Raw genomic sequence first — 56,690 nt, 5'->3', positions numbered from 1 at the left:
GTCGGTGTCATAGCGGCTGATCGTGACGAGCTTGGTGCCAAGCTCGCGATCCAGTGCCTGGCCGAAAATGACGGTCTTGCGCCGATAGGCATCGGCACCGGGCGTCGTCCCGGTCGATTCGGCATTGGCGATATTTTCCGAGACGACCCGCAAGCGGGCCGACTGCGTCCTCATGCCGGCACTGGCGATACGCATCGCCGCGTTCAGATCCATTGAAGCGCTCCCTATGCTCCTTGCCTCAGCTGCCGTTCGAGCTCATCGCCAGGCGCAACATCGCCATCTGTTTGCCATAGAGGCTGGTCGTCAGCTCGTGATCGAGCTGCGTCTTGGCGAGCTTTTGCACCTCTTCCTCGACCACGACCGCGTTGCCGCTGGGGGATGTCTCCACCCCCTCGTCGCGCAGCGTCCTCACATCCCGGCCCTCCATGGCAAGGCTGCCCTGGACGGCGATGTGCATCGGATTGGTCGTAGCGGTAGCCAGTGCCGGCAGGTGCCCGCCCATGGCGGAGAGCGCCCGCTCGAAGCTCACCGTGTCTTGCGCCTGGTATTGCGGCGTATCGGCATTGGCGAGATTCTGGGTCAGGACAGTCTGGCGGTCGGCTAGGTAGCTGGCCTTTGCCGAGAGCAACTGGAAGAGAGCTGGCTGCATCGTTTCCTGGATCGGGCTAGAAATGCCGAAGCTTCGGCCGACGCTCTTTCTCTACCGAAGGGCGGTTGACAATTAGTTAACGCCGGCGTGCCTTTCCGTCGCACCGTCTCTCATCAGGGTATGTCCTGGATGTCCGCATGCTTTATCTGAGCCGCCGCGAGGGTCAGGCCGTCATCATCGACAACGCGATCGAGGTCAGGGTCGTCGAGGTGCGCGGCCGCATCGTCAAGCTGGGGTTCGTTTTCCCCCCGCATGTCTCGGTGTTGCGCGAGGAGGTGTTCCTCGAGATCAAGGCCGAAAACGAGGAAGCGGCCCGCGCTCTCCTTGACGATCCCTTGCCCGAGGGGCTGACCATCGGCCAGCCGGTCCTGCCCGCGGTCGGCAAGGACGCGCACATGCGGGAGAACGAAAACCGGGACGAGCCCAGCGAGGAGAAGCCGTGACGAGCGAAGCTGCCGACCGCGATCGGCCGGGGGCCGGCGCCTCCTTGAGCGGTGCCGCTCTAAGCAGCGCCAATGTCGCGAACGTCGCGATCGTCATGGGCAGCCAGTCCGACTGGGCTACCATGCAAGCGGCGGCAAGCATCCTTGCCGAGCTCGATATCCCATTCGAGGCCAAGATCGTCTCGGCTCATCGCACGCCGGCCCGGCTCGTGGCCTTCGCCGAAGGCGCGGCGGCGGCTGGCCTCAAGGTCATCATCGCCGGTGCCGGCGGTGCCGCCCACCTGCCGGGCATGGTTGCCGCCTCGACGCATCTGCCGGTCCTGGGCGTGCCGGTTAAAAGTCATGCCCTGAACGGGCTTGATAGCCTGCTCTCGATCGTGCAGATGCCAGGCGGCGTGCCGGTCGGCACGCTGGCGATCGGCGAGGCCGGCGCCAAGAACGCGGCCCTGCTGGCAGCCGCCATCCTGGCGCTGGCCGATCCGGCCCTCGACCGGCGACTGCAAGACTGGCGCCGCAAGCAGACCCTGGCCGTGGCCGAACGGCCGTCTTCGCCTATTTGAGGATCATCATACCGTGCCCGACAGGCTTTCGCCCAACGCGACCATAGGCATCCTGGGTGGCGGTCAACTCGGCCGCATGACGGCGCTCGCAGCGGCCCGGCTCGGCTATCGTTGCCACATCCTGGCACCCGAGGCGGAGAGCCCCGCCGGGGACGTCGCCGCCGCCCTGACGCGCGCCGACTACCGTGACGAGGAGGCCTTGCTGGCATTCGCAAAGTCTGTCGACGTCGTCACGCTCGAATTCGAGAACGTCGCCGTGGAGGCGCTGGAATTCCTCGCCGCACACGTACCCGTTCGTCCCGGCGCCAACGTGCTCCGGATTACCCAGGACCGGATGCTCGAGAAAGGCTTCGTTGCGGAGCAGGGTGTTCCGGTGACTCCCTTCTTCGCCATCGAGAACGAGGCCGAGCTGGCTCGTGCCCTCAAGGAAACCGGCGGCCGTGGCATCCTCAAGACCCGGCGCATGGGCTATGACGGACGCGGCCAGCGCCTGATCGCCGCACCAAGCGACGCCGCATCGGCGTTCGCCGCCCTGGGCAAAGCGCCGGGCGGCCTCATCCTCGAACAGATCGTGCCATTCGTCTGCGAGCTTTCAGTCGTCACGGCGCGCGGCCTGGACGGTCAGATGCAAAGCTACGTGCCTGTCCAGAACGAGCATGCGCACCATATCCTGAAAAGGACCCTGGCCCCGGCACCGCAGGCGCCAGAGGTCCTCGATGAAGCCCGGTCCTTGGCAGAGCGCGTCGTCGAGGCGCTGGATGTCGTGGGGCTGCTGGCCGTCGAAATGTTCTTGGATGCCGAGGGGCGTCTTCTGGTGAACGAGCTGGCGCCGCGTCCACATAATTCCGGGCATTGGACCATGGATGCCTGCACCGTCTCGCAGTTCGAGCAACTGGTCCGCGCCATTACCGGCCTGCCGCTGGGCGATCCCGTCCGCCACGCCGATGCTAGCATGGAGAATCTCCTGGGCGACGAAGCCGATATCGACCGGCTCCTGCCGCTCCTCGGCCTCCCCGGCACGTTTGTCCACCTTTATGGGAAGTCGGAGCCCAAGCCGGGGCGCAAGATGGGCCATGTCAACCGCCTCTTGCGCCCCTATCCGCCGGGTTTCGCACCGTCTTCCTGACGCTGCCGCATCAAGCGATGATGTCGGGGATCCGATAACGCTCGAGATGGGCGATGCGGTCTTTTAACACCAGTTTCTGCTTCTTGAGACGCTGCAACTCGAGCAGGCTGATCGTCGGCTCCAGGACCAGTTGATTGATCCGCTCGTCGAGCGCCCGGTGCGCCGCCTTTAGCGTCATGAGGCGGGTATCGTAATCCTCAGGCTTGACCCTGCGATCATCGTCCATGCGGGAATTGGCCACCATCGTTCTTGGACGCTCTTGCTAGCACAAGCCGCACCTCGGAGCACCCTTGGATTGCTTCGCAAACGGGACTGGCTGGCCGCTGCGCGGTCGCAAGAATTTGATGTGTTTGCCAATCAAAAAATGACACGGCGATGACGATTTAGGCTTGGAAGTGTCCTTCAGGTCAATCAATCTGCTGTTAGCGACCACTCTTTGAGGAGCCTCCTGATGGCCATGCAAGAGCATGTCGACAGCCTGCGCAGCAAGCATGCGCGACTCGAGCAGCAGATCCACGACGAGATGAACCGTCCCCTGCCGGATCCGGCCATGCTCTCCAGGCTGAAGAAGGAAAAGCTGCGCATCAAAGAAGAGATCGAACGTTCCGACGTGCATCTGATCGCCTTGACCGTCACCAGGAACGCCCGCCGGCTGCACTGACGCCAAGGCGGGCCCATGGATGCGACAGCAAGGACCACCGCCGGTGCGTGGTGCCCCGCACCGGACGGACTGACGCATCCTTGTATCGCGCCAATTCTTGCCGCAGCACCGCATTGGCTATAGATTACCTTTCATGCAATCCCGACGCTCTCATGATTTTCGAGGGCGGCTCGTCGTGTTTCGGCCGGCGACCGGGGGGTCCCTGAGGGCCGCAAAATGATCTCCGGCGTCGGCTATCGGCGCCGGACCATATTGTCGTGATGAAAGGTTGCTTCGCTTCATGAGCCAAGCCGGTTCCATAGCCGCGTCCGTACCGGGTGATCGTCCCTTGATCGTTCCTGTCATCCTGGCTGGTGGGTCGGGCACACGCCTCTGGCCTCTCAGCCGGTCGGCTTTCCCCAAGCATCTGGTCGAACTCGTCGGTGATTCCTCGCTTCTCCAGGCGACGGCTAAGCGCATGCTCGACGTCGCCCCGGCCGAGCGCGTCGTGACCATCGCCGCCGCTGGCCAGGCGATCCTGGTCCGCCGCCAGTTGGCAGAGCTAGGGTCCGGGTTCCTTAGCAATCTTCTTCTCGAGCCGGAGCCGCGCAACACTGCTGCCGCCGTCGCGCTGGCCGCCCATCAAGTCAAGGCCCGCTGGGGTGGTGAAGCCATCATGTGGGTCTGTCCTTCCGACCATCTGGTCCTCGATGTTCCAGCCCTGGCCGAGGCGGCACGCTTTGGCGCCACTGTCGCCGCCACCGGCCGTCTCGTTACCTTCGGCATCAAGCCGTCGCGTCCAGAGACCGGCTTTGGCTGGATCGCCGCCGGCCCGGCCCTCGACATTCAAGCTGCTGACGGCGTGCATCGTGCCTACGAGGTCGAGCGCTTCGTCGAGAAGCCGCCTTTGGCCGAGGCGGAGCGCATGCTGGCGTCGGGCGCCTATCTATGGAACAGCGGCATGTTCCTCTTCAGCGCCGAACTGCTCCTGAGCGAACTTGAGAGCTTCGAGCCCAGCCTTGCCGCGGCCGTCAGCGACGTCTTCGCGACCATGCAGACCAGCCCGGACGGCCTGCCGGACTCCATCAAGTTCAGCCAGCTCCTCTCGACGCCGATCGACAAGGCGGTCATGGAGCGCAGCCGCAAGATCGCGGTCGTGCCGACCGATCCCGAGTGGTCGGACGTTGGTTCCTGGCGTGCCATCTACGATCTGCTGCCCAAGGACGCCAACGGCAATGCCGTCCAGGGCGACGGCATCGTCGAGGGGGCCAGCAACAACCTGATCCGTACCGAGCATCGTCTGGTCGCCCTGGCGGGTGTCTCGGGCCTGGCGGTGATCGAGACGGCCGATGGCATCCTGATCGGCGATCTCGACGACAGCAACGCTGTTCGCGGTGTCGTCGGCCAGCTCGTCAAGGCGGGTCGATCCCAGGCCGAGACGCATGCTCGCGAGCACCGTCCATGGGGTCATTTCACCACGATCGGTGGAGGTCCGGGCTTTCGCGTCCGCGAGGTCAGCGTCGATCCAGGCGGCCATCTGACCCGCCAGCGGCACATTGGCCGCGATTATTACTGGATCATGGTCCAGGGCGTGGCCGTGGCCGAGATCGAGCGTACGACACGTGTCCTGGCGGCCGGCCATTCGGCGGAGATTCCGCGCGGTGCTGTCCATAGCGTGGCCAATAACGGCACGGATCTCGCCCGTTTCGTCGAAATCGCGGTGGGCGACGTCGAGACCGACGAGAGAATCGAACGCTTTCCGGACTGACCCTCTAGGCAGCGGCCGAGCAGCGCCGCGGGGCGCTGTTGTGGCCCGGGAAGGCGAGGGCGGTCGAGCCGGGGTGCAATGTGGAGCGCGGTGGGGACACCCTGCTCCGGGGGCTAGCCTCAGGCCGCGCGAACCTTGACGAAGCTGCCAGGGGCGGGCTCGATCGCCGGCAGACTACCTTGACCGGGCTCGCGAGCCGGCACTTGCTTGCCGGCCCTGGCTTTGGCCCAGCCGGCCCAATCCGGCCACCATGAGCCCGGGTGGGCGGTGGCACCCTCCAGCCACGCCTGGGGATCGGCCGGCAGGTCCTCGTTGGTCCAATAGCCGTATTTTTCGCTCGTGGGAGGATTGATCACGCCCGCGATATGGCCCGAGCCGGCCAGCACGAAGCGCTTCTCGCCCTTGTAGAGCTGCGTTGCGGCATAGGTGCTCTTCCAGGGGGCGATGTGATCCTCGCGCGTCGAGACCCAGTAGGCTGGCAGATTGATCCGACGCAGGTCGATCTTGACGCCGCCCAGCGTGACGCCGCCCGCTTCGACGAGCTTGTTCTCGTGGTAGCAGCGGCGGAGATAAAAGCTGTGCATGGCGGCCGGCAGCCTCGTGCTGTCGGAGTTCCAATAGAGAAGGTCGAAGGGGAAGGGGTCCTTGCCCATCAGGTAGTTGCTGACGACGAAGGACCAGATGAGGTCGTTGGCGCGAAGCAGGTTGAAGGTCCTGGCCATCTCCGAGCCTTCGAGAAAGCCGCGCTTTTGCATCTGCTCCTCGAGCGCCTTTAACTGCTCCTCGTCGATGAAGACGCCAAGGTCGCCCGGCTCCTGGAAGTCGACCAGAGACGCGAAGAAGGTGGCGGCTTTGATCCGGGCATCGCGTTTGGCCGCCATGTAGGCCAGCGTCGTTGCCAACAGCGTGCCTCCCAGGCAGTAGCCTATGGCCATCAGGTCCTTCTGGCCGGTGGCCTTGAGGACGGCATCGACGGCCGCCAGCGCGCCGCCGGTCATGTAGTCCTCAAAGCTCTTATGCGCGAGCTTCTCGTCGGGATTGACCCAGGAGATGACGAAGGTCGTCAGGCCCTGCTCGACGCAAAATCGGACGAAGCTGTTCTTGGCCTGCAGGTCGAGGACGTAGAATTTATTGATCCAGGGCGGAATGATCAAAAGCGGCCGCTGATGCACCGTCGCGGTAGTGGGCTTGTATTGGATCAACTGGAGGAGATCGTTCTGGAAGACGATCGAGCCTGGCGTGGTCGCGATGTTGCGGCCGATCTCGAAGGACTCCTCGTCGGTCATGCGCACCTTCAGCGTGCCCTTGCCGCGCTCCAGGTCCTCCAGCATATTCCTCAATCCCTTGAGGAGGTTCTCGCCTTTCGTCTCGACGGTCAGCCGCAAGACCTCCGGGTTGGTCATGACGAAGTTCGTGGGCGCCATCGCATCAACGAATTGCCGCGTGTAGAACTCGACCTTGCGCTGTGTCCGGACGTCGGCGCCTTCCTCGTCGCCGGCGGCCGTGACCTGCTCCATCACGAAGCGAGAGGAGAGCAGGTAGGACTGCTTGATGAAATCGAACAGGACATTGTCGTCCCAGGCCTTGTCCTTGAATCGGCGATCGGCTCGCTCGGGCTTGATCACCGGCTCGGATTCTTGTCCAAGCAGCCGCTGGGTCGTGCCCTGCCAGAGGCGCATATAGTCCTGCCAAAGGGCGAACTGGGCCTGCATCAGCTGCGCCGGATTGCGCATCATGCGAGTGGTGAGTTCGATGAAGGCAGAGCCAATGGCGCTGGATACCGGCGTCTGCTCCGGATTTTGGGCGCCTTGCTGTTGCAGGAAATCCTCGACCAGCGATCTACTCTTGGCTGCGATGTCCGCCATGACACGGGCAACCTCGTCTGGATGCGGAAGTCCTGGATCAGACGGTTGCTCGGCCATGGGTCGATCTCCTAACCTCTAGTCGTAGACGAGGGGTAAGCCAGCGCCGGTGCCGCCATGGGGGTGGCAAGGGCGCTCCCTTGCCACCTGATGCCGATGGCTCGACAAGGTCAGATAGCTTGCTGCGTTACCTAACCCAGACGCGTTTCCCCGCCAATCGGCCAGCCGGCTTGGCGCTGATTTTGGCCCTAGCTTTGATCGGTTGCGTCGACCAGCGGGTCGATCGGCCCTGGGTCGAGGCCAACTCTGTGCCCGACCGACCGCCCCAGGAATATACCCTGAGCGAGCGCCAGGCCATTCGCAACGATTTGACCACGCGCGGCGCCATCGCCACCCACGATGCCGAGGAGCTTCGTTACCAAGTGGGTCTGCGGCCGGACGCGCCACCGCCGCTGCCACCCGAAGCGCCGCGCCGGACGGGCGAGCCGCCCGTCCGGCCGCCGCCGGCACCGCCCAACGTGCGTGCGGCCTATCTAAAGCAGCAGATCGAGACGGAATTCTTCGACGTCGACTTGGCGGGCCTCCTCTATCGCCTACCGGACACGCCGATCGACGTTGACGCGGCCCTGGCGGCCGGCACGTTGCGACCGGTTACGTCCGACCTCGAGCGGGTGACCCTCAGGCGCTTCGAGCCTCTGGAGCTTGAGCCTACTTATCCGCAGCGCGCCTTTACTTGGCTGACCCCGACCAAGCGGGTGCCGCCCTTGAACCGGCTCCTCAACCTGATAGGCATCACGCCGCAGCCGCGCTTGGCCGCGCCCTTGCAGACGCCCGAGGGCGAGGTCGTCGACCGGCGCCTGGGAGCCTCGGTCGCCGGGCCGCCCACCCAGAACAACATCACCTCCGTTCCGGTGCCCGTCGTACCCCCGTCCGCATCGCCGCCTTGAGCAGCGGCATCGCCGGATATGGCTGATCTCGCGCCCTGCGCGACAGCCGGCGGCGGCCATGATAGAGGATGATGGATGCGGCAGCCGTACCGGCATCGCTCGGGAAGCGAGTGCGGGCGGCGTTGGGCCGCGAGCTCGAGCGGGACGCATATGATGAAGGCGCCAGAATTTCATAAGACGAGGCGATTGCCGCCTTATGTCTTCGCCGAAGTAAACAAGATGAAGGCGGCCGCCCGCGCCGCCAAGCGCGACATCATCGATCTCGGGATGGGCAATCCCGACACGCCGACGCCGCGTCACATCGTCGACAAGCTGGTCGAGACGGTCCAAGACGGCCGCACGCACCGCTACTCGCAGTCCAAGGGCATTCCGGGTCTGCGGCGGGCTTTGGCCAAATATTACCAGCGCCGCTTTGGCGTGCAGCTCGACCCCGAGAGCGAAGTGTGCGTCACGCTGGGCTCCAAGGAGGGCCTGGCCAATCTCGCCCAGGCGATCACCGCGCCGGGCGATACGATTCTTTGTCCCAACCCTTCCTATCCGATCCACGCCTTCGGCTTCATCATCGCCGGCGCCTCGATCCGTCACGTGCCCTTCACGAGCGGCACTGATCTCATCCGCGCCTTCGCCAGGGCCAGCGAGCACAGCGTGCCACCGCCCACCGCTATGATCTTGAACTTTCCCTCCAACCCGACGGCTGAAGTCTGCGATCTCGATTTCTACAAGGAGGCCGTGGCGTTCGCGAAGTCGCGCGACATGTTCATCCTCTCCGACATCGCCTATTCGGAAATCTATTTCGATGCGCCGCCGCCCTCGATCCTCCAAGTCGAAGGCGGCTTCGACGTCGCGATCGAGTTTTCCAGCATGTCGAAGACCTACTCGATGCCGGGCTGGCGCATCGGCTTTGCGGCCGGCAACAAGCGGCTGGTCGGCGCCCTGGCGCAGGTCAAATCCTATCTCGACTATGGCGCCTTCACGCCTATCCAGGTCGCGGCCGCTGCGGCGCTGAACGGTCCACAAGACTGCGTTGAGGAATTGCGCCAGCTCTATCGCGAGCGCCGCGAGATCCTGGTAGACGGACTGAACAAGGCTGGCTGGGCCGTGCCGCGTCCGCCTGCGACGATGTTCTGCTGGGCGCCGATCCCGCCGCGTTTCGCCCATCTAGGCTCGCTCGGATTCTCGAAGCTGCTGCTCGAGGAGGCCGACGTCGCGGTGGCGCCCGGTCTGGGTTTTGGCGAATATGGCGACGGTCACGTCCGGCTTGCCCTTGTCGAGAACAAGCACCGTCTGCGGCAGGCCGTGCGCAACATTCGAGGCTTCCTCGCCAAGCATGGCGAGCCCGCCGCCTTGAGAGACCTGGATGCGGCCTAATTCTTGATGAGTGACTTCTTACGTATTGGTGTGGCCGGCCTCGGCACTGTGGGGGCCGGGACGGTCAGGTTGCTGCAGGATAATGCGGCACTGATCCGGGCGCGAACCGGGCGTCGCCTCCAGGTTGTCGCCGTTTCCGCCCGTGACCGACGGCGTGACCGCGGTCTCGATCTTAGCGGCATCGCCTGGCACGACGACCCGGTCGCGCTGGCGGCCAATCCCGACGTCGACGTGATTTGTGAGCTGATCGGCGGTGCCGACGGTCCGGCACTCGATCTGACCCTTGCCGCTCTGGAGGGCGGCAAGCCGGTGGTCACGGCCAACAAGGCCATGCTGGCCCTTCATGGCGAACGGCTGGCCGGATTGGCCGAGCGCCGAGGTGCCGCCCTTTGCTTCGAGGCTGCCGTGGCCGGCGGCATCCCGGTCATCAAGGCCCTGCGCGAGGGACTGGCCGCCAATCGCATCGAGCGCGTCTATGGCATCTTGAACGGCACCTCCAACTATATCCTCTCGACCATGCAGGAGACCGGCCGGGAATTTGCCGATGTCCTTAGCGAGGCGCAGGCGCTGGGCTATGCCGAGGCCGATCCATCCTTCGACGTGGATGGGATCGACGCCGCGCACAAGCTGGCTTTGCTGGCAGCCCTGGCTTACGGCGTGGCCCCTCGTTTCGACCAGATTCACATCGAGGGTATCCGGCATGTGAGCGCCCTCGACATCGCGTTGGCCGACGAGCTCGGGTATCGCATCAAGCTTTTGGGCACGGTGCGCTATACCGAGGCCGGGCTCGAGCAACGCCTGCACCCGGCCATGGTGCGCAAGGATGCGCCGATCGCCGAGGTGGATGGCGTGTTCAATGCCGTCGTGATCGAGGGCGATCGGGTCGGCTCGGTGATGCTGCAGGGGCGCGGGGCAGGGGCCGGCCCGACCGCCTCGGCGGTGACTGCCGACCTGATCGACATCGCGCGCGGCATCCGCTTTCCGGTCTTCGGCGTACCGGCCAGCGATCTCCTGACCGTGACCTCAGCTCCCCTTTCGACGCATCGCGGCTCCTATTACATTCGCCTCATGGTGGTCGACCGGCCAGGCGTGCTGGCCGATGTCGCGGCGGCCCTGCGCGACCATGATGTTTCGATCGAGTCCCTGATTCAGCGTTCCCGCGATCCCGGCAATATCGTGCCCATCGTCCTGACCAGCCATGAGGTCAGCGAAGCGGCGATGCAGGGCGCGCTCGATCTCATCGCCAATTCGGCCTCGGTGATCGAGCCGCCCCGAATGATCCGCATCGAGCCCTATTGAGCCTCGACAACGAGCAACCCTGAATTTCACGCTACGGGAATGTCAAGCCAGGAGTTGATTTAAGCAGGCCATGGCCGGATCATTGTCGCCCGGTTCCAGATGGACGCGCACTCGCCGGGTGCTTGGGAGAGAAAAATCGTGATGAGTTATTTGAGCGAAGACCGCAATCTGGCACTGGACGGCGTCCGGGCGACCGAGGCGGCGGCCTTGGCCAGCGCCCGGCTGATGGGCCGTGGCGACGAGAAAGCGGCCGACCAGGCGGCGGTTGACGCCATGCGCCGCGCTCTGAACGTCCTGGACATCGACGGTACGGTGGTCATCGGCGAGGGCGAGCGCGACGAGGCGCCGATGCTCTATATCGGTGAGAAGGTCGGCACGGGCAAAGGGCCCAAGATCGACATCGCCCTCGATCCGCTCGAGGGGACCACGATCTGCGCCACTGGCGGTCCGAACTCCATCACATGTCTTGCCATGGCGCCGGCCGGCGGCTTCCTGCACGCGCCCGACACCTACATGCAAAAGATCGCCGTCGGCGGTGGCCTGCCCGCGGGCCTGATCGATATCACGCTATCGCCAGCCGAGAATCTGGGCCGGCTTGCCGAGGCCAAGGGTGTCCCGATCGAAGAGCTGGTCGTGCTCATCCTGGATCGCCCGCGCCATCAGGACCTGATCTCTGCCGTGCGCAAGGTGGGCGCGCGCATCCGTCTGATCGGCGATGGCGACGTTGCGGGCGTCATTGCGACCTCGAGGGTTGAGAGCGGCATCGACATCTACATGGGAAGCGGTGGTGCCCCCGAGGGCGTGCTTGCAGCTGCGGCTCTTCGCTGCATCGGTGGCCAGATGCAGGGCAAGCTGCTCTTTCGCAACGAGGATGAGCGCGCGCGGGGCCGCAAATGGGGTGTCGAGGATTTCGACAAGATCTATAATCTCGAGGACCTGGCTTCGGGCGACGTGATGTTTGCCGCCACGGGTGTCACCGACGGCGCCATGCTTCGCGGCATCCGTCGTTCGGGCAACCGGGTCATCACTCAGTCGATCTCGATGCGTGCCAAGACGGGTACCGTTCGGATCATCGAGGCCGAGCATAACCTGCCGGTTAAGGCCGGCGTGGTGCCCTTCTTCAATTGAGCGAGGTATCATCGCCGGGGGGCATGGTCGCCCCCGTTGCCGATGGTCGCCTTTCGGTGCAGGGCCGCACTTGGCTGATGCGCCGGCCGGACGAAACGGCCGCACTCGCCATCAGCCAGCATTTCGGTCTGTCCGAGATTGCCGGCCTGCTCCTGGCCGCGCGCGGCGTGGCGCACGAGGATGTCCAGGCTTTCATCGACCCCAAGCTACGGCATTTCTTACCCGACCCATCGCACCTGAAAGATATGGACAAGTCGGCCGCAAGGCTGGCCGATGCTATTCTCGAGGGCGAGGAGATTGGCATCATCGGCGATTACGACGTCGATGGTGCTACCTCCTCAGCACTGATGGCCCGCTATCTCCGCCATTTCGCGAAAATGGCCAAGATCATCATTCCCGACCGCCTGGGCGAGGGTTATGGCGCCTCCAGCGAAAGCTTCGCGCGCCTAGCCGGGGATGGCTGCCAACTCGTCCTCACGCTGGACAACGGGACCACGGCCTTCGCTCCGCTGGCCGACGCTGCCGAAGCCGGTCAGGATGTGATCGTCGTCGACCATCACTTGGCCGAGGAAAGGCTGCCCCCTGCTTTTGGAGTCATCAACCCCAATCGCGGCGACCAGGTCAGCCCACTCGGCCACCTTGCGGCGGTCGGGGTTACCTTCGTCCTCCTGGTGGCCGTCAATCGTGAGCTGCGCCGCCGACGACCGGACATGGCGCTGCCGGATCCGATGCAATGGCTGGACCTGGTGGCGCTGGGCACGATCTGTGACGTCGTTCCGCTTTTGGGCCTGAACCGCGCCTTCGTGCGCCAGGGGCTGAAGATTCTTGAGCGCGACCCCTTGCCGGGTATTCGCGCTTTGGCCGCGACCGCGCGCATCGAAAAGCTGAGCGAGGCTTGGCATCTGGGCTTCGCACTGGGGCCGCGGATCAATGCCTGCAGTCGAATGGGCGGTGGCGATCTCGGCCTCCAGCTGCTCCTTTGCGAGGATGCCGCCGAGGCGGAATCGATCGCCCTTCAATTGGATGGGATGAACCAGGAGCGCCAGAGCGTGGAGCGGGCGATCCTTGCCGCCGCTCAGGAGGCGACAGCGCCCCAGGTCGCCGCCGGCCGCCGCGTCCTTCTCGTCGCTGGGCAGGGTTGGCATGCGGGTGTCATCGGTATCGTTGCCAGCCGTCTCGTCGAGCTGCACGCCCGGCCGGTCTTCGTCGTCGCCGTCGACTCTGAGGGCCTTGGCAAGGGTTCGGCCCGGTCCGTGCCGGGCTTCGACGTTGGCGCGGCCGTCATCGCCGCGCGCCAGCAGGGCCTGCTCTTAAAGGGTGGCGGTCACGCCATGGCGGCCGGGCTTACCGTCATGGCAGATCAGCTGCCGGCCCTGGCCGATTTTTTCGAGTCCGAGGCCACCGCGCTAGCAGCCGCGGGCGGACTCGTGCGCCCGCCCCTCGAGATCGACGCCGCGATCAGCACGGCAGGGGTCACGGGCGAGCTCGCTTTGGATCTCGAGCGGCTGGCCCCCTATGGCCCGGGCCATCCCGAGCCGCGCTTCACGCTGACTGACGCCCGCATCGTCGAGCGCCGTGAGGTCGGCACGGGCCACATGGCCTGCACGCTGGTCGGCACCGTGCGCGGTCGGGTCAAGGCCATCGCCTTTCGCTGCAAGGAGACACCACTTGGCGAGATCCTGGCGCGCGCCGATGGACCTTTGCGACTAGCCGGTCGGATTCGGGCGGATCGATGGAATGGCCAGCTGCGCGCCCAGTTCGAGATTGAGGATGCCATGCCCACGGCATGAGTCCGGGCGCGAAAGCGACACGGGCTTCCTTGATCTTGCCGCTTGTTCCGACTAAAGGGGGTGCGCCCCGCCCCCATCGTCTAGCGGTTAGGACACGGCCCTTTCAAGGCTGAAACACGGGTTCGATTCCCGTTGGGGGTACCAGCTACCTGAGTCATATCCGGCTTGATCGATGGGCGGCGCCCTGGTTTGACTGTCGTCAAGCTCTGAGCCCCCCCCCCCCGCGGCGAACGCCATGCCCGTCCGGCCGCCGTCGATCCTTGTCATGCTGGCAAGGAGCTCATCGTGCGCGACGAACGCTTGCTCTTATGTCCGCGTCGATGCTGCGGTCGGTTTCGCGCAGCCGCGTTCCGGTCGCTTTCTTGTCCATCTTTGACAAGGTTCTCCGGCCCTTGGCGCGCGTTCGGATCGCTCATGTCGCCCTAACGGACGGCCGGCATCGTTATCGCCTCTCGCCGCACAGGACCGACCGTGCGGTCTCCAGCAGGCAGCATTATTCTCATGGCCTTTCGTGATGCGAAATGACCTCTTTTGGCCAGAGAGCGTAATTGACTAGCGATGAAAGCGCGCCTTAAGAATAAACGAATTAGGGGAGGCTATGACTTTAAATGCATAGCTTGTCGAGGGGGGATGCGACCGTTGGACGACTTGTGGCGGATGCCGCGAGCTTCGGGCATTCGTCAGTAAAATGCAAATTTGGCCACGTAGCAGCCAAATAGAGGGGAGAAGTCTGGTCTCCCTTAACGCGCGTTTTTAAGTTTTTGATTAACGCGCCTCGACGACGGCGGCTCTTGCAAGTGCACATCTATTGCCGCCCGGTATGTCCCTGTGGCTGCCATGAGCGTTGCTTCGCGCTTGAATCTGACTGCGTAATTTAAAAAAAATCCGGAGACGGGCATGCTCGGTGCACAAGAAAGGCGAAATAAGACCGACAAGGAGATCTTGGGGTATAGTCGGTATCTGGTCGTTATTGCCGCTTTCTTTGCCATGTTCGTTATCAGCCCGTTCGAATATACATGGAGCACCATGGCGGGGCACATTGCCGCGATGTATGGCTGGACCCATGAAGAAGTGGCGCTGATGTTCACGCTCTTCGTCGTCGCCCAGTCGATAGGCATGCTCCCGGGCGGCATGCTCCGTGATCGCTTCGGTCCGCGCTGGACGACGGCGATAGGCGGACTGTTCTCCGGCCTCGGCATCGCCTCCATAGCCATGGGACCATCTTATCCACTGGTGCTTACATTCTGGACACTCGGCAGCTTTTTCACCGGCTTCATCTATAACAACGCTATTACGACCGGTAATAAATGGTTTCCCGACCATCGGGGCAAAATCACGGGCGTCATCGCGGGTGCTTTTTCATGGGGCTCATTGCCCTTTATTTTTTATATACGCAGCATTTCCCAATCATCAGACGGCTCGGCGTTCATTTCGACGATCTACGTGATCGCGATCGTTATGGCGATCGTGCCGATCGTTGCCGCCTTCGTCATGACGGATCCCCCCAAGGGCTGGTCGCCTCCCGGCTGGAGTCCGAAGCAGACCAGTGTCGTGCGGCCTTCCACCCATCAATATACGATGAGCGAGGCGCTTCGGACCTGGCAGATGTGGGCACTCATCGTTTCTTTTGTGCTGATCTCGGGCGCCGGCCTCGCGGGCATGAGCAAAATCGTCGCCTATTCCGATAGTTTCGGCTTTGCCGCCGCCGCCGCGACCGCTGCAGCGGGTGGAATTTCTGTTGCTAATGGATTTGGCAAGTTGCTCCTAGGCACGGCCTCCGAACGGTTCGGGCATGAGAACACGATGATCGGCAGTTTTGTCCTCTCCGGCGTCTTTCTTTTGGGCACCGTGGTCGCCGGAAATCTTGGCAGCGACGTGGCCTTCGTCATCTGTGCTATTGCCGGGATCTTCTTCTGGGCCTCTCTGTTCGCCCTCTTTCCGATCATCATCGGCCACTACTTCGGCGGCGCCAGCGCCGGCGGCAATTACGGTGCACTCTATGCCATCGCCAAGGGGCTGGGCGGCCTTTACGGCGGCATTCTCTCCGCCATCCTGATCCATCATCAGGGCTTTTCCTACGGCATCACCGTGGCCGGCCTCATGGCGATCGTGGCTGGTCTCATCATCGTACCGCTTCGCGCAGCCCCGCCGGTGTGGCGAGGAGCCGAGCAGACGCCCAATCTCGAGCGCCGGCTCGGTCAGCCGGCTGAGTGAGCGGGAACGTCCACGCAACCGTGCGAGTTGTAAGTTTCACAAGAAGAAAGCGGCGAGGGCTTGATTGACCCGGCCGGCTCCGGGGCTGATAGTTATTCCAATCCGTATGACGGGGCGGCTTGGAAGTTCAAAGTAAGAGCCCGCGCAGTCGTCAGTAGAATCATCAAGAGAGCGTGACGTCCGAACAGAGCCTCGACGGCTTGACGATGCTAGATTGGCGGCCGCCTCGGCAGGCCTTTTCAGGGCTCTCCTCTCTTTTGTTTCCCAGTAACATAGGATCCAGGCCATGCAGGCATCCGACGTGCAGACCCATCCGGACTATCCGGTTCCCGAGACGATGAAGGCATGGGTTTTAGGCGACCCTGGCGAGCTTCGGCTGATCGATAAGGTTGTGCCGACGCCAAAGAAGGCCGAGGTCCTGGTCCGGATCGATGCCGTCGCCATCTGCGCGACCGATCTCGAGATCATCGCGCATGGGCCGCCGGCAATGATTCAGGGCGGTGATCCCTTCAACAAGAACTTCACGCCGGGCCATGAATATATGGGCACCGTCGTGGCGCTTGGGCCGGGTGTGGACGAATACAATATTGGCGACCGCGTTACGGTCGAAATTCATGCGGGCTGCGGTCAGTGCAAGCGCTGTCGCCAGGGCATGTACACATCCTGCCATAATTACGGCAAGAATTACGGCAAAGTCGACAAGGGCCATCGGGCCAACGGGTTCACGACCGATGGCGGATTCTGCGAATATCAGGTCAATAACGTCAACACGCTGATTCATATCGCCGACAGCATGTCGGATGAAGAGGCAACGCTCGTCGTTACCGCCGGCACGTCCATGTATGGCCTGACCGAACTGGGCGGCCTCATCGCCGGCGACAGCGTGGTCGTTTCCGGCCCCGGTCCGATCGGCCTTTTGGGTGCCGCCGTGGCCAAGGCCCTAGGAGCCCAGCCCGTCATCCTGACCGGTACGCGTGACAATCGGTTGGAAATGGGCAAGCGCCTTGGCGCCGATTATGTGATCAATGTGCGTAACGAAGATCCGGTCGAGGCGGTCAGAAAGCTGACCGGCGGCAAGGGTGTCGACTTCGTCGTCGAATGTTCGGGCGCGCCCAATGCCGTGAACGAAGCGGCCAAGATGCTCAATCGTGGCGGCAAGATCTGCCTGGCCGCTTTCCCAAGCGATCAGGCGCCGATCGATATCGCCTACCTCGTGCGAAACAATATCTACCTCTATGGCATCCGCGGCGAGGGCAAGTCTGCGACGCATCGCGCCGAGGCCTTCATGCGGCAAAAGCGTTTCGATGCGACGGTCATCCACACCCACACCTTCGACATGGAGGATCTGCCCGAGGCGCTTCGCTACGCCAAGGACCGCGTCGAGGACGCGATCAAGGTCGTCGTGAGGAACAAGCATAAGGCAGCTTTGGCCCAGGCCGCCGAATAAGCCCGGTCCCGGCCTATAGATATTCGGCCTGTCCAGGCCGACGCGCCCGGGGACCACGACGGTCGCTCGGGCGCATTCATCTTCCCGTGGTGACTATTGCTTCCCGATCTTACTTGAGAAGGACCTTTTTCCAATGAGCTTTGCCTATTCCGAGGGCAACCCCGTCGAGGACACGTCCAAGCTTCACAAGCCGCCCTTCGACGTCGCGCGACTGGACGAGCTCATGGAAGAGGCAGGCCTGGACGCGCTCCTGGTCACTTCCAAGCACAGCATCCAGTATCTCCTGGGTGGCTACCGCTTCTTTTTTTACGACAACATGGATGCGCACGGGCTGAGCCGCTATCTGCCTTTTTTCGTTTACGTAAAGGGACGCCCGCTCGATTCGGGTTATGTCGGCGCGCCCTGGGAGCGCTATTCAAAGCAGCTCGGCCAGTTCTGGGTCTCGAACCTGAATTTCAAGAATTTCGCCAGCACGGGCTATGCGGCGGCGGCGGCGGCCATGCTGAAGGACGTCGGCGGCGGCAAGGGACGGGTCGGCATCGAGGTCGGCTTCATGCCGGTCGACGCCTTCCGGGTGTTGGAAGAGCAGTTGCCCGACGCCAAGCTGGTCGATGGCACCTTCACGCTTGAGATCTTGCGCGCACGCAAGACGCCAGCGGAGCTCACGCTCTTGCGCGAGGCTTCCGAGCGGGTGGTCGATTCGATGCTGGCCGTGATCGCGAACAATGGCCCTGGCGTCACCAAGGCGGCGCTCTTCGAGGCGCTAAAACAGGAAGAGACCGCCCGCGGTCTCAAGTTCGATTACGCTCTGACCAATATGGGGGTCGCGTTCAACCGGGCGCCCTATGATCAGGTCTGGCAGGAGGGCGAGACCTTGGCGCTCGATTCGGGTGGCTGCTACCACGGCTATATCGGCGATGTGACGCGCATGGCCTATGCGGGCGAACCCGACGCCGAGCTGATCGATCTTTTGGGTCAGGTCGAGACGGTACAGCAGGCAGCGCGCAAGAATCTTCGGCCCGGGACACGTGGCGGCGACATCTTCGACCATGTCAGCGAGGCGCTGCGGACCTGCTCGGCCAGCAACAAGATGTTCTTCTCCGCGCACGGGATGGGCATCGTCTCGCATGAGGCACCCTGGCTGATGAACACCGCGATGCCGACCTATGAGGCCTATCACCGCGAACGACCGCTTGAGGAAGGCATGGTGGTCTCGCTCGAGACCGAGCTTCACCATACTGAACGCGGCTTCATCAAACTTGAGGATACCGTTGCCATCACGGCCGACGGATGCGAGGGATTTGGCGACCACGGTCGGGGCTGGAATATTGCCGGCGGCTGAGGGCGGCGAAGAAAATCGCAACTAAGTCAGGGCAAGTGATGACGTCCGCCTACCAATATAGCGCGCATCTTGGCTATCTTTTTTCCGAACGGCCCTTCGCCGAGCGGTTCGCGGCAGCGCGCGCGCATGGTTTCGTCGCCATGGAGCATCCCTCGCCCTACGCCACGCCGGCGGAGGTCGTTCGCGGGTGGTTGGCCGATACCGGCCTGACCTATACGCAGTTCGGCCTCCATTCGGGCGACGCGACGAAAGGCGAGAAAGGCATTGCCATCTTCGCTGATCGGCGGGCGGAATTCAGGGCCAGCGTGGCGACTGGCCTCGCCTATGCCGAGACCGTCGGGGCGCGCATGATCCATGCGATGGCGGGCGTTCTGCCCGCCGCCCAGCGCGATCACGCGCACTGGGACTGCTATATCGAGAATCTCGCTTATGCCGCGCGCGAGGCCGAAAAGCGCGGCATCGCCATTCTGGTCGAGGCGATGAGTGCCGGCGCGGTGCCGGATTATTTCATCGAGACGCCCGATCAGGGAGCGGAGGCGATCGCCGCCACGGGCGAGGCCAATCTCGGGCTCCTGCTCGATATCTTCCACACGGTCGCCACGGGGCTGGACATCGAGACGACGATCTCAAAGCACGCGGCCTTGATCCGCCATGTCCACATCGCCGACTATCCCGGCCGCCACGAGCCCGGTACCGGCACGCTCGATTTCGCGGCCGTGGCCGGCTGGCTGAATAAAGCGGGCTATCAGGGCCTGCTCGGCTGTGAATACGTGCCGGCAGGGCAGACCGATGCCGGGCTAGGCTGGCTTGCCCGCAGTCTGAAGGCCGCCTGAGAACAGCCTCAGTCGGGTCCGACGTCGTGCAGCGGCGCTGCGCCGGACCCGTGCTCTGCCTAGGTGAAGCAGCCAGCCGGCATGCGCGCCGAGAGGTTCCCGGCACAGCGGGTCACCGCCTGGACGATATGCTGACGATAAGTCTCGCTGGCCCGCCGCCGGCCGATGGTGATGCCGATCGAGCCGACGATCGCACCTGAGGCATCGCGGATCGGCGCGCTCAGGCCCACGAGTTCATCGCGAAATTCGCCATCCTCGAGCGCAAAGCCGGAGCGCCGTACCAGCCGCAGTTCCTCGGCCAGGGCGGGCAGGGACGTGATCGTCTGTGCTGTGAAGCCCGGCAAGCCGTTATCGGCAACGACGCGCGCAAGCTCCCCTTCGGGCAGCCAGGCGAGAATGGCCTTGCCCATGGCCAGCGCATGCGCTGCGCGCGGATTGACGGTGCCATAGGCATCAGCTTCCGAGCGTAGCGGCGAGGCGATGCAAAGCTGGGTGATCAGGCTGGACCCTCGCAGTACCGCCAGCAGCACTGATTCGCGGGTGTCCTCGTTCAACTTTTGCAGGCTCGGCCGGGCGAATTCGACGAGGTTGAAATCACGCGTCGAACGCAGCCACAGATTCTCGATACGGGGGCTCAAGCTGTAGCCCTGGTTGCGACCAGCATTGATCACGTAGCCGCGCAAAACGAGCGTCTTGATGAGGTGATGGCAGGTCGAGAGGTTGAGGTCGGCTGCCGTCGATATCTCGTTCAGTTTCAGCGGATTACTGCTGAGCGACAGAATTTCTATGATCGACAAGGCACGATCGACCGACTGAACGCCTTTACCGCATTCTTCTTTGTTTTTTGAACGATTAATTTCTTCGTAGCGTTGTTTGCGCTGGTCGGCGTCTTCATTAACGGATCGTTCAGCTACAACTTGCATGTTCTTCTCCACTCCCTGTTTCGAAAGGTATGGAGGTGAGGCGAGCGGGTCAATTGCGACACCGTCGCCGAGGCCTTTTCCGACATTATAAAATCGGTATTTCATATAATGAAATAACTGGTCGAGCTCGAGGGATATAGCGCGCTAAAGGGACTGCCGCCGCCGGCCATTTCAAATCATGAAAGGTCTTGTGCTTGCATTGACTTGCGGCTCGGGGCGGCCGTTTAGTCGCGCCGGCTTAGACGAGAAGCTCGGGCAAATGGCCAAGAAAATTTGAAAGAGGGAGAACCCATGCCGCAAGCTTTGCACGTGATGAGCACGCTCGCGGTCGAGGTCGCCTTCAAGCGTGCGATCCTGCCCAGCTGGAGCGCGAGACAAGGCCCCGTCAACCTCGACTGGGCGCCGACCACGGTCCTTTTGGATAATATCCTCAAAGGCGCGCGTGCCGACGTCGTCATCCTGATCGACGATCCCATGGCACGCCTTGCGGCCGATGGGATCGTCGATCAGGAGAGCATCACGCCGATCGCCCAGGCCAAATTCGGTCTGGCCGTCAAGGAGGGCGCACCCAAGCCGGATATCAGCGACGCCGAAAAGTTCGTCGCGGCGATCAAGGCAGCCAGGAGCGTCGCTTATTCACTCACAGGTGCGAGCGGGCTCTATTTCGCCAAGCTGATCGAACAATTGGGGATCGAAGAGCAGGTACTGCCCCGTGCGACCCGGATCCCCAAGGGCTTCACCGCCGAGAAGTTGCTGACCGGCGAAGCTGATCTTGCCGTGCAGCAGGTAAGCGAACTCATGGCCGTCGACGGGGTCGACATTGTGGGTCCCTTTCCCGAACCCTTGCAGCAGCCTACAAATTTTTCGGTCGCGATCTTCAAGGAGGCCAGCGATCGAGGCTTGGCGAATGCCTTCCTCGACCACCTGACCTCCAAAGAGGCGCACGAGGCCTATAACACGTTCGGCCTTGCCTCACGCATCGCGACCTTCAAAATCTGAAAGAACATCGCCCCATGGCTAAAGCCGCACCCCGAATCGTCCTTCTGCACGCGACACCCGTGGCGATGGAGCCGGTCATTACCGCCATGGCACGACTCTGGCCCGAGGCGGAGGCGGTAAATCTCCTGGATGACGGCCTGACACTCGACCGGGCCAAGGAAGGGAACGAGCTCTCGGAGGGCCTGATCGAGCGATTCGTCGATTTCGGCCGCTACGCCCAGCGGATCGGCGCCGACGGCGTGCTTGTGACCTGCTCGGCCTTCGGACCGGCGATCGACCGGATGGCGGAGGAACTGACCATCCCGGTGGTCAAGCCAAACGAGGCCATGTTTCGCGCCGCCCTCGCGTCGGGTCAGCGGATCGGCATGCTTGCGACCTTCGCGCCATCGGTACCGACCATGGAGGCGGAGTTTCGTGAATTCGCCCGCGAAGAGGGCTTGACCAGCAGTCTTGAGACGTTCGTCGTGCCCGACGCCATTGATCTGCTTCGCGCCGGTGACGCGGCCACGCATAATCGCCTGGTCGGCGACGCGGCCCCACGCCTTGGCGACAGTGACGCGATCATGCTGGCGCATTTCTCGACGTCGCGCGCGGCTGAGGCGGTGCGCGCCAAGGTGGCGATTCCCGTCTTCACGGCACCGGACGCCGCCGTGCAGCGCCTGCAGACCCTTTTGAAGGATTGAGCCGCGTGTTCCTTGGAGTCATCGCCGACGATTTCACCGGTGCGAGCGACATCGCCAACACCATCGCCAAGGGACTGCCTGGCCAGGCCGCGCTCGCAACCTCGCAATATATGGGCATCCCGGACAAGCCCGCCCGGCCGGAGGTCGAGGCCGGCGTGATCTCGCTCAAGTCCCGCACGATTCCGCCCGCGGAGGCGGTAAGCCAGTCGCTGGCGGCGCTCGATTGGCTAAAGGCGCAAGGCTGCACCCAGTTCGTCTTCAAATATTGCTCGACCTTCGATTCGACCAAGGAGGGTAATATCGGCCCGGTCGCCGAGGCCCTGGCCGAACGGCTGGGCGTCAAGGGCGTCGTGGTCTGCCCGGTCTTCCCCACCGCCGGCAGGACGCTTTACCAAGGTCATCTCTTCGTCAAGGATCGCCTCTTGAGCGAGTCCGGCATGCAGCATCATCCGCTGACGCCGATGACCGATCCGGACATTCGCCGCTGGCTCGGCTATCAGAGCAAGAGCCCGGTGGGCTTGGTCGCCTTGCCGACGGTGCGTCAAGGCAGTGCGGCCGTGCGCGCAGCGCTCCTCGCCGCCGCGCATGAGGGACAGACCCTCGTCGTCGTCGACGCCGTGCTCGACGAGGATCTCCTTACCATCGGCACAGCCTGCGCCGAGGCGGCCCTGGTGACCGGTGGCTCCGGCATCGCTCTGGGGCTTGCCGCCAATTTCGTCGCGCAAGGGGCGGCCAAGGGCAAGTCCGCGGGCTTTACAGGCAAAGCGGGCCCGGAGGCGATCCTGGCGGGAAGTTGCTCGGGTGCCACCTGGGAGCAGATCCAGGTTCACAGCAAAGATCATCCGGTTTTGGCCATCGACGTCGAGAAGGCCCTGCTCGGCACGACGAGTGCTGGCGACCTTGCGGATTTTCTTACCGCGAACCGAGGCAAGGAGCCGCTCGTCTATTCTTCCGGCACGCCGGAACGCGTGGTCGCGACGCAGGCCAAGTATGGCCGCGAGCGCGTGGCCGCCGCCCTGGACGAGTTGTTCGCGCAAACGGCTCGGGAGCTGGTGGGACGAGGGGTGAAGCGGCTGGTGGTGGCCGGCGGCGAGACCTCGGGGGCGGTGGCCCAGGCCCTCGATCTGGGCGATCTTCTGGTCGGACCCGAGGTCGATCCGGGCGTGCCGGTCCTCCTAAGCCGCGACAAGGACCTCGTCATCGCCCTCAAATCGGGCAATTTCGGCGGCCCCGATTTCTTCGCCAAGGCGCTGCGTACGATGGGAGGGGCATGACAATGAGCGAGGAGGCACGGCTTCGCGACGATATCTGCCGGTGGGGGTCGATTCTCTACCAGCGCCAACTTGCGCATGGCAGTGCCGGTAATCTCTCCATGCGCCTGCGCGATGGCACCTTCCTCGTCACGCCGACCAATAGCTGTCTGGGCTTCCTCAAGCCCGAGCAGATCTCGAAGGTCTCGGCGGCAGGCGAACTGCTCGACGGCGACCCGCCCTCGAAGGAATCCTTCTTTCATCTGGCCATGTACGAGAAACGGCCGAAGGCCGGGGCGATCGTCCACCTTCACTCGACCTATGCGGTGGCCGTCTCCTGTCTTTGTCACGCCAGTCCTGAAAATGTCCTTCCGCCGCTTACCGCCTATCACGTGATGCGCGTCGGCAAGCTGCCGCTCGTGGACTATTACCGGCCGGGCGACAAGGCGTTGGCAGCGGCGGTGGGCCTTCGCGCGCAGGATCATCGCTCGATGCTCCTTGCCAATCACGGCCCCATCGTGTCCGCCGAATCGCTCGACCAGGCGGTCTTTGCCTATGAGGAACTGGAGGAGACTGCCAAGCTCTTCTTCATCCTGGGCGAGCGCAAGACCCGGCCCTTGAATGCGGCCGCCATCGCAGAGATCGACGCCGCCTTCCCAAGCTGATCCGAGGGCAGCTCTTCATCATCTCTAGCCACGTGTCCAGCATTGCGGAGTTTTCCGCCTCTTGGCGCGTGAGCGGCGTTTCGATGACGCGCGAGGAAGCCTTGATCAGAAGGGCGGAGAGAGGCGGGGGCGGCTAGCGGCCCAGACTGCGCCGATGATCAGGTCGTCGACGTCAGCGCTCGCCCGAGGTCCAATCTGCTTTGCTTGTTCGTATTTTCCCGCCCGGCAAAAAAGGTTGCGCAAAGCCGATCGAAGGGCAAAACCCGCAGGGTCGAGCAGCCCGCGAAACTCTAGACCACGATTGCGTCGGTCGCCGGCCGGATTTTCGCCGGCCCTTCCCGGGCAAGCCCATGAGGGGGAATGCCTTGATGCAGAACCAATGCGTTGCGCGGCGTTCTGGCCATTGGAATTCCGGCCCGCCGAAACCGAGCGCATGCGGTCGCCGCAATGCGGTCTTCTCGGGGGGGCGAGAGGGACGCCGATCCTGGAGCTCCACCTGGCGATCGGCGAGCCCGGCTGAGGACTTCGCCCGGCATACCTTCCTCTTTTGCCGAGCTAGCCTCGCTACTCAGCATGGTGGATCGGTCCGAGCGTTGACGCCGGCCACCGGCTGCCCCGAAGGCGTGCCCGTCAAGATGCCGGGAGGGCAAGGGTGCCGGTTGGCGGCATCGTTCTAGTTGGTGCCGACGGCAATCAGCGTCAGGACACTGCCAATCGCCGCCAGGACGCCGGCGAGAGCTATGGCCAGGCGGCGCAAGACCGGGTGAACCGACCGCTCAGGAGCATAGCGACGCGGATCGGAGAGCCAGGAGCGGACTGCCGTGTCAGCGGAGCCGACCAGGCCGCTCACGCGCTCCGCAGCGCTTCGGTCAGGTCGTGGCTTCAGCACGTCCTGGGGCTCAACGAGCGTCACCGCTTCGGCCGACTGCTGCCGGGCGAGGCCCCTCGATGGCGAACGCACGATGGTGATGAGGTTGCGGCGCGCCTGCATCGTGCTGCCATCCCTATGTCATTATGGTCGATATCGCCCGAACGAGCGCCGTGGTCGCCTAGTATTTATTATGCTCCGAGCCCTGTATTCCAGCTCGGTTTGGCTATTTGGTACCATGGTACGTAAAAAATTGGATCGCCTGTCGCAAATGTGTCCTGTCGGGGCGTGACTGTCAGCCGATACACTGTGCCGCAACATGCGATTCCAACCGTTCGAAGATGCCTCGGATGACCATCCTTGTCACGAAGAGGGGAGGGCGCGCGCCTCCGCCTCGGCCCGTCCGCGCGCCTCCATGCTGGCCATGGATTTCTGCAGTTTCTCGAAGGCGCGGACCTCGATCTGCCGAACGCGTTCACGGCTGATGCCATATTGCGAGGACAGGTCCTCGAGCGTGGTGGGCTCGTCCTTCAGCCGCCGTTCCGTCAAAATATGGCGTTCGCGCTCGTTCAGCGCTTTCATCGCCTCGTCCAGCATGCCGCGCCGATGCGAGAGCTCGTCTTCCTCGGCCAGCACCTGTTCCTGGCTGGAACTGTCGTCAACCAGCCAGTCCTGCCATTCGGTCTCGCTATCCGACCGCAGCATGGCATTCAAGGAGTGATCCGGCCCCTCAAGGCGCCGGTTCATGTCGATGACGTCCTGCTCGGTTACTTCGAGCGTCGTGGCGATCTCGCGAACGACGTCGGGCGAAAGATCGCCCTCCTCGATCTGCTGCATCTGGCTTTTGAGCCGGCGCAGATTGAAGAACAATTTCTTCTGCGCGGCCGTCGTGCCCATTTTCACGAGCGACCAGGAATGCAGTATATATTCCTGAATGGCGGCGCGGATCCACCACATGGCATAGGTCGCGAGTCGGAAGCCGCGCTCGGGATCGAAACGCTTGACCGCCTGCATCAGGCCAACATTCCCTTCCGAGATGATCTCGTTCATGGGAAGTCCATAGCCACGATAGCCCATGGCGATCTTGGCTACGAGCCGCAGATGCGAGGTTACGAGCTGATGGGCGGCATCGACGTCCGCATGCTCACGCCAACTTTTGGCAAGCATGTATTCCTGTTCCGCCTCCAGCATGGGAAAGCGGCGAATCTCGTCGAGATAGCGGGAAAGCCCGCTGCCCTCAGCCGGTATGATTGGAAGACCAGCCATGTCCCCCTTTTTGGACTTCTGCCAGTATGGTTGAACCAGGGACGTTTTGGATATTTGGTCGACCCTGAAAGCAACCCCGGGTCGATACAGCAAGCTCCAGAGAGATACTTACGCGAAAACCCGGCGTTCGCCTAGGTGCGCAGCGCTGTCATCATTTCTGCGAAGAGCGGCGGCGGGTCGCGGCGGAAATGCAGGTACTGGCCGCTTACTGGATGCACGAAGCCGAGATCGCGGGCATGAAGTGCCAGCCGGTCCAGCGAGGCGATCTTTTCTCGCGCCGGGCCGGGCGGAAGCGGCCGATGGCGACCGGTATAGACGCGATCACCCAGAATCGGATGGCCAAGGCTGGTCAGATGGACGCGGATCTGGTGTGTGCGGCCGGTCATGAGCTTGAGCTCCACGCGGCTGGCTGCGACGCCGGCTGCCTCTATCAGGCGGTAATCGGTCACCGCCCGCTTGCCATTGCCCGTGATGGTCATCTTCAGCCTGTCCCGTGGATCACGACCGATCGGCCGGTCAATGCGATCGGCGGCTAGCGCCGGGACGCCCCAGATGATGGCCTCGTAATAGCGATCGATCGAATGGACGGTGAATTGGGCGGACAGGGCGACATGGGCCCGGTCATGCTTGGCGACAACGATGACCCCGCTCACGTCCCGGTCGAGGCGATGGACGATGCCCGGCCGCTTAACGCCGCCGATGCCCGACAGGCTGGCGCCGCAATGGGCCAGGAGCGCATTCACCATCGTGCCGCTCGCATGTCCGGGGGCCGGGTGCATGACGATGCCGGCGGGCTTGACCAGGACGATCAGGTGCTCGTCCTCGAAGAGGATGTCGAGCGGGATTGCCTCCGGTAGCGGGGTCGCGTCGACCGGCGGCGGCATGCTGACCTCGATCGTGTCGTCCTGTTTGACCCTGTGGGACGGCTCGGTTATCACGCGGCCCGAGACGCGCACGTGGCCTTCGCGAACCAGAGCCTGCAGGCGGGACCGGGAATGGCCAGCCACGCGACGGGCAAGGCAGACGTCCAGGCGTGTGTCCGCATCATCGGCTGCTACGACAAAGCTCTCGTCGCCGTCAAAGGCGGCGTTCGGCAACATCAAAGGATCCACTCCTTGGACCGTTTTTTGGGTCTCATTAAGGTTTTCATCGTCGTAGCCGGCCTTTGCCTGGTGCTGGGGACGGGCGCGTTGGTCTGGAAGCTGTTCAATCGCGGCGGTGACCCTTCGGTCACCACCACGACGGCCGCCGTCGAGACCACGCAACCCGTGGCGGGTGCCTCGGAACCGGCGCCAGCAGGGTCATCCGACACCGAGGTCCACGCTGCGATGCCGGTGCCGAAAGGTGCCGTCGTGATCGACATGCGCATGCAGGGCAATCGCGCCCTGCTCCTTCTGCGGACGCCGGACGGCGATGATTATCTCTCGCTGATCGACCCTGCAACCGGGCGTCGTTACAGCCTGATCCGTATGCAGCAAGAGGACGGCTCGATGGGACAACTCGCCACGCCGCTCCGCCAATCGCCTTGAAGGGCGGCCGCGGCAAGCGCGGCCGGGCCGCCGCGGCGACGCGGGAGGCAACGCTCACGATCGAGCGCCTGGGCACAGGTGGCGACGGCATCGCGCATCTGGAAGGCCGGCCGGTTTTTGTGCCCTTCACCCTGCCGGGCGAGACCTGGCGCGTCGTCCTGCAGGAAGGCGGCGCGTGGCGCGGGCGGCCACTGGAGCGACTGGGCGAGCCAGTCGCTCGCGCTGAACCATCCTGTCCGCATTTCACGCGCTGCGGCGGTTGTCTCCTCCAGCATCTCCCAGATCCGCTCTACGACGAATTCAAGCGCCAGCGCGTGATCGAGCCCCTTCGTCAGGCGCGCATCGATCATTCCGTGCCAGCCCTTCTGGCCCGCTCGCCACAAGCCAGTCGCCGGCGCGTTCGCCTTGCCTATGCGCGGCGCGGCGGCAGGCTCCTCCTCGGCTACAGGGCCCTACGCTCGCACGATATTGTCCCGATCGCGACCTGCCCGATCTCCCTTCCAGTCATCCAGGATCTGTTGCCGCCGCTAACCGGCCTGCTGACCTCGCTCGGCGGCGAGATCCGGGAGGGTGAGGTTGTCGTAACTGCGACTCACACCGGCCTTGATGTGCGATTGGGCGGCGTCGAGGCTCGAAGTCTTGAGCAGCGCGAGCGGTTGGCGGCATTTGCCGATACCTGGGATCTCGCCCGCCTGACAGTGGCCTCCGAACGAGGTGCTGCGGAAGCGATCGTCACCCGGCGGCCACCCGTCCTGCGCTTCGGGACGACTTTGGTGACACTGCCGCTCGCGAGCTTCCTCCAGGCAACCGAAGCTGGCGAGGCAGCGCTGCAAGCCGCCGTCGCCGACTGGCTACCCGATCGAACGCGGGTCGTCGACCTCTATGCCGGACTGGGCACGTTGACCCTGCCGATCGCGACGCGCTGCGAGCGGCTGGATCTGGTCGAGGGCGATGCCGACGCCAGCGCTGCCTGTGCCAGGGCGATTGCCGCCTATCCCCGCCTGCAGGCCCGCTGTCGCGATCTCGAGGCGGACCCTCTCGAGGCAGCCGAGTTGGCCCCCTTCGACGCGGCCGTCCTCGATCCACCCCGGTCAGGCGCGGCAAGGCAGGTCGAGCGCCTAGCAAAAGCCTCGCTGGATCGGATCGTCTATGTCTCCTGCCACCCTGGGAGTTTCGCGCGCGACGCGCAGCACTTGCAGGCCGCGGGATTCGAACTCGTGGCCTTGCGACCGGTGGACCAGTTCCTTTTTGCTCCCGAGGTCGAACTGGCCGCGCTCTTCCTGCGCGGCCAGGCAAAGGCCAAGTTGAACGCTTGATCTCCGCCACCGATGCGGCTATCAGAGCCGCGCACCGTCGGCGCCCCTATCGTCTAGCGGTCTAGGACGCGGCCCTCTCAAGGCCGAAACACGGGTTCGATTCCCGTTAGGGGTACCACTCTACAGTGGACAGTCCGACGTTCGTTGCCTCGGACCGGCACCGGGCAAGAACGACGATTGCCGGCGTCTTATCCAGCGCGGTGCGCTTCCCTCTCGCGGTTCTCTCGAATATCGGCCTTTCGCCAGGGCCGCTGGGATCAGTGAATCCCATTTCGACCTGCGCGGACTGATCCGACTTGCGCCCGAAGTCGAGCGCTTGGTGCAGTGCTCGACTGATCTGCGGCTGGGTGTTCAGACGAGCTTTGTGGGTATGCTTGGCCGGTATAGTATCCCGTGCCGGCTAGCGGCAGGTGCTTTTCAAGGACAATCCATGACGTCGATTAGCGGTACCAGGGTAGAAGACCATCGCGTCGCCGCGCTGCTGGACGCACAGGCCAAGGCTGCCCGTCTCTTCGAGGAAATCGAGCGGACGTTGATCCGCCCGGGTGTCACCGAGAGCCAACTCAGTGAGGAGATCCACAAGCTGGCGCACAAACAGTTCGGCGTCGTCACCCACTGGCACAAGCGCATCGTTCGGGCCGGCGAAAACACGCTCCGACCTTACAAAGACGACCCGGCCGACTTGCTCATTGCCGCCGATGATATCCTGTTTGTCGATCTGGGACCGGTGTTCGAAGAATGGGAGGCGGATTTCGGGCGCACCTACGTCCTGGGCGACGACCCGATCAAGCTTCGCCTCCGCGACAATCTGGAGCCCGTCTTTCGGGCCGTGAAAGAGCATTTCCTGGCCAACCAAGACATCACCGGCGAAGGACTGTATCAAACAGCCTGCGCCTTTGCCGCGAAGGCTGGCTGGGAGTTCGGCGGCAGCATTGCCGGGCATCTGGTGGGAGAATTCCCCCACGAATACATTCCCAATGACCGCATCACATTCTTTATCGCACCCGGCAATGACCAGCCCATCGTCAGTGTCGATGCTCAAGGGCAGACCCGCCATTGGATCCTCGAGATCCATCTTGTCGACCGAACCCGGTCGATCGGCGGGTTTTATGAAGAGCTTTTGACGATCGGCTGAGCGGATCGCGATTTGGCCGACGGGATCCGCAAGCTGAAGCTCATCAGCCGAACGTGAAGGCATAGGCCTGCACGCCGGCATCGAGGAAGTGAATTTCAAATGTGTGATCCCTGACGGGACCGCTCTGACGGACCAGTTGATAGAGCCGCTGGTCGGTCACCACGCCTTCACCCTGGGCATCAACATCGGCGCCGTGGGCGGCGCCAGGCTTTTGCCCATCGATCGTGATTTGAAACCTGATAGGCCGTCCTTCAGGTGCCGGACCAAGGACTAGATGCAAGTCGCGCGCATGGAATTTGTAGACGATATCACCGCCCGCCTGATTGAGGGCAGCATACTCGCCGTTGATGGTCCAGTTACCGGCGAGGCCCCACTCGTTGAGCTGGAGATCGGCCGTTTTATAGACGTGCGGCGCGTCAGCGATCATATCGTTCTCTGAGGCGAAATTTTCCGCGCGCCGGTAGCCCACATAAGTTTCCGGCGACTTGACGTCGTCCATGTCTGCGGCCGCTTCGGCGCCCGAAGCGTTGACCTGGACAATTCCCGCCGGCACATCGCCCTTGCCGGTCTCGGCAATGAGTTGCTGGATGACTCGCTCGGAACGATCATAGTCACCCTCACCGAATTGCTGATGTCGAATGCGGCCTTGAGCGTCGATGAAATACTCTGCTGGCCAATATTCGTTGGCGAAGGCGCGCCAAATCGCATAATCGTTGTCGACGGCTACAGGAAAGTTGATCTTGAGGTCGTCAATTGCCTTCTTCACATTGTTGATGTCTCGTTCAAAGGCAAACTCGGGCGCGTGGACGCCTATTACGACGAGGCCCTGGCTCTTATACTTTTGGGCCCAAGCCCGGACATAAGGCAGCTCCCTCAAGCAATTGATGCACGAGTAGGTCCAGAAATCCACCAGGACAACCTTGCCCTTTAGTTCGTCTGTCGTCAGGGGCGGTGAGTTCAACCATTGGACCGCACCGGACAGAGCTGGCGAAGTGCCGATGACCGGCAAGTCGTCGAGTTGCTTTGTCGACGCACCTTGCGTCATCGCGGTGTCGCTCGTGCGGGCGGTATTGCCGTCGCCGACCGTTGGGGCCGAGGCCTGCGCCGGGAGAGGGGGGCGGATCCTGTCGAGCAACATCTGTTCGACCGACGTCGTGTTCGCCAGCGAGACCTGAGTGAGGAAGCTTGTATCGAGGCCTAAGGCGACGACGACCACGGCGGCTATGACGGCAGCACCCAGTCCCCGCCTTATCCACTCGCCGGCGCCGAGCATTCGTTTCATCGCCTTGAAGACACGGCCGCCGATGACAAGGGCCAGGGCCAGCGAGGTCGCTGCACCAGCGGCATAGGTCGCCAGCAGGAGCGAGGTCTCGACGCTGGCACCGTGGAGGGCTGCGCCCGTTAGGATCAGCCCCAGGATCGGCCCGGCACAGGGGGCCCAGAGCAAGCCCGTGGCAAGGCCAAGTCCCAGCGAAGGCAATAGCGGCGAGGCGCCACGATGCCTGTCCCCCGATTGGGACAGGCGCGAGCCCCAATCGACAAGAGGCCGTGTCAGCCACTCTGACAAAGCGGGGAAGATCAAAGTGACACCAAAGAGCGTCAACAAGATTAGGGCGAGTGTACGACCATACGCATTCGCCTGTATCACCCAGCCGCCTCCTACCGCAGCCAGCGTGGCCACCGCGGCGAAGGTCAATGCCATCCCGATCAGCATCGGCAGACCGCTGCTGACGAACGGCCGATCCGATCGCGCGAAGACGAAGGGCAGAACGGGTAGGATGCAGGGGCTAAGGATGGTCAAGACGCCGCCGAAATAGGCCAGCACGAAGAACAGCATGAGAGGAATTCCTCAAAAAATCAGGCGATTTCGGCTTTGAAGTTCATGGCTACACCGTTCATGCAATAGCGCAGGCCGGTGGGTTTGGGGCCGTCATCGAATACGTGGCCTAGATGTCCGCCGCAGCCGTGACAGCGAACGGCGGTGCGGTTCATGCCGAAGGAGTCGTCGGATTTTGTTTCCACAGCCTGCTCGAGCGGAGCCCAAAAGCTAGGCCAGCCAGTCCCGCTATCGAATTTGGTAGCCGAGGCGAAGAGGTCGCGTGCGCAGCCAGCGCAGGTGAAGACGCCAACCCTTCTTTCGTGGAGCAGCGAACTGGTGAAGGGCCGTTCGGTCGCGCTCTGACGTAGCACCGCATATTGTTCAGGGGTCAGCAAGCGGTGCCATTCCGCGTCGTCATGCGTAACCGGGAAGGTTTCACCGGCCTTTGCTGGCCGCATCGTCTTTCGCGCCTCGGCCGCGATTGCGGCGGCTGCAACAGCGCCCAGCGCCACGCGTCTGGTCATCATCATGTTCGTCTCCGACCGGCCGTTCATCGGCCATTCAGCCAGCCATGGCCTGACGACTATACGCTGAGCGTTGATCGGAGGTTACACAGGGGGGCGCACGATATTCGTACGCGACGGCAGCAGAGCGCCCGGCCCGCCTGCAAGATGGGCGCGCTGCCTTGTCCGCGCGTGGGGGAAGTGTCAGCCAGCCCGAGCCTTGTCAAAGCTGGCGGCATGCCTCCAGCCTGGCGTGAACGTCAGGGTTCATCCCTTGCCGTCCGACATGTCGGCGCCGGGAGGGGCGATGCTCCCCAGGCTCTCTTGTCACCCACAATTGGCGATAGAGGTCGCGTCATCGGCAATATCGGCGATGGCGGTGGTGCTCTCAAAACGTCCGGCACAGGGACTCGGGGATGAGGCTGAGCGGCAAATCGGGAGAGGCCAGGGCCGTCTTCCTTACCGGCTGGTGCGCCCGGCCTGTCCTGTTGATCGTGGCTGCCTTGGTGGCGATGCGGCGCAACGCCACCAGGCATCTTCCCGGTCAGTATTTAAGCTGGTTCGAGGGTCTTCTCGCGAGGCCAGAAGCGCAGCTCGCGGCAAAGCTCGACGAAGCTCTTGGCCTCTTTGGCGGCATCGAGCTTCACGCAGCCTTGATCGAGGTCGGCGGCGAGGCCTGCTTTCTCGAATAACGCCAAGGCCTGGGCCGAATAGGCGATGAACTTGCAGTGGGCAAAGGCATCCGTGACGAAATCCTTGGCTGGCGGGAGTTTGGCCAGCAGCGCCGCTCCCTCCTTCGACGTCAGCACCGCGACGGCGTCATAAAGCACCGACGGGCCGCCATCGATCTTTTGCTTGGCCTCGATCCAGCTGCCATCGCTGGCCTTCACACCGCCAATATTGGGGGCCACGATCTCGATCAATGCGCCTTCGGACTCGATCGCCTTCTTGAGGCCCGTCAGCAGGCCGGCGTCCACGCCGTCGGTCACGAGGATGCCGAGCTTGCGGCCCTTGAAGCTCTTGGGGCCGTTCAGCAGGATCGAGAGCTTCGGTGATGCCTTCAGATCCATCTTCGTCGGCCGCTTGGCGGATGCGGGCTTGGGCATGTCCTTGAGCCGCAGTTCCGTTGCGACCTTCTTGGCCAGTCCTTCGTCGACATTGAGTAGATGCGCCACCATCCGTGAGCGGATGGCCAAGGTCTCCACCTTCGAGAGCTCGAAGATAAATGCCTTGGCGATGTGGTTTTGTTCGACCTCCGTCTGCGACAGATAGAACTGCCGGGCCTGGCTGTAATGGTCGGCGAAGGTCTCCGAGCGGACCCGCGCTTTTCCACCGCTCTCCTCGGCAGGAAAGCTGCGAAAGCCCCGCTCGGGCGACTCGCGCGGGCCGCCAATGTCGGCGCCCCAGGAATTCGGCTCGTAATTGGCGCGCCCCTTGCGGCTCTGCATCGCCATATGGCCGTCTTGCTGAAAATGCCGCACAGGGCAACGCGGTGCGTTCACCGGGATGTGGGTGAAGTTCGGGCTGCCCAGGCGCTTTAATTGCGTATCCAGATAAGAAAAATTTCGCCCCTGCAGCAAGGGATCATTGGAAAAATCAATGCCTGGCACGATGTTGCCAGTCTGAAAGGCAACCTGCTCGGTTTCCAAGAAGAAATTGTCGACGCAGCGATCGAGCGTCATCTTGCCGACGATCCGGATCGGCACTTCCTCTTCCGGGATGAATTTGGTAGCATCCAGGATATCGAAATCGAACCGCTCCGCGAACGCGTCGTCGAAGAGTTGCATGCCGAGCTCCCACTCGGGAAAATCGCCCATCTGGATGGCGTCCCAGAGATCACGGCGATGGAAATCCGGGTCCGCGCCATTGAGCTTGAGGGCCTCGTTCCAGACCACCGACTGAAGGCCCAAAGCCGGCTTCCAGTGGAACTTGACGAAGGTCGACTTGCCGGCAGCGTTGACCAGCCTGAAGGTGTGAACGCCAAATCCCTCCATGAAGCGCAACGAGCGCGGGATCGTCCGATCGGACATGATCCAAAGTGCCATGTGCATGGATTCGGGCGAGAGAGAGATGAAGTCCCAGAAATTGTCGTGGGCGGTCTGCGCCTGCGGGAAGTCGCGGTCGGGTGCGGCCTTGGCGGCATGAATGAGATCTGGAAACTTGATCGCATCCTGGATGAAGAAGACCGGGATATTATTGCCGACAAGATCCCAGTTGCCCTCTTTCGTATAAAAGCGGCAGGCAAAGCCCCTCACATCCCGGGCGAGATCGGGCGAGCCTTTATTGCCGGCCACGGTCGAGAAACGAACGAACATCTCCGTCTTCTCGCCGGCCCGCTGGAAGATATCGGCCGCCGTGATATCGGCTAGCGACTCATAGGTTTCAAAAAAGCCGTGGGCGCCAAAGCCACGCGCGTGCACCACCCGCTCTGGAATGCGCTCATGGTCGAAGTGGAAGATTTTCTCGCGAAAATGCTGGTCCTCCAGAAGGGTGGGACCGCGTGAGCCAGCCTTGAGCGAGTTCTGGTCGTCGCTGACCGGCGTTCCACCTTGCGTCGTCAGCGTCTCGACATCGCCGCCAGCTATCTGATGGACTTCTCCACCCTGGCCGGTGTTCAAAGCCAGGTCATCCACCTGAACAGATTCGAATTTTTTAGTCATTGGCATATCCAGTTCTCGCGAGCCAAGCTCGCAATCGGTGCTTTTCGAACGGCATCCAGGTAGGAAAGCCGGGTTATACGAGGTCGCGGGCTCGGCCCCCGAAGGTCGCGCAAAGGCTGGCGCTAAACGCGCCGATCAACATCGAGATGAAGGTCCAAACGGATATGGCGGCCGCCGTGACACGCGCTTTGTCCGCAGCAGCCCGGGTGCTCTCCGCGACCTTGTCGGCCGCCGCCTTTGCCTGGCCGACGACTTGGTCGACACGTTGTTCAGCGTCTGCTTGACTAAGTCCGGTCTGCGCCGCGATTATCCGAGCCACATAGGTGCGATCGTCAGGGCTCATCTGACCATTCATCAAACTAGTGGTAACGATCTGCCCGATCTCGGCACGCGCCTGCCCGCTATCGGCCGTGTTCGTGGCGTGGTCGGCGCGGAACATGGTGTCCACATAATAGGATATCGGCGTGCTCCCGGACACGCCCTGGGCAGCCTGGCCGCCGGCCTGGACCGCGGCGCTACCGATGCCGGTGACAGCGCTTGCGCCCGTTTGCGCGACGCCACCTACAAGGCTCGATATCGTCGAGGTAAGGATGGCCGCGCTGATCACCGCACCGACCGCCCAGGATAAAAAGCCGTGTGCGGTGTCGCGGAAATAGACTTCACCGCCATGGAGGCCGCTCCATCGGGTTCGCAGCCGTCCTGCCAGATAGCCACCGAAGCCCGAAGACGCCACCTGGACGACAATGAGCCAGATTATCGCGCCGATCCCGAACGTGGAGGCGGCGATGCCGGTGCCGGACCAAGGCGATACCGACAACAGACCCAGGCCAGCGCCCCCGGCAAGAAGGATCATGGCCAACGATGCCGATGCAAAGGCACCTCCTAGGACGGCTGCCCACGAAATCGCGGAGGCTGTGCTTTCGTCGGCCTCGAGAGCCGCCGCATGCCCGATGGAATTCATCGCAGTTTCTACCTCATCGCATATTTTTCTATTATACTAAACTAGTGAAAGAATAAAACTAATAATATGATAATCGGTATTGGTATGCCGATCAGCCATAATATTATCGCTGGCATAGTTATTCATTCCCTGAGTTTAAAAGATGATCGCGTCTTATGCGAAATAATGGTGAAATTAATCGGCATTCCCAATCGTAGTTAAAGTCGGCATTCGATCGTTCAGGAAGTCCTGACTGTAACTGCGCGAGATGTGGCCCACACCCGGCCGTCTAAGCCGACGAGGAGGAGGCGATGCGAAGGGGTTCCTGGCGCGCGTCGCGGTCGCGATCATCGCAGGGACCCAGACGACGTGGCCGCTTTGGGAGAACCATGTTCGTCCGCATCTCCTGTCAGGGTCCACGCTATCGCTGAAAAGACCACTCATCCTGACCTGGACATTCATCGAGAAGCTGTCCCAGTCTTCGAGTGTGACGTTCGTCTGGCCCATACACAAAATCGATATCATGCGATGTCTTTACGTGTAGAATGCCCAGTCGGCTGGTCAGCTTGTCGAAGAGATAAACTGATCATCTCTCTTATTTCCTCGACCTTGGATGTCTGGTTGGTCTTGCGAAAGCTTGAATGAGCATGCGCGTGGCCTCTCAACTCGCGAGCTGTCGCCACGTTGCGTCGCGCTGGCCGATTATTCGGCTCTCAGGTCGATCACGACGTCAAATCCGCGTGAACGCCAGACGAGTGTTGCCAGGTTTATAATAGCCGAGGTCGATGACTTGGGCCGGGAAGCAATCTTTGAGTTAGCGACGCCCATCAAAGCTCTTCAGATGCCTCTAGCGCCTAGAAATAAAGCGCGCACTAGCGGCGGTGATCTGGGCATGGCCGTGTCGCCGCGTCGATTCGGCGCCATCATCGCCCTTGCTTCGGCATTGATCGACGGGCCGCACAGGCGGCGAGATCGAGGACATTGCATCGTCGTCCTTCGCTTCGCGGGACCCGGTGGATCGAAGGCAGCGCTAGAGGCTACTTCGCCTTCCGGTCGGTGTCCCAGGACGATAGCTTCCCTAAAGCACGCCGGCTCGCGGTATTCGTTGCGAGTTCGAATGCTGACGGCGCCACCTTCCCACTGCCGAGTTCGTCCCAAATATGGCGGAAATGCCGTGCCCGATATCCACCGCTGATGCGGAACGAGCTGCCTTGTTTATTCGGTGCGATCGCACTGCGGTATGACGTCCGGCGAGTTTCCTCGCCGTGCACGGCCGTTTCGCCTGTGAGCGATGGTCCGTGGGCGGTGCAGACGATAACTGAGCCTTAAGATCAGTCTGCGATGATCGATCCAGGTCGCGGTGTATAAAGGCGACCGAGCAATCCCTTGGATTAAGGCGGCGCCGATTGATCGGCGTCGCCTATTGCCGCCTTGGATCCTCCCCGTCGCGATGTGATCGGACGCCAATATTATATCGGACGTCGCTATTAAGGAGAGGCACGTGGACGGCGATGATTCTCACCTCAGTCTGGGCCAGCCCACTAATTGGCGGCAGATCTGGTTGGCGGTGGCCCTGCTTTTCATGTCCTCGTTGCCGGCCTTTGCCGAAACCCAGGATCATGGCCGTCTGCCGGCCTTGGCGGAAGCCGCCCGCAGCCAAGCGGATCAATGCTGGCGTAAATATCGCTTCCCGGCCGATAGCGGCAAGGTCGATCCTTTCCGGGTCATCGCCGTCCTGGATGAGGGCGGTCTGGTTCGCTCCTCGATGCTTCTCGACGTCGATGCCCGCCGCGGCGGCGCTCCAGCGCAACAACTTGTCGATAATGCGCTGGCTTCCCTCAAAACCTGCCGATTCGCCCTGCCGCGTGACCTATATGATCTCTGGAAGACGATGACCTTCACTTTCGACCCGGCTCTATCCTAAATCCACTGCCCGACGCGCCCCATGAACCACATATCGTGCTGAGGCCCAGCACGGCTACTCGAGCATGGCTTGTCCAGCGCCCAGTCCGTCAACCCGGTCGGTCTGGGGGATGCTCAACATCCTGAATGCAGAACTTGTCCTCTCGATGCCCGGCGGCAGTCCGACTTCGCGTGGGCGGAGATCAGGGCCTGGCGCCGTCGGCGTAGAGGCGAGTGCGACCGCACTTCATCGGTGGACTTAGGCAGGCTCGGTCAAACGCTAACCGGTCGCGGGCGCGCTTGCCGGATTGCTCAAAAACTCCAGCACGTGGAAGTCACGTCTTCGTTGCTGTGGGATATGTCGACAATCTCGAAAGTCCCGGAGGTCACGGCCTCTGCGGCTTCCAGTGTCGGCAGCCGCACGCCGTCCGTCGGGTGAGGGGGCCAAGCACTCGCCCTGATACCAGCATCACTCACGAATCTGTTATCCCCGACCAACATTAAGACGTGGGTAACATCGTCGATGATGCGTCCGACTCGCGGCTTCGCCCGATTTCAGGGCCACTACCGCGGCAAAGGCATTTAGCGCGCCGTGGCTGAGCTGTAAGGTGGGCCGCTCCCGCCGCGTCAGCCGCGCGGTCGTCACACCAAGTCGATGTCGGCGAACGCAACGAGATCAGGAACATCGATCGCAAAAGGCTATTTGAGTTTTAGACGATTGATCCTGATGTCACTCGGTCGAATTGCGAATGCGTCTGATCGAGATGAAAAAGCTGGATGCCGCCCGCGCGACCGTTATTTGCCCGCCCGAGAGAGTCGTTATTCGCAATCCCGATCAGGCGGCGCCGGCGCGGGAGACGACGACCGCCCGAGCTCGTTCAGCAACCCTTGGTTCCGCATCGCGGACGCTGCGCGCCGGGGCGGACCCTGATCAAGCGGGTCTTCGTGAGCGCACCGCGACGACTTGGCGGCCGGCTGCTCCGCTGCGAGAAGTATAAGGTCCCGGCCTGGGAGCTTTTCAGTAGCCGACTTTGGCTTTGGGACGGTCGAGCCCGACCTCGGCTATCACGCGAGCCGCCTCGCTGGCGATGAAGCTGGCATCGGAGAGAATGGTCGCAAGGTTGAAGCCCTTGTCGAGCTGAGCTCGGGCGAAATCGCTCGAGCCGCAATGCACGCAGGCCCAGATGCCGGCTTTCTTGGCAGCCGCGAGGATCCTGTCGATCGCGGCGACCACACGAGGATTGGTCGGGCTCATGTGAGGCACTTCGCGCAGGGAGATCGCGAGGTCCGAGGGGCCGATATAGATCCCGTCAAGTCCGGGCGTGGCGGCAATCGCCTCGACATTCTCCAGCGCCTCTGCGGTCTCGATCATGGCAAGTGCCAAGGTGGTGTCGTTGGCGTTCGTCCAGTCGTCGCCGGCGTAGAGCGAGGACCGGACGGGCCCAAAGCTGCGCTGGCCTACCGGGACGTATTTTGCATAGCTGACCAGCCTCGCGGCTTCCTCGGCAGTATTCACCATCGGGCAGATGATGCCATAAGCGCCGGCGTCCAGCGCTTTCATGATGGGGCCGGGCTCCAGCCAGGGCACGCGCACCAGCGGGACGGTTGCGGTCGTGGAAATCGCCTGCAGCATGCCGACGGCGGCCTGGTAGTCGACCACCCCGTGCTGCAGATCGATCGTCACGCTATCAAAGCCCGCATGGGCCATGATCTCGGCTGCGAATGAAGAGGGGATGGCGCACCATCCGTTGATCGTCCCGCGCCCTTCGCGCCAGGCCTTAAGCAACAGATTCTCACGCATGATAGCCTTCCATCACCATCTCCGGCCTTGTTCTAGCGGCTGGCCAGTGAGCGGACGTTAGGAGCGGGGGCAATGACTGGCAAGCCTTGGCCGACCGCACGACCAGGGGGGGATGCCGGCCGATCCTCGCGCGAGATCTCCCGAACCAGCTTTGCCAAAATAGCTGTGCGGAAGTCCTGAAACGTCTCTGCCGGCACGATGAAGGCGCCGGGACCACCGATAACGTTCTCCGTATAATAGCGATCGAGCCGCATCTCGTTCGGCGTGGGCATGGCCCAAGGCTGCGGCCGATCGTTCATGATGGGCACGCCGTTGATGACGATTCCCGCCGCTATCGCGCGATCACGTGCCGATTCCGCGCTTGGCCCGCGATTGTTTGATCCGTCACCTGAGATGTCGATGACATGCCGCGGCGCGCTCAGGCCATTGCCGTCGAAAAGCAGGCGGCAGAAATCCACCGCGACGCCGATCGACGTCCACATCCCGCGCGCGCGTGGGAGCGCCGCCAACCGGCTCGCAAGCCCCTGCGCCGCCTCAGCGCCATCCAGGATCGTCCAACCCAGGACCTGCTCCTGTTGATCCGGACCGGACCATTCCACATAAGTGACGGCGATGCGGCCGAGCTCATTGGAAGCAATCGCCTCGATGACAGAGGGATCGCTCAGCGCCGCCACGTAGCCGTCCCGCTGCTGTTTCGATTCCTCGTCGTCGACGCTTCCGGAAATGTCGACAGCCAGGACGAGCTCGAGGTCGACGGCTTCTTCCGCATGCGCCGGGCAGGCCAGGAATAGAGGGGCTAGGCAGGCGATCGACAGACGCATCCAGCAATCCTTCCAGACGAGATGGCCCAATTGGAAGATTGCCAGATCCTGCCCCGAGGCCAAGCGCTTTTCGCAAGCTTCAGCTTCAACGCTCGTTCAGGGAGCGGCTGCCATCGAGCGACCAAGTGGTCTGTCCCCGGCTCACGGTCGCCCTGACATGATAGAGTCCCGGGGGCCATCCCTGGGTGGGCGCCTTCCTGCCACCGGAACGGCTCAAGCGCGGCGAATCGTCATCAACTTGAAAGTCGAGAGTGGCGACCTTGCCGCCGTCCGGGCCGGCGATCTCAAGGGCGATGCGATCGCCGGTCGCCAAGCCGTAAGCCAGCAGATAAGCGACCAGCGGCCGATCCGGGGCAAGGCTTTCATTCATTGCATCGCCCGCGACGATCTCACCATGCGCCGGTACATGATCGGCAAGGCCCACGCTGACGATGGGGACGCCCACATAGGCCAGCTGCGATCGTAGGGACGGTTGCCAGAGTGGGTGGCCCTCGGTGCCGCAGGCGGCGTTCATAGGCGTGTCGTTGAAGGGATCAATCGACTGGCCATCGTGGCGGAGTGAGAGGTGGACATGTGGAAAATTGGCCTCGCCGCTCATCCCAACGAGGCCCAGGCGCTGGCCAGCCAAAACATTCTCGCCCGGGCTAACGGCAAGGCTGCCCGGATGAAGGTGACAATATTGTGTCTGCCAGCCATCAGCATGGCTGATCAGAACCCCATTGCCGCAATTCCGGTCTTTGAAATCGAAGGCAAGATTCCCGTCCGCCGGCTGATCGGGCATGCCATCGCGCACCGCTTTCACCACACCGGCCGCCACGGCCTGCACGGCCACGCCCTCGAGCATGGCGCGTGCATCGCGCAGGCCGAAATCCGTGCCGTCATGGCCATTCGAGCCGAGACGGCCGCAAGCATAATCGGCAAAGCCGTCGTCGGGTGCATGGTCGGCGTAGCGAATGACCCAGCAGTCCAGCCCAGGCTTGCAAGCAATCGGCAGGCCCAACTCGAAGCTCCCGGCCGCCAATGATGTGGCCAGAAGAAGGATCGATGCCACCAAGCCCACTCGCGCCAATGCCCAACTCATCTGGCCCCCAGCCCTAAAGCGCTTGTGTGAGAAGGGCTCGTCATGATTTTATTCCGCCTTCGCCCAGCGATTGCAAAAGTCCGACAGGACTATGTCGTAGCTTATACGGCCCTCGAAGGCTGGTTGCTAAACCCCGCTCCCCTGAAGACAGGTGAGCGGACCGAACATGCCTAGCTGGCACGGGATGGCGCGCTCGAGTGCTGGAAGACGAAATGAGCGAAAGCCATCGCCGCGGCCGAAGCATGTTCTTCGTTCGCGTTGCCAACATTCTGGGCCAGGCCATCGTGAGTGGGAGCCATGACGCCGACCGGATGTTGCCGCGGGAGGCGGATATCGCAGTGACGCACGGCGTCGGTCGCAGTGCGGTGCGCGAAGCGCTCAAGATGCTGGTATCAAAGGGCCTGATCGATAGCCGCCCAAAGCGTGGCACACGGGTTCGTGATCGCCAACACTGGAATTATTTTGATCCGGATATACAAGCCTGGATGCGGGCCGCTCCGGTCGATGCCACCGCCCTGGCCGATCTGCGGGAACTGCACCGGATCGTCTTGCCCGCAGCCGCCGAATTGGCCGCAGCGCGGTTGGATGACGCCATCGCCAGCGCGCTTCGCGGTGCCCTCGAAGAGGAGTGTGCTCCTTCGTCCGAATCGGAGGGCAACAGCGAAAAGACCGAGATTGCTATTTTAACCCATATCCTCGCGGCGTCCGGCAATCGCTTTCTCGCGGCGCTGGCGCCAACCGCGCTGACCGCGATCCAGTTTGCTCGATTCGACGAGGCTCCGAACGCGAGCGCTGACGAGGAGCGACTCTATGCGCTGCGGGCAGTGGCCGAGGCCATCCTTGTCGGTCAGGCCTCTCTGGCACGGCTGGCCATGGAACGCTGTCTTGCACCCGTCATCGACGCTGCTCCCTGAGGCCAATCGGCGATTGGCTTCGTGGGCATAAAGTCGATATCAAGGTCGCGTCGACCATGCTCAATCGGGAGAAGAACTTTGCCGCGACTTCGTGGCGCGACCATCGTCATGCTCAACCGCCACGTCCACTGATGGCCGAGCCGCCTGTGGTCTCGGAACGGCCGCCCGCGACTGTGACGATGCGGATCCGAGGGACCATCGTGGCATGTCCCGGATGCGGTAGCGTGTACCGGACGCGAGGCATTCCGCCGGGCTCGGTGGCGGTCTGCCGACGTTGCGGCGTCAAACTGTTTCACGATCAACGCGGCAACCTCCAAGGCGTGCTGGCGCTCAATATCGGCGCCATGCTGTTCTTCGCGCTCGCCCATCTGATGCCGTTCCTCACGTTCTCGATCGAAGGGCGAGCCCAGACGTCGACGTTCCTGAGCGGCCCCCTGATGCTCGTTCGCGACGGCTACTGGCCTTTGGGCCTCGTGGTGTTCATCGTCGTTTCGCTTTTCCCGGCCATGCGCATGGTAACGATGTTTTGGCTCCTCCTCCCCATGATGTCGGCGCATCGCCCCCCTTTTGCCGCCTCCGCCATGCGGTTCTCCCAGTTCCTGCGCCCATGGTGCATGCTCGAGATTTTCCTGCTCGGCGTCCTGGTGGCCTATGTTAAACTCAGTGATATCGCCGCAGTCGAGCTGCATGAGGCTGTCTACGCCTTTTTGGCCGCCATGCTCTTGGCGACAACGGCCGATTCCATTCTCGAGGAACGGGCCCTTTGGGAGCGGCTTGGACGTCAGGCGCGCGTTGATGTGACCCGACCACTGCCAGCCGCGCTGATCAGTTGCACCGAATGCGGTCAGATCGACGTGCTGGCCGAGGCGGCCTTGCATCCGACCTGCTCGCGTTGCGGCTCGCCGTTGCACAGACGCAAGCCTGACTCGATCGCGCGCACCTGGGCGCTCGTCGCGGCGGCGGGCGTGCTCTATATCCCGGCGAACCTTTTGCCGGTCATGACTGTCGTCTATTTCGGCAGTGGCGCGCCCAACACGATCATGAGCGGCGTTAAGGAGCTATTTGCAGCAGGACAGGTGCCCATTGCTCTTTTGGTATTCACGGCCAGCATTGTCGTTCCGATTCTCAAGCTTGTGGGCATGGTGTGGCTGCTCCTGAGCGTTCAATTGGGCGTCCGGCGCGGCCGGCGACAGCGGACCATGATTTTCTTTTTTATCCGCGGAGTCGGCCGGTGGTCGATGGTCGACATCTTCATGATCTCGATCTTGGTCTCGCTGGTCAGCCTAGGAGCTATTGCGACCGTCGTGCCAGGGATGGGAGCGCTCTCTTTTGCCGCCGTCGTGCTCTTGACGATGCTGGCCGCGGAGAGCTTCGACCCACGGCTTATCTGGGATCTCCAAGGAGACAGGCTTGAGCGACACATCGACGGGCGGATCTGAGCCGCAGGGCCCGGCCGATCGCCGGGCACATCGCCGCAATCGTCGCGACGATCCCTTCAAGGGCGTGGCCAAGCCTATCGGCCTCCGACCGCGCCGGAGCATCTCGCCCGTCTGGATCGTGCCGATCGTAGCCGCCATCGCCGCGGGTTGGATCGCCTGGACGACCTATGCCAATCAGGGTCAGCTCATCCGCATCGAGTTTCAGTCCGCCCAGGGGGTCGAGGCCGGCAAGACCAAGATTCGCTTCAAGGACATCGATGTCGGCACGGTCGAGAGCACCGATCTCAGCGACGATCTCAGCCACATCATCCTGAGTGCCCGCATGGCGCGCAACGCGGCGCCGTTCTTGACTGACCGCGCGCAGTTCTGGGTTGTGCGACCGCAGATCACCGCATCCGGCGTTACGGGTTTGGGCACGCTCGTCTCCGGCTCCTACATCGAAGTCGATACGCCGGGAGGTGGAGCCCGCAAGCTCGACTTCGTCGGTTTGGAGGAGCCGCCAGCAATTCGCTCGGACGTGCCTGGTAAGGCTTTCAGGCTGCGATCGGCCGACCAAGGCTCGGTGGCTCGAGGCGCACCGGTCTACTTCAAAGGTGTGGCCGTCGGGCAGGTCGCCAACTCCGAGCTTGATCCCAAATCGCGCGATGTCGTCACCCAGGTCTTCGTCAATGCGCCCTATGACCAGCTCGTGCGGTCGGGAAGTCATTTCTGGAATGTGGGTGGCCTCAGGCTTTCGACGGGGGGTAGCGGCCTTTCGTTCGAGGTGCCTCCCTTGCAGGCGATGATCGTGGGCGGCATCGCTTTCGATTCGCCGCAGGACGCCAATAATGAGGCCGAGGCCAAAGGGGGCACGGAATTTCGGCTGTATTCAAGCGAGAATGCCGTTCAAGAGGATGATGGCGGTGAGCGCGTACGCTACCTCGTCTATTTCAACAGCTCCGTTAAGGGATTGCAGCGCGGCTCGTCGGTCGACTTCCGGGGTATCCGAGTGGGCCAGGTGGTGGACGTCAGGTTGACATGGAATCCCAAGACCATGAAGGCCGCGATCCCGGTCATGATCGAAATCGAGCCCAACCGCCTCGTCATCGAGGGAGATCAGCCGCATGACGGCCTCTCGCCGTTCTCCGCGATGCAGCGGCTGGTCGAGCAAGGCTTGCGCGCCCAGTTGCAGACCGCGAACCTGTTGACCGGGGAACTTGCCATCAGCCTGGATTTCTTTCCCTCTGAGCCCAGTGCCAAGGTCGAGATGCACGACGACATCCCGGTCATCCCGGCTGTTCCATCGCAACTGGATCAATTGACCGGCAGCATCAGCGGCGTCTTGAGCCAGATCTCGAAACTTCCGCTGGCTCAGATAGGCCAGGAATTGCAAGCTACTTTGCAATCAACCCGCCAGACGATCGACGGGGTCAACAAGATTACCAACGGGCCGCAGGTAGCGCACTCGCTGACGGCCTTGCAGGGCTCACTTACCAACTTGCAGGCTCTCTCGAACACTCTGGGATCGGAAATGCCGAAACTGTTGGCGACGTTGCAACAGGCAGCCAATTCGGCATCGAGCACGCTTGGCAAAGCGAGTTCGACATTGGGACCGGATTCGCGCCTGCAGTATCAGCTAACCGATACGCTGGACCAACTCTCCCAGACGGCGCGCGCGGTGCGCAATTTCGTCGACTATCTAGACCGCAATCCGGAAGCCCTCATTCAGGGGCGGCAAGGAACAAGATGACACGACATTTGCAGGCTCTGGTCCCGGCCCTGGCGCTGCTCTCCACGCTGGCCGCGTGTGCCAGCTCCGTGCCCATTCACTATTACCTTCTTGAAGCGAAACCGCCCGCTGGCGGCCTGCCGGCAGCGGGGATAAGCAGCATCGGCGTGCGACCCATCGACATGCCCGATTACCTCGACCGTGCGGAGATCGTGACACGAGGATCGGATAACCGACTCGAGGTAAACGATCTCGATCGCTGGGGCGAGACGCTTGACGCACTGGCCACGCGAACCTTGGCAGCCGATCTCAGGGGAGCATTGCACACGGCAAGCGTTGTCGTCTTGCCGACCGACCTGCAGCCGGAGCCGTTGCGGCGTCTGACCGTCGAGGTCGATCGTTTTGAGGCGGATGCGGGCAACGTCGTAACGCTTGCCGGTCGCTGGCAACTCGTCGATGCGTCGGAGCGCCCGACCTCGGGCTCACCATTCCTTATCAAGCAGGCCATATCGACGGGCCCGCTCGGCGATACGTCGCAAAAGGGAGCTATGGCCACGGCCATGAGCGAGGCACTGGCAACGCTGGCCGCTCAGATCGCGGCTTCGGCCCGTTGAGGTCCGGCTACCGTTTCCGGTTGGCCGATCATATAGACGCGATCGGCCATCTCCAGCCAGATCGGCCGATGGGTGATGGCGATGATGGTTCGCTCACCGGTCAAGCCCCGAACATTGGCACAAATTTCCGCCTCGGTGGCCGGATCGAGAGCACTCGAGACTTCGTCTAGGATCAGGAGCCTGGGGTTGAGGACCAGAGCCCGGGCCAGAGCGAGCCGCTGGCGCTGGCCGCCTGAGAGGCGCGAACCGCGCTCGCCCACATTGGTGTGCAAGCCCTCTGGCAATTGCTCGACGAAGGTCCAGGCGCCAGCGAGTTTCAGTGCGTCGATCACCGCGCTCTCGTCCATCTCCGGATCGCCAAGCGTGATATTGGCCAACACGGTGTCATGAAACAGGGCCAATTCCTGCGGCACATAGCCGATCATGCGTCGCCAGGAGGCCAGATCGAGCGTATCAAGGGGCTTGCCGTCCAGAAGGACCTTGCCGCTCCGGGGCTCGAGCAAACCCAGCATCAGGTCGGTGATCGTCGTTTTGCCGGCGCCCGAGGCGCCGCTCAGCACCGTCAGCTTGCCGGCCGGCGCGCACATAGAGAACGTATCGAGGACCAAGCGGTCGTCGTAGCCAAATGAGACGCGATCCAGGGCAATTCCCTTCTCGAGAGTGGGCTGGCTGCCGGTCCAGACCGGCTCGCGCAACGCGTCTGCCTCGCGGATGAGCTTGTCGATTGCCCAATAGGACGTCTCGAAGCTGAGCGAAGCCTGCATCTGCTCCTGTACGTCGCCGATGGTCGAGATCATGCGGCGGATCAAGATGCCCATGACGACGAGCTCGGCCACGCCCACGCGCATGACGACAAACGCGAAATAAAAGCCGATCGCCAGCATCGAGATGATGATGGGCTCGCGCATGGTGCGCATGCGGTTCTTGCTCATGGCCTCGCTGCGCAAGGCGCGGCGAAGTTTTTGAATGCGCTCCTCAAAGAATCGCTCGAAATGATGCTGACGAGCCATTGCCTTGAGCGGCTTGATGCTCGCGAATGCATCGGTCGTCAGCATGACGAGCTCCTCCGTTCGCTTGCGCTGGCGGCGGCTCCATTGCTTCGTCATCCGCATGAACGGATTCAAGATTGCCGCCACGACCAGGCCAAGCGTCAGGCCGACCGCCGCCATCTTCCAGGACACGACGATAGCAACAATGACATAAACGATAGCCTGGAACAGCGTGGCGATGGCGCTTGCCGCCAATTGGAAGGACTGCGCCGCCCGGGAAGCGTCGAGGCTGATCGCGTTGGCGAGGCGTCCGACCGGCTGGCGGGCGAAATAGATCCAGCGGACCGACAAGACGCTGCTGACGAGGCGGCGGCGAATGTCGGCCGCGACATCGGCGACGGCCGAATTGATGTTGCGATAAGCAACCAGCGTCAGGGCCGCCTTGATGACGATTGCTGCGACCAGGATGACAAGAAGTGGTCCGATCTCGAGCGGGACGTGCAGGGTCTCGAGGATCGAGCGCATCGTCTGGCTGTATTTGCCGGCGATAGCACCGTCTTTGTCGACCGCCACGGCTAGAACCGGCAGGAGGCTGGCAACGCCAACGCCCTCGGCCATGGTCGCCAGAATGACACTTAGGAGTACGATCCAGCGATGACGGCCGCCCGTGCGCAGGAAGATCTTGAAGACACCACCCATGAATTGGCTGCTCGCGAGCTCGAGAAAGTCATCCCGCGCGTGCCAGCTACGGGGCGACGAAGGAAGGCGGCTCTATAACCCGGTTTGCGGAGATGAGACTACCCAGGCCCACACGTTCGCTTAAACGGCGGCCGCCACGAAGGTATCCGACAAAGATTAGTATTCATACGGACTGCGCCAACCTCCACAGGGCCGCTAGCGGCGTTGGGCGTGAGGATGGATGGAGGCGTGGCGCGCGGCGCAGAAACGTGCGCGCCCGGCGCGGGCGTCAGTTCCGCCAGACGCAGTCGAGATAGCCACCAAGCTGCGTCATTCGATCCCGAATGCGGGCGGCGCGCTGGCGAACATAGCCGTTTGGCCGGGCAGCCGACCATTCGAGCGGCGCCGGCAACACCGCGGCTAGCCTGCTGGCCTCCCCGCGCGTGAGATGGGCCGCGTCCTTGGCGAAGAAGGCACGCGCGGCAGCCTGCACACCATAGATCCCGGGGCCGAATTCGACGCTGTTGAGATATACCTCGAGGATTCGCTTTTTGCTCCAGAGAAGCTCGATCTGCGGTGTCAGCCATGCTTCCAGGAGCTTGCGGACCGGATCGCGGCCAGGCCACAAGAAAAGATTCTTGGCGGTCTGCATGGTGATCGTACTGGCCCCGCGAGGGCGTTCACCATCGAGCCAAGCGCTTATCTGAGCACGCGTCGCCGCGGTATCGAAGCCGAAATGCCGACAGAACAGATTGTCTTCCGAGGCGATGACAGCCTCGGCCAACTCGGGTGCGATCTCTCCCTGGCCGACCCAGTCGTGGCGAAGGCCGTAGCCTTCGGCCAGTCGGATGACCATAAGGGGCGTGATGAAGATCGGCATGAAACGGCCAATGGCGATCAGCACCAGCGGGCAGAACAAGAGGACGAGAAGGATGCGCTTCAGCCATCCGGTCGTCCTCGATCGTCGGCCGGGCGGAAGGGCACGAGAGGAAGAGCGCTGCACCATGCGAACGGTTGCTAGCTGCTGCTATCCCCGCATGCAATGGTGCTCACGCGCGGCGAGCCGGGGCGTCGATCGTCTCCGCCTTCGATCTCCCGCGCCTGGACCCGCGGATTCAGCATCCGGGGCGATCAGGCAACGGCGGGACGAACGAGCGCGCGGGGCTGAATGGCATGCACCGCCCAGCCCTCAAGGGATCCGGTCCGGGTCGTTCGAGAAGTCCGGTCGGCAGAAAGCGCCGCCTTGGAAGGTTTCCGTTACGGCATCGTCGCTGCGGATGGACTCGACCTCATCGGCAAAGCGTTCAGCGTCATCCTGAGGACGGTAGCCCAGGCGCTCGGCAGTGCTGTTGTCCCACCAACTCCGCTGGTTGGCGGAAACGCCATAGACGATCTCGTAATCATAATCCGCCTCAAGTCCGGCATCGATCAGCCGGCAGAAATCAGCCGGGCTTTGCCAGGTGGACAGGGCCCTGGCATCCGGTACGTCCGGACGGCAAGTGCCAATCCTTATACATAGCGCGCTGATGCCATGCTTGAGCTGATAGTAGCGGGCAATGTCCTCACCCCACGCCTTGGACAATCCATAGCGGCTATCGGGGCGCGGGGGCGCCTCGTCGTCGATCTGGCGGCTGCGACGATAAAAGCCGATCGCGTGGTTCGAACTGGCAAAAAGGATGCGCTTGGTGCCTGCCTTGCGCGCGGCCTCCCATAGATTGATGGTGCCGACGATGTTTGAGTTGAGGATGACCTCCCAGGGTGCCTCTACCGGCTGGCCGCCCAGATGGACGCAGACATCGACGCCCTCGAGCAGCTTGTCGACCGCGGCAGCATCGGCGAGTTCGGCGGGACAGAGTTCCAGCCCCGGCTCGGGCGGGCCGAGATCGACCCGGTCGGAAAGTCGGAGATGCGGGTAGCGACCCTTGAGGTGCGCCCGTAACGTCGAGCCTAGAGCACCCCCGGCGCCGGTGATTAAGAGCCGTTCGATCTTCATCTGAGCCTCCCTGCCAGCTGGCCCGCGACGCCCGGCCCACCGAGGCCCGGACCCTTGTAACGATCTGTTTCCGCCGCCATCTTAAAGCCGCCGTGGCGACTTGGGCATAGTCGTCGGGCAGCGGAATATTCCAGCAGGCGGAGCATCGGCATGGCCGGCCCGCCGCGAGCACAGGCGAAGGCAAAGAGGCATGCAGTTGATCGGCGGCGGAGCCGCGACGGCAAAGGTTGAGGGCTCGTCCTACATCGCCGACACGCGGCTCGAGACTTTTACGAAGGACGTCATCGAGACGTCGATGAAGGTTCCGGTGCTGGTTGATTTTTGGGCGCCCTGGTGCGGCCCCTGCAAGCAGCTTCAGCCGATCCTCGAGAAGCTCGTAAATCAGGCGAAGGGCAAGGTAAGGCTCTGTAAGGTCAATATCGACGAAGAGCCTGAAATTGCGCAGCAATTGCGCATCCAGTCCGTGCCGACCGTCTATGCCTTTGTCGGCGGCCAGCCGGTGACGGGCTTTGCCGGCGCGCAGCCCGAGAGCCAGATCAAGGCGCTGATCGACAAGCTGATCGGTGGCGCGCCAGACGAAGCTGCCGGCGTCGGCGGCCTGGAGGCCGCAGCGGCAGCCGCCGCCGAGGGCGACCTGGAAACGGCGACCGCCATATACGGTGCGCTTCTCGAAGATGAGCCTGAGAACGGTGCCGCGCTGGGTGGCTTGGCTCGCGCCTATCTTGCGGGCGGTCATGTAGACGCAGCGCGCGAGATCCTCGATGGCGTGCCGGAGTCCGCCCAGAATCATGCCGACGTCATCGGTGCCAAGGCCGCGCTTCAGCTGGCCGCGGAATCGGGTGACTTGGCCGATCCCGCCGAGCTCGAACGCCGTCTTGCGGCCGACCCGGATGATCATGATGCGCGCTGCCAAAAAGCCACCCTTCTCTTTCTCGGCGGTCAGATCGAACAGGCGATGAAAGAGATCTGCACGGTCGTGAAGCGTGATCGGAGTTTCGAGGACGACCGGGCGCGCAAGCAGATGGTGCAGTTCTTCGATGCTCTCGGGCCCAAGCATCCAATGACCCTCAAGGGTCGGCGCATGCTCTCTGCCGTCCTGTTTGCCTGAGCGGGCAGGGGAGCGCATGAGCCTCGTCGGCGAGAGTCTTCCTCAGCGCTTTCCGGTTTTTCCGCTGAATGGCGCGCTCCTTCTGCCGGGCGGCAATCTACCGCTCAACATCTTCGAGCCGCGTTATCTTGCGATGGTGCGCGATGCGATGCGGACGGACCGCATCATCGGCATGATCCAGAGCAGGGAAGTCGGCGAGACGCATGCTGGCGCCGGTCCCAGCGGGCAGGCATCGCCTCTTTATGGCGTCGGTTGCGTTGGTCGGATCACCAATTTTTCCGAAGCCGATGATGGTCGAATCCTGATCACGCTCTCTGGCATATCGCGCTTCGACGTCGTCGAGGAACTCGAGGTCGACACGCCCTATCGCCAGGTCGTGGCGGGATTTCAGCGTTGGCGACAGGATTGCGAGCCCGAAGAGCCTCCGGCGGCATTGCGTGTCCGACTACTCGACGTCCTGGCGCGATATTTTGAGCTCCAGGGTATTGAGGCGGACTGGCGGGCTATCGAGGAGGCGCCCATGATCCCTCTCGTGATTTCGCTTGCCATGATCTGCCCGTTTGGGCCGAGCGAGAAACAGGCGCTGTTGGAGACACAGGACATTGCCGGCCAAGCCGAGCTTTTGACTACGCTCATGGACATGGATGTCAGGGCAGCGGCCATTAGCGAAAGTGGCGTACGCCACTAGCAGGTCCATTGAAGGGCATCGTCGACTGACGAGGCTCGAGCGGAGCTTCGAACCAATGACGGTTGCGATGAGGGAAGGACAAGGAATGAATGAGGAGCCGAGCGGCCCGGCGGTCGATCCCCGTCTTTTGGATCTTCTGGTCTGCCCCCTTTCCAAGGGACCGCTTCGCTACGATCGCCTGCGCCAGGAATTGGTGAGCGATCAGGCGGGGCTGGCCTATCCCATTCGCGACGGCATTCCGATCATGCTCGTCGACGAAGCGAGGCCGCTTGAGGAGGGCGAGGGAATTCCCTCTTCTATCAGGGTGGATTGACATGCCGGACCCCTGGCCTCGCGATATCAAGGTCCACCGCGCCGAGCGAGCGCTCGAAATCGTCTTCGATGATGGCGAGAGTTTTAGTCTGCCGGCCGAGCTTTTACGCGTAGAGAGCCCTTCAGCCGAGGTTCAGGGGCATGGTCCGGGCGAAAAGCGGCTGGTGCCCGGCAAGCGGATGGTCGGAATTGCCCAGATCCAGCCTGTCGGTAACTATGCGATCCGAATCGTCTTCGATGACGGCCACGATACAGGGCTTTATACCTGGGCTTATCTCCACAAGCTCGGCCGCGACCAGCAAGCGCTCTGGCGTGCCTATCTGGACGGGATGGCACAGGCCGGCCTGACGCGCGACTGATCGTTCATCGTGCTCAAGCTTCTTCATACGGCCGACTGGCAGATCGGCGCTCCCTTCAGCCATATTGCGGGCGATGCCGGCGCGGTGCTCCGCGACGAGCGTTTTGCCGTGGTCCGCCGCATCGCCGCACTGGCCACGGCGCGCGAGGTGGACGCTGTCCTTGTGGCCGGAGACGTCTTCGACAGCAATCTCGTCGAGATGCGCACCATCTACCGCTTGCTGGACGCGCTGGAGGGCTATCGCGGTCCTTGGGTCATGTTGCCGGGCAATCATGACGCGGCCCTGCCGGAAAGTGTTTGGCATCGCCTCGCCCGCTTGGGCGCGCCGGCGAACCTCCATGTGGCGATGGAGCCTTTGCCGCTGGCATTGCCAGGGACGCAAGCAGTGATCTTGCCAGCGCCCCTGACGACACGCCACACGCTGGATGATCTCTCGGCCTGGATGGATTCGGCATCGACGCCAGAGGGTATTTTTCGCCTTGGCCTCGCTCATGGCTCGATCGAGGGGTACCTGCCCGATCAGGGCGAGGCGACCAATCCGATTGCCGCCGACCGCGCCGAGCGCGCACGCCTGGACTACCTGGCGCTTGGTGACTGGCATGGCACCCGCAGCATCGACGCGCGTACGCATTATGCGGGGACACCAGAACCCGACCGGCCCAAGGACAACGACTCGGGCAACGTTCTGCTTACCCAGATCGAGAGGCCGGGTGCCCTGCCGCTCGTCGAGCGGGTAGCGGTGGGCAGGCATCGCTGGTACCGCCGCACGCTGAACCTTACCGCCGCAGAGCCATCAGCGTTCAACGATCTTCTGGGCGCGCTAATCGGTGATCTCGGTCCCGTCGAAACGCTGCTCCTTTGGCTGCGACTCGAAGGCTCGGTGGATCTCGATGGCCGGGCCGCGCTGGACGTGGCACTGGATCGCTGGCAGGGCCGCCTTCGGCATCTGCAACTGGATGACGCCACGAGGCTCGCACCAAGTGAGTCCGAGCTCGCGCGGCTGGATGAGGGCTCTCTGCTCGGCCGGACGGCGGCACGACTACGCGATCTCGCCGCCGGGCCCCAGGGAGACACAGCAACTTTGGCCCTGCGTCTGCTTTGGCAAGAACAGGCGAAGGGGGAAGCTTGAAGCTCAGGCGGATCGCTGTCCGGCATTTTCGCAAGCTCGCTGATCCCATCCTGATCGATGGTATCGGCGACGGGCTGACGATCATCGCTGGCGATAACGAGGAAGGCAAATCCACACTCCTCGAGGCGATCAAGGCTGCCTTTTTTGAACCCGCTGGTCTTTCCGGCCGCGACCGCCTGAGCTTCAATCCGCTCGGACGCGACGGCGTGCCGACCCTTGAGATCGCCTTCGAACAGCACAATGCCGCCTACTGTCTAACCAAGGTTTTTCGCCGGTTGGGCACCGTCCTGGAGACGCCGCGCGGCCGGTTGGAAGGCGAGGCGGCCGAGGCAAAGCTGCGCGACCTGCTTCGTTTCGAGCGCCTGGCGCGTCGGAGCAACAAATACGAGAACCATGGCTTGCAGGCTGTGTTCTGGGTCGACCAGACGACAAGCTTCGATCCCGAGGCGACCAGTGCCCGGCTCGCCGTGGCGCGGGACAGGTTCAAACATGCCATCGAAGGCGAGGTCGGCGGCCTCGCGATCGGCCCCCGCGGGCGACAGGTGCTGGAGCGAGCGCGGGCTCGACGGCAGGAATTCTTCGGCGCCAAGGACAAACCAGTCGGTGACTATGCCAAGGCCTTGGGCCTCGTGGACGCGCTCGACTCGGAGGTGAAGATCCTGGCGGACAAACTCAAGGTCTTCGATGCGCTGCGCGCCGATCTTCTTGCCCGCCAGGCGGAGCGCCAGCGTTTCATGGCGCGCGATCCTTTGCCCGAGGCGCGGCTCAAAGCCGAACATGCCGAGTTGAGGTTGGCGCAGTCCAGGACCGCGCGTCAGGAATGTCAGCTGGCAGAGCATGCCTTCAAGGCGGCGTCGGCAGCCTGTCATCAGGCGGAGGCTCAAGCAAAAAACCGCGACCATCTGCGCGCTGAGATCGGCCGGCAAATGCTGCTGATCGAGACCGCCCGGGCGGAGCAAGACGCGATGCAGGAGGATCTCCGTCGTGTCCAGCGCGAGGTTGCCGCGGCAGAGCATGCGGCGGCCGAAGCGAGCCAACTGCTGCATGCGGCCGAGACGCGACAACGCCTGGAGGAGGGGAACCACCGCCGGCAGGTGCTGGCGGCGGAGGCTGGTCGGCTGCGGGCTGTGCTGGAAGAACTCGCCGAGGCCTCGAAGCGACGTCGTGCGCTTGTGGCGGATCTCGCGGCCATGACTGTCGACGCCAAGAAGCTTGGGGACCTGCGGGCAACGGATGGCTTGCGGCGCCAGACGATGGCGGCCCTTGAAGCGACCGCGACCCTGGTCCGCTTTGCTCCTGAGAAGGAGGGGGCGATCCGTATCGGCGGCCGGGCTGTCGATCCAGACGCGGCCTTGCGGCTTACGGAGCAGACCTTTCTTGAGCTCGAGGGCTTTGGCGGCCTTACGATCATGCCGGGTGGCGAAGCCTTGGCCACGCGCCGCCGCCAGGCAGCGGATGCGGCCCTTGCGCTCGAATCTGCCCTGTCCCAGCTCAACGTAGCGGACCTGGCAGCCGCCGAGCGCGTCGCCGCGGAGCGGGAACGTGCCTTGCGCGAATTGGCCGCCGTGGATGAGGGCATGACCGCTCGTCTCAGCACCACCGGCTTTACCACGGAGGCGATGGCGCGGGCGCATCTCGACGAGGTCGAAGCCGAGCTTGCGGCATTGCCACAGACTATGCAGTCGGTGGTCGAGGCGTCCGATCTACCCGATATCGATTTCTGCCGGCAAGCCGTGGAAGCAAGTGCCACGCACCTGCGGACTGTCGAGACGGCGTTGAGCGAGCGGCGTATAGCGGCCGCCAAGGCGGAGGCCCGGCTCGAAGCCACGCGCCATGAATGTCTGGCTGTCGAATCGAGGCTCGCGGCCGAGGTTGCGGTGTTGGATGACGAGGCGCTGGCCTCCGCCTTGGTCCAGCAGCGCGCCGACATGAACAAAGCTGCCCAGCATCTCGAGATTGCCGAGCGTCGGCTCATGGCCGCCGATCCCGATGGCGCCGAAGAGGCGGCGGCGATGGCCAGGCGTGCCGTCCAGGACCTTGAAGCCGAGCAGCGACGTCTCGACCGTCGAGTCGACGAACTCGCCTACCAGCTTCGTGGCGCGGGCGATGCCGCTCTGGGCGAGGCATTTGCCGAGCGCACTGGGCGCCTTGAGCTGGCGCGGGCACAGGCCGCGGCTATGACCCGCGAGGCGCATGCTTGGCGGTTATTGGCGGCCGAACTGGAGACAGCGGCGCGAAATGTGGAGGAAAGGCTTGTCCTGCCGGTTACGCGACGTCTCCAGCCTTATCTGTCACGCCTTTTTGCCGCCGCCGATATCGTGCTCGACCCGGAGACGCTCGCACCTCTGGCGCTACGTCGCGAGGGCGAAGAGGAGGACTTTGCCAGTCTCAGCGTCGGCACGCGGGAGCAGATCGCCATTCTGGTCCGCCTGGCCTTGGCGCAACTCCTCCATGATCAGGATGGCGAAGCTCCTTGTCTGATCCTCGACGATGCGCTGGCTTATGCCGACGAAGGGCGCTTCGAGATCATGAAGGCGCTGCTGCAGAAGGCGGCGCACATGCAGCAGATCATCATCCTGACCTGCCGGCCACGCGACTATGTCGGCCTGGACGCGCGGCTCGTGCGACTGGAAGAGTGCCGTACCGACGAATCCTGAACGATTTTCCGGCCCCCTCGACAAAAATGCTGCTTGCGCTGGTACAGTCGGTCCCGATGCATTATCGAATAGCAAGACCTCTAAGCGTGGCCGTCAGGGTTGGTGGCGCCCGCCGGGAGCAACTTGAAGCGGGTTGAGCTATCGGCGCGAAACGATCGACCGGCCAATCGCTTTGCGAAGAAAGGCGCCACCACGGACCTCATGGCGATGATCACGAATTTTTCGATTTCGACAGATCAAGTATAAGGGCCCTGTTGCCAGTGCGCACGAAGACCGCCTCAGTTTCCCATGAGGCCCCTCGCGAGGAGCAGCCGGTGCGGAGGGACGCGCCCGACGAATTGCCTATGACAATGGCCGAGGAAGGAGAAGCGCCCGAACTGCGCACCTCGATGGTGCGGCTGGTCCAGTTCCCCCAGATCTGGGGAATGAACGCCAGCCCCTTTTGTCTGAAGCTTGAGACGTGGTTGCGGTTGGCCGGTCTGCCGTTCGAGATCCGAGCATCGATCAACACGCAAAAGGCCCCCAA

General features: G+C 62.9%; 52 protein-coding genes and 2 tRNA genes (2 of these 54 only partly in view). 35 read left to right on the top strand and 19 right to left on the bottom strand.

The annotated features are described in order from the left end of the window. Both flgC and flgB read right to left on the bottom strand, forming a co-directional pair. Positions 1 to 213 carry the 5' portion of a flagellar basal body rod protein FlgC gene (flgC, locus tag CFB17_RS06395; protein ID WP_088560555.1) on the bottom strand. The gene continues 198 nt to the left of window position 1, outside the view, so the window shows 213 of its 411 coding nt (coding positions 1-213); its start codon is at positions 211 to 213; its stop codon lies off the left edge, out of view. A 25-nt stretch (positions 214 to 238) separates the two neighbouring features. Further along, on the bottom strand, positions 239 to 649 hold the full coding sequence (gene flgB / locus CFB17_RS06390) for a flagellar basal body rod protein FlgB (RefSeq protein ID WP_088560554.1): 411 nt from the start codon (positions 647 to 649) through the stop codon (positions 239 to 241). Positions 650 to 786: 137 nt separating this feature from the next. Between flgB and CFB17_RS06385 the strand changes: the two genes are divergently transcribed. The 3 genes from CFB17_RS06385 to CFB17_RS06375 all read left to right on the top strand — a co-directional run bounded on the left by CFB17_RS06385 (position 787) and on the right by CFB17_RS06375 (position 2,778). Continuing rightward, positions 787 to 1,092, top strand: coding sequence for a carbon storage regulator (locus tag CFB17_RS06385; protein WP_088560553.1), 306 nt, complete (start codon positions 787 to 789; stop codon positions 1,090 to 1,092). A gap of 95 nt (positions 1,093 to 1,187) precedes the next feature. Further along, a complete protein-coding gene (purE, locus tag CFB17_RS06380; protein WP_088560605.1) occupies positions 1,188 to 1,652 on the top strand; it encodes a 5-(carboxyamino)imidazole ribonucleotide mutase in 465 nt (154 codons plus the stop codon). A 13-nt stretch (positions 1,653 to 1,665) separates the two neighbouring features. Continuing rightward, entirely contained in the window at positions 1,666 to 2,778 is a 1,113-nt protein-coding gene (locus CFB17_RS06375; protein ID WP_088560552.1) for a 5-(carboxyamino)imidazole ribonucleotide synthase, read from the top strand. A gap of 10 nt (positions 2,779 to 2,788) precedes the next feature. Here CFB17_RS06375 and CFB17_RS06370 read toward each other — a convergent pair whose 3' ends face one another. Continuing rightward, entirely contained in the window at positions 2,789 to 3,004 is a 216-nt protein-coding gene (locus CFB17_RS06370; protein ID WP_088560604.1) for a YdcH family protein, read from the bottom strand. Positions 3,005 to 3,229: 225 nt separating this feature from the next. On the opposite strand from CFB17_RS06370, the gene CFB17_RS06365 reads away from it, so the two are divergent. Both CFB17_RS06365 and CFB17_RS06360 read left to right on the top strand, forming a co-directional pair. Then, entirely contained in the window at positions 3,230 to 3,439 is a 210-nt protein-coding gene (locus CFB17_RS06365) for a YdcH family protein (protein WP_088560551.1), read from the top strand. A 280-nt stretch (positions 3,440 to 3,719) separates the two neighbouring features. Beyond that, the gene (locus tag CFB17_RS06360; protein ID WP_133063856.1) at positions 3,720 to 5,186 is read left to right on the top strand and encodes a mannose-1-phosphate guanylyltransferase/mannose-6-phosphate isomerase; all 1,467 of its coding nucleotides are present in this window, start codon (positions 3,720 to 3,722) and stop codon (positions 5,184 to 5,186) included. 119 nt (positions 5,187 to 5,305) lie between these two features. Here CFB17_RS06360 and phaC read toward each other — a convergent pair whose 3' ends face one another. Further along, entirely contained in the window at positions 5,306 to 7,108 is a 1,803-nt protein-coding gene (phaC, locus tag CFB17_RS06355; RefSeq protein WP_088560549.1) for a class I poly(R)-hydroxyalkanoic acid synthase, read from the bottom strand. A 119-nt stretch (positions 7,109 to 7,227) separates the two neighbouring features. On the opposite strand from phaC, the gene CFB17_RS06350 reads away from it, so the two are divergent. From CFB17_RS06350 to CFB17_RS06300, 10 genes are all read left to right on the top strand, one after another. Further along, positions 7,228 to 7,995, top strand: coding sequence for a hypothetical protein (locus CFB17_RS06350; protein ID WP_088560548.1), 768 nt, complete (start codon positions 7,228 to 7,230; stop codon positions 7,993 to 7,995). A 153-nt stretch (positions 7,996 to 8,148) separates the two neighbouring features. Continuing rightward, positions 8,149 to 9,363 carry an LL-diaminopimelate aminotransferase gene (locus tag CFB17_RS06345; RefSeq protein ID WP_243389762.1) on the top strand — a complete coding sequence of 405 codons (1,215 nt, stop codon included), beginning with the start codon at positions 8,149 to 8,151 and terminating at the stop codon, positions 9,361 to 9,363. A 6-nt stretch (positions 9,364 to 9,369) separates the two neighbouring features. Beyond that, entirely contained in the window at positions 9,370 to 10,662 is a 1,293-nt protein-coding gene (locus CFB17_RS06340) for a homoserine dehydrogenase (protein ID WP_088560546.1), read from the top strand. A 141-nt stretch (positions 10,663 to 10,803) separates the two neighbouring features. Next, positions 10,804 to 11,790 carry a class II fructose-bisphosphatase gene (glpX, locus tag CFB17_RS06335; protein WP_088560545.1) on the top strand — a complete coding sequence of 329 codons (987 nt, stop codon included), beginning with the start codon at positions 10,804 to 10,806 and terminating at the stop codon, positions 11,788 to 11,790. After that, positions 11,787 to 13,580, top strand: coding sequence for a single-stranded-DNA-specific exonuclease RecJ (gene recJ / locus CFB17_RS06330; RefSeq protein WP_243389761.1), 1,794 nt, complete (start codon positions 11,787 to 11,789; stop codon positions 13,578 to 13,580). The genes glpX and recJ overlap by 4 nt, the downstream gene beginning before the upstream one ends. A gap of 69 nt (positions 13,581 to 13,649) precedes the next feature. Then, a tRNA-Glu gene (locus CFB17_RS06325) sits at positions 13,650 to 13,724 on the top strand. Positions 13,725 to 14,477: 753 nt separating this feature from the next. After that, entirely contained in the window at positions 14,478 to 15,794 is a 1,317-nt protein-coding gene (locus CFB17_RS06315; RefSeq protein WP_088560542.1) for an MFS transporter, read from the top strand. A 286-nt stretch (positions 15,795 to 16,080) separates the two neighbouring features. Further along, positions 16,081 to 17,241 (top strand): zinc-dependent alcohol dehydrogenase, encoded by a 1,161-nt coding sequence (locus CFB17_RS06310; protein ID WP_088560541.1) that lies wholly within the window; start codon positions 16,081 to 16,083, stop codon positions 17,239 to 17,241. Positions 17,242 to 17,374: 133 nt separating this feature from the next. Continuing rightward, complete coding sequence (locus CFB17_RS06305) at positions 17,375 to 18,583, top strand: M24 family metallopeptidase (protein WP_088560540.1); 1,209 nt, start codon at positions 17,375 to 17,377, stop codon at positions 18,581 to 18,583. Positions 18,584 to 18,621: 38 nt separating this feature from the next. Beyond that, the gene (locus CFB17_RS06300) at positions 18,622 to 19,416 is read left to right on the top strand and encodes a hydroxypyruvate isomerase family protein (RefSeq protein ID WP_165769455.1); all 795 of its coding nucleotides are present in this window, start codon (positions 18,622 to 18,624) and stop codon (positions 19,414 to 19,416) included. A gap of 59 nt (positions 19,417 to 19,475) precedes the next feature. Here the strand turns inward: CFB17_RS06300 and CFB17_RS06295 are convergent, their stop codons facing one another. After that, positions 19,476 to 20,339, bottom strand: a complete 864-nt coding sequence (locus tag CFB17_RS06295; RefSeq protein ID WP_279311710.1) for an IclR family transcriptional regulator — start codon at positions 20,337 to 20,339, stop codon at positions 19,476 to 19,478. A gap of 291 nt (positions 20,340 to 20,630) precedes the next feature. On the opposite strand from CFB17_RS06295, the gene CFB17_RS06290 reads away from it, so the two are divergent. Genes CFB17_RS06290 through otnC form a run of 4 tightly spaced genes read left to right on the top strand, consistent with a single transcriptional unit; the run spans position 20,631 to position 23,936 of the window. Then, positions 20,631 to 21,338: a molybdate ABC transporter substrate-binding protein gene (locus tag CFB17_RS06290; RefSeq protein WP_243389760.1), complete on the top strand. Its 708-nt coding sequence runs from the start codon at positions 20,631 to 20,633 to the stop codon at positions 21,336 to 21,338. Positions 21,339 to 21,352: 14 nt separating this feature from the next. Continuing rightward, positions 21,353 to 22,021: an aspartate/glutamate racemase family protein gene (locus CFB17_RS06285; RefSeq protein WP_088560537.1), complete on the top strand. Its 669-nt coding sequence runs from the start codon at positions 21,353 to 21,355 to the stop codon at positions 22,019 to 22,021. Positions 22,022 to 22,026: 5 nt separating this feature from the next. Next, complete coding sequence (otnK, locus tag CFB17_RS06280) at positions 22,027 to 23,295, top strand: 3-oxo-tetronate kinase (protein ID WP_088560536.1); 1,269 nt, start codon at positions 22,027 to 22,029, stop codon at positions 23,293 to 23,295. A gap of 2 nt (positions 23,296 to 23,297) precedes the next feature. Then, on the top strand, positions 23,298 to 23,936 hold the full coding sequence (gene otnC / locus CFB17_RS06275; RefSeq protein ID WP_088560535.1) for a 3-oxo-tetronate 4-phosphate decarboxylase: 639 nt from the start codon (positions 23,298 to 23,300) through the stop codon (positions 23,934 to 23,936). A 673-nt stretch (positions 23,937 to 24,609) separates the two neighbouring features. On the opposite strand, the gene CFB17_RS06270 is transcribed toward otnC, so the two are convergent. The 3 genes from CFB17_RS06270 to CFB17_RS06260 form a co-directional block, all read right to left on the bottom strand. Beyond that, the gene (locus CFB17_RS06270; RefSeq protein ID WP_088560534.1) at positions 24,610 to 24,927 is read right to left on the bottom strand and encodes a hypothetical protein; all 318 of its coding nucleotides are present in this window, start codon (positions 24,925 to 24,927) and stop codon (positions 24,610 to 24,612) included. 240 nt (positions 24,928 to 25,167) lie between these two features. After that, entirely contained in the window at positions 25,168 to 26,070 is a 903-nt protein-coding gene (rpoH, locus tag CFB17_RS06265; RefSeq protein WP_207761950.1) for an RNA polymerase sigma factor RpoH, read from the bottom strand. A 131-nt stretch (positions 26,071 to 26,201) separates the two neighbouring features. Beyond that, on the bottom strand, positions 26,202 to 27,170 hold the full coding sequence (locus CFB17_RS06260; protein ID WP_133063855.1) for an RluA family pseudouridine synthase: 969 nt from the start codon (positions 27,168 to 27,170) through the stop codon (positions 26,202 to 26,204). 15 nt (positions 27,171 to 27,185) lie between these two features. Here CFB17_RS06260 and CFB17_RS06255 point away from each other — a divergent pair, with 15 nt between their 5' ends. The 4 genes from CFB17_RS06255 to CFB17_RS06240 all read left to right on the top strand — a co-directional run bounded on the left by CFB17_RS06255 (position 27,186) and on the right by CFB17_RS06240 (position 30,050). Beyond that, entirely contained in the window at positions 27,186 to 27,599 is a 414-nt protein-coding gene (locus CFB17_RS06255) for a hypothetical protein (protein ID WP_088560532.1), read from the top strand. Next, positions 27,596 to 28,915, top strand: a complete 1,320-nt coding sequence (locus CFB17_RS06250; protein WP_088560531.1) for a class I SAM-dependent RNA methyltransferase — start codon at positions 27,596 to 27,598, stop codon at positions 28,913 to 28,915. The genes CFB17_RS06255 and CFB17_RS06250 overlap by 4 nt, the downstream gene beginning before the upstream one ends. A 42-nt stretch (positions 28,916 to 28,957) precedes the next feature. Further along, positions 28,958 to 29,033 (top strand) — tRNA-Glu (locus tag CFB17_RS06245). A gap of 312 nt (positions 29,034 to 29,345) precedes the next feature. Further along, the gene (locus CFB17_RS06240; RefSeq protein ID WP_088560530.1) at positions 29,346 to 30,050 is read left to right on the top strand and encodes a M24 family metallopeptidase; all 705 of its coding nucleotides are present in this window, start codon (positions 29,346 to 29,348) and stop codon (positions 30,048 to 30,050) included. A 43-nt stretch (positions 30,051 to 30,093) separates the two neighbouring features. Here CFB17_RS06240 and CFB17_RS06235 read toward each other — a convergent pair whose 3' ends face one another. The 5 genes from CFB17_RS06235 to CFB17_RS06220 form a co-directional block, all read right to left on the bottom strand. Further along, on the bottom strand, positions 30,094 to 31,887 hold the full coding sequence (locus tag CFB17_RS06235; RefSeq protein ID WP_088560529.1) for a cytochrome c biogenesis protein DipZ: 1,794 nt from the start codon (positions 31,885 to 31,887) through the stop codon (positions 30,094 to 30,096). A gap of 20 nt (positions 31,888 to 31,907) precedes the next feature. Continuing rightward, positions 31,908 to 32,396 carry a peptide-methionine (R)-S-oxide reductase MsrB gene (gene msrB / locus CFB17_RS06230; RefSeq protein WP_088560601.1) on the bottom strand — a complete coding sequence of 163 codons (489 nt, stop codon included), beginning with the start codon at positions 32,394 to 32,396 and terminating at the stop codon, positions 31,908 to 31,910. A gap of 364 nt (positions 32,397 to 32,760) precedes the next feature. After that, on the bottom strand, positions 32,761 to 32,901 hold the full coding sequence (locus CFB17_RS19130) for a hypothetical protein (RefSeq protein WP_165769453.1): 141 nt from the start codon (positions 32,899 to 32,901) through the stop codon (positions 32,761 to 32,763). Between the two features lie 22 nt (positions 32,902 to 32,923). Continuing rightward, positions 32,924 to 35,032 carry a catalase gene (locus CFB17_RS06225; protein ID WP_088560528.1) on the bottom strand — a complete coding sequence of 703 codons (2,109 nt, stop codon included), beginning with the start codon at positions 35,030 to 35,032 and terminating at the stop codon, positions 32,924 to 32,926. Between the two features lie 73 nt (positions 35,033 to 35,105). Next, positions 35,106 to 35,993: a hypothetical protein gene (locus CFB17_RS06220; protein ID WP_088560527.1), complete on the bottom strand. Its 888-nt coding sequence runs from the start codon at positions 35,991 to 35,993 to the stop codon at positions 35,106 to 35,108. 1,480 nt (positions 35,994 to 37,473) lie between these two features. Between CFB17_RS06220 and CFB17_RS06210 the strand changes: the two genes are divergently transcribed. Next, entirely contained in the window at positions 37,474 to 37,896 is a 423-nt protein-coding gene (locus CFB17_RS06210) for a hypothetical protein (protein WP_088560525.1), read from the top strand. 996 nt (positions 37,897 to 38,892) lie between these two features. Here the strand turns inward: CFB17_RS06210 and CFB17_RS06205 are convergent. The 3 genes from CFB17_RS06205 to CFB17_RS06195 all read right to left on the bottom strand — a co-directional run bounded on the left by CFB17_RS06205 (position 38,893) and on the right by CFB17_RS06195 (position 41,577). Next, positions 38,893 to 39,675: an HpcH/HpaI aldolase family protein gene (locus CFB17_RS06205; protein WP_088560524.1), complete on the bottom strand. Its 783-nt coding sequence runs from the start codon at positions 39,673 to 39,675 to the stop codon at positions 38,893 to 38,895. 32 nt (positions 39,676 to 39,707) lie between these two features. Further along, the gene (locus CFB17_RS06200) at positions 39,708 to 40,496 is read right to left on the bottom strand and encodes a DUF1194 domain-containing protein (protein ID WP_088560600.1); all 789 of its coding nucleotides are present in this window, start codon (positions 40,494 to 40,496) and stop codon (positions 39,708 to 39,710) included. 85 nt (positions 40,497 to 40,581) lie between these two features. After that, a complete protein-coding gene (locus CFB17_RS06195) occupies positions 40,582 to 41,577 on the bottom strand; it encodes a M23 family metallopeptidase (protein ID WP_088560523.1) in 996 nt (331 codons plus the stop codon). A gap of 212 nt (positions 41,578 to 41,789) precedes the next feature. Here CFB17_RS06195 and CFB17_RS06190 point away from each other — a divergent pair, with 212 nt between their 5' ends. The 4 genes from CFB17_RS06190 (at position 41,790) to CFB17_RS06175 (ending at position 46,252) form a co-directional block, all read left to right on the top strand. Then, complete coding sequence (locus CFB17_RS06190; RefSeq protein WP_088560522.1) at positions 41,790 to 42,491, top strand: FadR/GntR family transcriptional regulator; 702 nt, start codon at positions 41,790 to 41,792, stop codon at positions 42,489 to 42,491. 224 nt (positions 42,492 to 42,715) lie between these two features. Next, positions 42,716 to 43,930 (top strand): paraquat-inducible protein A, encoded by a 1,215-nt coding sequence (locus CFB17_RS06185; protein ID WP_165769452.1) that lies wholly within the window; start codon positions 42,716 to 42,718, stop codon positions 43,928 to 43,930. Next, positions 43,902 to 45,659, top strand: a complete 1,758-nt coding sequence (locus tag CFB17_RS06180; RefSeq protein WP_088560520.1) for a PqiB family protein — start codon at positions 43,902 to 43,904, stop codon at positions 45,657 to 45,659. The genes CFB17_RS06185 and CFB17_RS06180 overlap by 29 nt, the downstream gene beginning before the upstream one ends. Continuing rightward, positions 45,656 to 46,252, top strand: coding sequence for a PqiC family protein (locus CFB17_RS06175; RefSeq protein ID WP_088560519.1), 597 nt, complete (start codon positions 45,656 to 45,658; stop codon positions 46,250 to 46,252). Before CFB17_RS06180 ends, CFB17_RS06175 begins: the two co-directional genes overlap by 4 nt. Here CFB17_RS06175 and CFB17_RS06170 read toward each other — a convergent pair. The 3 genes from CFB17_RS06170 to CFB17_RS06160 form a co-directional block, all read right to left on the bottom strand. Then, positions 46,228 to 47,940, bottom strand: coding sequence for an ABC transporter ATP-binding protein (locus tag CFB17_RS06170; protein WP_088560518.1), 1,713 nt, complete (start codon positions 47,938 to 47,940; stop codon positions 46,228 to 46,230). The two genes, CFB17_RS06175 and CFB17_RS06170, sit on opposite strands and share 25 nt — an antisense overlap. 268 nt (positions 47,941 to 48,208) lie before the next feature. After that, the gene (mtgA, locus tag CFB17_RS06165) at positions 48,209 to 48,925 is read right to left on the bottom strand and encodes a monofunctional biosynthetic peptidoglycan transglycosylase (RefSeq protein WP_088560517.1); all 717 of its coding nucleotides are present in this window, start codon (positions 48,923 to 48,925) and stop codon (positions 48,209 to 48,211) included. Positions 48,926 to 49,108: 183 nt separating this feature from the next. Then, positions 49,109 to 49,912, bottom strand: a complete 804-nt coding sequence (locus tag CFB17_RS06160; protein WP_088560516.1) for an NAD-dependent epimerase/dehydratase family protein — start codon at positions 49,910 to 49,912, stop codon at positions 49,109 to 49,111. Positions 49,913 to 50,102: 190 nt separating this feature from the next. Between CFB17_RS06160 and trxA the strand changes: the two genes are divergently transcribed. The 7 genes from trxA to CFB17_RS06125 all read left to right on the top strand — a co-directional run. Further along, positions 50,103 to 51,020, top strand: coding sequence for a thioredoxin (gene trxA, locus CFB17_RS06155; protein WP_088560515.1), 918 nt, complete (start codon positions 50,103 to 50,105; stop codon positions 51,018 to 51,020). Positions 51,021 to 51,036: 16 nt separating this feature from the next. Continuing rightward, positions 51,037 to 51,708 (top strand): LON peptidase substrate-binding domain-containing protein, encoded by a 672-nt coding sequence (locus tag CFB17_RS06150; protein WP_088560514.1) that lies wholly within the window; start codon positions 51,037 to 51,039, stop codon positions 51,706 to 51,708. A gap of 85 nt (positions 51,709 to 51,793) precedes the next feature. Further along, complete coding sequence (locus CFB17_RS06145; protein ID WP_088560513.1) at positions 51,794 to 52,021, top strand: Trm112 family protein; 228 nt, start codon at positions 51,794 to 51,796, stop codon at positions 52,019 to 52,021. Between the two features lies 1 nt (position 52,022). Next, entirely contained in the window at positions 52,023 to 52,379 is a 357-nt protein-coding gene (locus tag CFB17_RS06140; RefSeq protein ID WP_088560512.1) for a gamma-butyrobetaine hydroxylase-like domain-containing protein, read from the top strand. 9 nt (positions 52,380 to 52,388) lie between these two features. Then, the gene (locus tag CFB17_RS06135; RefSeq protein WP_088560511.1) at positions 52,389 to 53,507 is read left to right on the top strand and encodes a metallophosphoesterase family protein; all 1,119 of its coding nucleotides are present in this window, start codon (positions 52,389 to 52,391) and stop codon (positions 53,505 to 53,507) included. Beyond that, positions 53,504 to 56,164: an AAA family ATPase gene (locus CFB17_RS06130; RefSeq protein ID WP_165769451.1), complete on the top strand. Its 2,661-nt coding sequence runs from the start codon at positions 53,504 to 53,506 to the stop codon at positions 56,162 to 56,164. Before CFB17_RS06135 ends, CFB17_RS06130 begins: the two co-directional genes overlap by 4 nt. Positions 56,165 to 56,478: 314 nt before the next feature. Beyond that, positions 56,479 to 56,690, top strand: the 5' portion of a protein-coding gene (locus tag CFB17_RS06125) for a glutathione S-transferase family protein (RefSeq protein WP_133063854.1). The gene runs 565 nt beyond the window's last position; 212 of the gene's 777 nt are visible here — the first part of the coding sequence; the start codon lies at positions 56,479 to 56,481; its stop codon lies off the right edge, out of view.

The sequence above is a fragment of the Arboricoccus pini genome (assembly GCF_900187945.1).
Lineage (GTDB): Bacteria > Pseudomonadota > Alphaproteobacteria > Geminicoccales > Geminicoccaceae > Arboricoccus > Arboricoccus pini.
This window is presented reverse-complemented; position numbering and strand designations above follow the sequence as displayed.

What these genes read in the sequence shown, in the direction of transcription:
- flgB (WP_088560554.1), bottom strand. Translation starts at nt 649, where the DNA reads ATGCAGCCAGCTCTCTTCCAGTTGCTCTCGGCAAAGGCCAGCTACCTA.
- CFB17_RS06385 (WP_088560553.1), top strand. Translation starts at nt 787, where the DNA reads ATGCTTTATCTGAGCCGCCGCGAGGGTCAGGCCGTCATCATCGACAAC.
- purE (WP_088560605.1), top strand. Translation starts at nt 1,188, where the DNA reads ATGGGCAGCCAGTCCGACTGGGCTACCATGCAAGCGGCGGCAAGCATC.
- CFB17_RS06370 (WP_088560604.1), bottom strand. Translation starts at nt 3,004, where the DNA reads ATGGACGATGATCGCAGGGTCAAGCCTGAGGATTACGATACCCGCCTC.
- CFB17_RS06365 (WP_088560551.1), top strand. Translation starts at nt 3,230, where the DNA reads ATGGCCATGCAAGAGCATGTCGACAGCCTGCGCAGCAAGCATGCGCGA.
- CFB17_RS06360 (WP_133063856.1), top strand. Translation starts at nt 3,720, where the DNA reads ATGAGCCAAGCCGGTTCCATAGCCGCGTCCGTACCGGGTGATCGTCCC.
- phaC (WP_088560549.1), bottom strand. Translation starts at nt 7,108, where the DNA reads ATGGCCGAGCAACCGTCTGATCCAGGACTTCCGCATCCAGACGAGGTT.
- CFB17_RS06345 (WP_243389762.1), top strand. Translation starts at nt 8,149, where the DNA reads ATGAAGGCGCCAGAATTTCATAAGACGAGGCGATTGCCGCCTTATGTC.
- CFB17_RS06340 (WP_088560546.1), top strand. Translation starts at nt 9,370, where the DNA reads ATGAGTGACTTCTTACGTATTGGTGTGGCCGGCCTCGGCACTGTGGGG.
- glpX (WP_088560545.1), top strand. Translation starts at nt 10,804, where the DNA reads ATGAGTTATTTGAGCGAAGACCGCAATCTGGCACTGGACGGCGTCCGG.
- CFB17_RS06315 (WP_088560542.1), top strand. Translation starts at nt 14,478, where the DNA reads ATGCTCGGTGCACAAGAAAGGCGAAATAAGACCGACAAGGAGATCTTG.
- CFB17_RS06310 (WP_088560541.1), top strand. Translation starts at nt 16,081, where the DNA reads ATGCAGGCATCCGACGTGCAGACCCATCCGGACTATCCGGTTCCCGAG.
- CFB17_RS06305 (WP_088560540.1), top strand. Translation starts at nt 17,375, where the DNA reads ATGAGCTTTGCCTATTCCGAGGGCAACCCCGTCGAGGACACGTCCAAG.
- CFB17_RS06300 (WP_165769455.1), top strand. Translation starts at nt 18,622, where the DNA reads ATGACGTCCGCCTACCAATATAGCGCGCATCTTGGCTATCTTTTTTCC.
- CFB17_RS06295 (WP_279311710.1), bottom strand. Translation starts at nt 20,339, where the DNA reads ATGCAAGTTGTAGCTGAACGATCCGTTAATGAAGACGCCGACCAGCGC.
- CFB17_RS06290 (WP_243389760.1), top strand. Translation starts at nt 20,631, where the DNA reads ATGCCGCAAGCTTTGCACGTGATGAGCACGCTCGCGGTCGAGGTCGCC.
- CFB17_RS06285 (WP_088560537.1), top strand. Translation starts at nt 21,353, where the DNA reads ATGGCTAAAGCCGCACCCCGAATCGTCCTTCTGCACGCGACACCCGTG.
- otnC (WP_088560535.1), top strand. Translation starts at nt 23,298, where the DNA reads ATGAGCGAGGAGGCACGGCTTCGCGACGATATCTGCCGGTGGGGGTCG.
- CFB17_RS06270 (WP_088560534.1), bottom strand. Translation starts at nt 24,927, where the DNA reads ATGCAGGCGCGCCGCAACCTCATCACCATCGTGCGTTCGCCATCGAGG.
- rpoH (WP_207761950.1), bottom strand. Translation starts at nt 26,070, where the DNA reads ATGGCTGGTCTTCCAATCATACCGGCTGAGGGCAGCGGGCTTTCCCGC.
- CFB17_RS06260 (WP_133063855.1), bottom strand. Translation starts at nt 27,170, where the DNA reads ATGTTGCCGAACGCCGCCTTTGACGGCGACGAGAGCTTTGTCGTAGCA.
- CFB17_RS06240 (WP_088560530.1), top strand. Translation starts at nt 29,346, where the DNA reads ATGACGTCGATTAGCGGTACCAGGGTAGAAGACCATCGCGTCGCCGCG.
- CFB17_RS06235 (WP_088560529.1), bottom strand. Translation starts at nt 31,887, where the DNA reads ATGCTGTTCTTCGTGCTGGCCTATTTCGGCGGCGTCTTGACCATCCTT.
- msrB (WP_088560601.1), bottom strand. Translation starts at nt 32,396, where the DNA reads ATGATGACCAGACGCGTGGCGCTGGGCGCTGTTGCAGCCGCCGCAATC.
- CFB17_RS06225 (WP_088560528.1), bottom strand. Translation starts at nt 35,032, where the DNA reads ATGACTAAAAAATTCGAATCTGTTCAGGTGGATGACCTGGCTTTGAAC.
- CFB17_RS06220 (WP_088560527.1), bottom strand. Translation starts at nt 35,993, where the DNA reads ATGAATTCCATCGGGCATGCGGCGGCTCTCGAGGCCGACGAAAGCACA.
- CFB17_RS06205 (WP_088560524.1), bottom strand. Translation starts at nt 39,675, where the DNA reads ATGCGTGAGAATCTGTTGCTTAAGGCCTGGCGCGAAGGGCGCGGGACG.
- CFB17_RS06200 (WP_088560600.1), bottom strand. Translation starts at nt 40,496, where the DNA reads ATGCGTCTGTCGATCGCCTGCCTAGCCCCTCTATTCCTGGCCTGCCCG.
- CFB17_RS06195 (WP_088560523.1), bottom strand. Translation starts at nt 41,577, where the DNA reads ATGAGTTGGGCATTGGCGCGAGTGGGCTTGGTGGCATCGATCCTTCTT.
- CFB17_RS06190 (WP_088560522.1), top strand. Translation starts at nt 41,790, where the DNA reads ATGAGCGAAAGCCATCGCCGCGGCCGAAGCATGTTCTTCGTTCGCGTT.
- CFB17_RS06175 (WP_088560519.1), top strand. Translation starts at nt 45,656, where the DNA reads ATGACACGACATTTGCAGGCTCTGGTCCCGGCCCTGGCGCTGCTCTCC.
- CFB17_RS06170 (WP_088560518.1), bottom strand. Translation starts at nt 47,940, where the DNA reads ATGGGTGGTGTCTTCAAGATCTTCCTGCGCACGGGCGGCCGTCATCGC.
- mtgA (WP_088560517.1), bottom strand. Translation starts at nt 48,925, where the DNA reads ATGGTGCAGCGCTCTTCCTCTCGTGCCCTTCCGCCCGGCCGACGATCG.
- CFB17_RS06160 (WP_088560516.1), bottom strand. Translation starts at nt 49,912, where the DNA reads ATGAAGATCGAACGGCTCTTAATCACCGGCGCCGGGGGTGCTCTAGGC.
- trxA (WP_088560515.1), top strand. Translation starts at nt 50,103, where the DNA reads ATGCAGTTGATCGGCGGCGGAGCCGCGACGGCAAAGGTTGAGGGCTCG.
- CFB17_RS06150 (WP_088560514.1), top strand. Translation starts at nt 51,037, where the DNA reads ATGAGCCTCGTCGGCGAGAGTCTTCCTCAGCGCTTTCCGGTTTTTCCG.
- CFB17_RS06145 (WP_088560513.1), top strand. Translation starts at nt 51,794, where the DNA reads ATGAATGAGGAGCCGAGCGGCCCGGCGGTCGATCCCCGTCTTTTGGAT.
- CFB17_RS06140 (WP_088560512.1), top strand. Translation starts at nt 52,023, where the DNA reads ATGCCGGACCCCTGGCCTCGCGATATCAAGGTCCACCGCGCCGAGCGA.